Raw genomic sequence first — 55,648 nt, 5'->3', positions numbered from 1 at the left:
CTCGGCACGCCGCAGCTCGCCGGCCTCGGTGTCGCGAGCGCGATGCTCCTCACCGCGGCCAACATCTTCGTCTTCCTCGCCTACGGCACCACCTCCGTCGTCGCCCGCATGCTCGGTGCGGGCAACCGCAACGGCGCCATCGCCGCCGGCATCGACGGCACCTGGCTCGCGGTCGGCCTCGGCACCGTCACCGCGGTCCTCGTCGCGGTGCTCGCCGGTCCGATCTGCCGGCTCTTCGGCGCCTCCCCCGAGGCGCTCGGCCACGCCGTGACGTACCTGCGGATCTCGGCGATCAGCATCCCGGCCATGCTCGTCGTCCTCGCGACGACCGGTGTGCTGCGCGGGCTCCAGGACACGAGGACTCCTCTCGCGGCGAGCGCCCTCGGGTTCACGAGCAACATCGCGCTCAACCTCCTCTTCGTCTACGGGTTCGGCTGGGGCATCGCCGGCTCCGCGCTCGGCACCGTCATCGCCCAGACCGGCATGGCCGCCGCCCTCGTCGCCGTCCTCGTCCGCGAGTCCCGCCGCCACCAGGTCACCCTGCGGGCCCACCCGGGACGGATCCTCGGAGCCGCGCGGACCGGCATACCGCTGCTCGTCCGGACCCTCGCGCTGCGCGCCGTCCTCCTCGTCACCACGTGGGTCGCCGCCGACCTCGGGGACGTGCCGCTCGCGGCGTACCTGGTGTCGGCGACGATCTGGAGCTTCCTCGTCTTCGCCCTCGACGCCATCGCCATCGCGGCGCAGGCGCTCACCGGCAAGGCGCTCGGCGCCGGCGACCTCGACCGGGCCCGGTCGACGACGACGCTGATGATCCGGTGGGGCGTCATCGGGGGCGCCGTCCTCGGGATCGTCGTGCTCCTGCTCCACACCGTCCTGCCGCAGGTCTTCACCGGCGACCCGGAGGTGCAGGCCGCGATCGGCGCCGCGCTCATCGTCGTCGCCCTGTCGCAGCCGCTCAGCGGCTACGTCTTCGTCATCGACGGCGTGCTCATCGGCGCCGGCGACGGGCGCTGGCTGGCGCGGGCGATGCTCGGCAACCTCCTCGCCTACCTGCCGCTCATCCTCGGCGTGCACCTGCTCGGGGACTGGCTGCTCGCGGACGACTCGGGGCGCGGCACGAGCAACGCGGTGACCTGGCTGTGGCTGGCCTTCGCCGGCTTCATGGCGATCCGCGGCGTCCTCATGTGGGCGCGCGTGCGCACCGACCGGTGGATGGTCACCGGCGCGACCCGCTAGGAGACACCGACCGCCGCCTCGCGGCGCGGGTCACCGGCGGCGCTGAGCTTGCCGTCGCCATCCCGGTAGGCCGCGCCCACGCCGCCGAAGTACATCGACAGGTCGCCGTGGTCGAGCCCCGGCAGCCCGGCCCGGGTGACCGCGGCGGCGATCGCGACGTCGGCCTCGTGCTCGACGAGCGCCGCCCCCGACCCGCCGAAGCGCACGTGCATCCGCGGCGCCCGGATCGCCGCGTCGAGGTCGACGCCCCGCAGGCACAGCTGGTCGAGCACCTGCATCAGGGCCGTGGTGATGCGGTCGGCGCCCGGCGAGCCCACCGCGAGAACCCGTCCGTCCGCGGTGCGCCCGACCGTCGGCGCCATGTTGGAGGCGAGCCGGGTCCCGGGCGTCAGCGCGTGCAGCCCGAGCCGGTTGAGCTCGGGTTCGCCGAGCGCGTTGTTGAGGAGCAGGCCCGTCCCGGCAACCGTGACCCCGGCCCCGTAGCCGCTCGACATCGTCACCGCGCAGGCCAGCCCGTCGCTGTCGACGGCCGAGATGTGCGCCGTCGACGCCGACGTCGGCAAGCCTGCCAGCCCGTGCCGGTCGACCGAGGCGAGCAGCGCGTGACCGTCGGCCTCGAGGTCGTGCGAGTGGTCGTGCACCGTGAGCCGGTAGGACAGCACCGCGCGCTGGATCCGCAGGATGTCGTCCCACGACGGCTCGCCGGTCCGCGCCAGCTCACCGAGCATCACCGCGAGCATCGGCCCGCCGACCGACGGCGGCGGGTTCACGGCGATGTCCCAGTCCCCCACCGCGCGCCTCAGCGGCTCGCGGACGACGACCTCGTATGCCGCGAGGTCGGCCTCCGTCACCAGCCCACCGTTCGCGAGCATCTCGCTCGCGAGCGCACGTCCGACCTCGCCGGTGGTGAGGAGCGAGGCCCCGGTTCGCGAGATCTCGCCGAGGACGGCCGCGAGCTCGGTGTTGCGCGCCACATCGCCTGCCGTGAAGGGGGATCCGTCGAGCCGGCGGGTCACCGTGCGCGCCCCGTCGTCGTGCCCGAAGAGGACCTCGCCGACGATCGAGAGGTAGAAGGCGGCTGCGCCACCGATGGGGTAGCCGTCACGACAGGCCGCAGCGGCCGGCTCGACGACCGACGCCCACGGGCGCGACCCGAAGCGCGCGACCGCCGTCTCGCAGGCGGCCAGGGCGCCGGGCACGGCGACCGAGCCGTGACCGGCATACATCGTCACGCCGCCGCCGTAGTCGGTGACGACCTCGCGCACCCCACCGCCGAACGCTTCTCGCGGCAGTCCCCGTCCCGGCATGACGACGTTGCCGTCGAGGAGCACCGGGTCACCCGACGCCGGCCAGACGGTGACGAACGCCCCGCCGGCGAGGCTGACGATGCCGGGCTCGGTGCTCATCGACGTGACGGCGGCGGCGATGGCGGCGTCGACCGCGTTGCCGCCCTCCGCGACGACCGCCCGTCCGGCGGCGAGGGACGCCGGACCCGTCGCCGCGACCGCCACCCGCCTCCTCATGCGAGGCATCCTCGCACCACCGGTAGCGTGACGCGCGTGAGCCGCCAGCCCTCGGGAGTCATCGTCGGCGGGGGCGTCCCCACCCTCGACGCGCCCGACGAGGCGCGCCCCGGGAGCGTCGGGACGGCATACGGCGCGGTCGAGGCGACCGTGCTCACCGGTGAGGACGGCGCGTGAGCCGAGTGGTCGTGCGCGACCTCGCCCTCGTGGTGACGGTCGACGCCTCTGACACCGTGCTGCGCGACGTCACGCTCGTCGTGGAGGACGGCGTCATCACGGCGATCGGCCAGGACGTGGCACGGGGCGTGGCTCCCGGCGTGGACAGTGACGGGAGCGAGGTCGTCGTCGACGGCCGCGGCCGGCTCGCGCTCCCCGGGCTCGTCAACCTCCACACCCACCTGCCGATGACCCTGCTGCGCGGCATCGCCGAGGGCGTTGACCTGCAGGGCTTCCTCGAGCGGGTCTGGGCCGCCGAGGGCGCCGTCATGGACCCGGCGACGGTCGAGCTCGGCGCCACCCTCGGGGCCCTGGAGTCCCTGCTCGGCGGCTGCACGACCCAGCTCGACATGTACTTCCACCACGAGGCCGCGCACCGCGGTGCCGTCGCGGCCGGGTCGCGGCACGTCGGCGGGCCGACCTTCTTCGACGGCCCGGGTCCCGACGGGCTCGCGTGGGAGGAGCGCATCGCCGGCCTGCGCGCGTGGCCGTCGGCGATCCGTGAGGCCGGCGGTCCGCGGGTGCCGGTCGCGGCGATGCCGCACAGCACCTACACCTGCTCGGTCGAGCACCTCGCCGAGTTGGGCCGGGTCCTGGCCGAGGTCGCGGACGGGGTCACGGACGAGGTGGCCGGCGACCTCTCCCCGGTCCTGCACACCCACGTCTCCGAGAACGCCGCCGAGAACGCCGACCTCGCGACCCGACTCGGCGCCACCCCCACCGAGCTCCTCGCCCGCGCCGGCCTCCTGCGTCAGGCGCCGCCGCAACGTCAGCGCCAAGGGGCGCTAGAACAGCCATCGGCGCTGACGCAACGGGGGGTGGGTGGCGGGACGGCGGGAGTGCGGGTCGTGTTCGGGCACGGGGTGCACCTGTCCGCCGAGGACCGGGCGGCCGCTGCCGCCGCGGGTGTCGCCGTCGCCCACTGCCCCGGGTCCAACCTCAAGCTCGCCTCGGGCGCCCTGGACTGGGAGCGGTGGCGTGCGGACGGCATACGGCTGGGCCTGGGCACCGACGGATGCGCGAGCTCGAACGACCTCGACGTCTGGCAGGCGATGCGCCAAGCCGCCCTCCTCGCCGCGCTGACGAGCGGGCGGCCCGACATCGGCGCCACCGCGATCCTGCGGGGCGCGACGATCGACGGCGCCACCGCGCTCGGCCTGGACGGGCTCATCGGCTCGCTCGAGGTCGGCAAGCGGGCCGACCTCGTCCTGCTCGACCTCGAGCAGCCGCACCTCACGCCGGTCCACGACGTCCCCGCACTGCTCGTGCACGCCGCCGGCAGGGGTGATGTCACCCACGTCCTCGTGGATGGGAGGATCGTCGTCAGCGAGCGCCGCAGCACCCTGCTGGACACCCGCGACCTCCTGGACCGGTGTCGCGGCCGGGCTCGCGACGCAGCCGCCGCCCTCGACGCCCAGGAAACCTGACCCGCATGCGCACCGCCGAGCAGATCATCGACGAGCTGGGGATGGAGCCGCTCCCCCACGAGGGCGCCTTCTTCGTCGAGGGCCCGCGCACACAGGAGCTCTCCTCGGTCCTCGTCCTGCTCACCGCGGCACCCGAGGGCTTCTCGGCGATGCACCGGCTCGCGGTCGACGAGGGCTGGCAGTGGCTCGACGGGGCACCGACGGCACTGTTGCGGCTGCGCGAGGGCCGCAAGCGCAACCACGGCAGCCTGAGCCTGCTCGGCCGGCACCGCCGCCAGGTGCTCGTCAAGCGCGAGGTCTGGCAGGGGGCCGCGACGCTGGGGGACTGGAGCCTGCTCTCCTGCTGGTGCAGCCCCGCCTACCGACCCCAGCACTTCACCCTCGGCGAGCGCGCTCCGCTCGTCGAGGGCTTCCCGGAGTATGCCGCGGAGATCGCCGCGCTGACCCGCCAGTAACGAGACGGCAACGGATTCGCAAGCCAGTCTCAGCAGCCGGAGCGGACGGCTACAGTTCGGGGGCATCCTGCACACCCCCAAGGAGTAGACCCCTATGAAGGCCAAGCCTTTCCTCGTCGCGGCCCCCGCCGCCCTCGCCCTCGTTCTCGCCGGCTGTGGCGGTAGCACCGGCGACACCAGCTCGGACGGCAGCTCGGCCGCCCCCAAGGACTGCTCCTCGGCGGACGTGTTCTGCATCGGTCTCGTCACCGACACCGGTTCGGTCGACGACAAGAACTTCAACCAGGCTGCTTGGGAGGGTGTCAAGGCTCTCGAGGGCGCCGGCGTCCAGACCAAGTACATCGAGACCAAGGACGCCAAGGACTACGCGTCCAACCTCAAGCAGTTCACCGACCAGAAGTACGACGCGATCGTCACGGTCGGCTTCCTCATGGCCGAGGCCACGGTGACCGCCGCCAAGGCGAACCCGAACGTCAAGTTCATCGGTGTCGACCAGTTCCAGGACGAGAAGAAGACCGCGCCCAACGTCACCGGCCTGATCTTCCCCGAGGCCAACGCCGGCTATGCCGCGGGCTACCTCTCGGGTCTCATGACCAAGACCAACAAGCTGGGTGTCGTCCTCGGCGCCGAGATCCCGCCGACCCAGGCCTACGCCAAGGGCTACGAGCAGGGCTCCAAGGCCGCCAACCCCAAGACGACCGTCGCGAAGGTCTACCACCCCGCCGGCGACAACGCCTTCACCGACTCCCCGTGGGGCGCCGGCGAGGCCAAGAAGATGCTCGCGCAGGGCGCGGACATCATCTTCGCCGTCGGTGGCGGCACCGGCAACGGCGCCCTCGGCGAGGTCGCCAAGTCCTCCGGTGCGGGCACCTCGCTCTTCTGCGTCGGTGTCGACGTCGACCAGTGGAACACCGTCCCCGAGGCCCAGCCGTGCCTCATCACCTCGGCCGAGAAGAAGCTCGTCAACGGGACCTCCGACCTGCTCAAGCAGGCCAAGGACGGCTCCATCAAGGGCGGCAACTTCGTCGGCAAGACCGGGCTCTCCGAGTACCACGACTTCGACTCCAAGATCCCGGCCGACGTCAAGACCAAGGTCGCCGACGTCGTCAAGCAGCTCGAGGACGGCACGCTCAAGGTCGCCTGATCGACAGCACCCCGCTCGGCGCTGTGTGACGGCGCTGCGGGTCTCACCGATCCACTCGGTCCGGTGACCCCGTCCGATACAGTCCGAGCATGATTTCGACGGAACGGGTGCCCTCTTTTGAGGGCACCCGTTCCTCCGTTTCGACCACCACGGAGAGTCATGACTGACCCCGACCGCCCGCCGGCGAAGGACGCGCCGCCCGCGTCGTCGCAGGACGCCCCCGACGAGGCCCCGCTCGCGGTCCCCGTCGTCGCGGAGCGGGGCGCCCCACCGCCCCCGACCGGGGTCCTCGGCTACCTCGTCCGCCACCAGGCGATCGTCGTGCCCCTCATCTCCGTGGTCCTCGCGTTCGTCATCGGCGCCTTCCTCATCCGGGCCCAGGGGTTCAACCCGACGTACGCGTACCAGCGACTCTTCACGCGCTCGTTCCTCACCGAGGGTGGGCTCCTCGCGACGCTGCAGAAGACGACGCCGCTCATCCTCGTCGGGCTCGCCGTCGCCATCCCGCTCAAGGTCGGGCTCTTCAACATCGGCGGCCAGGGACAGCTCATGGCCGGTGGCATCGGCGCAGCCTGGATCACCTACGCGCTGCGTGACCTGCCCGCGCCGTTGATCGTCATCGTCGCGGTCGTCGTCGCCGTCCTCTTCGGCGCCATGTGGGCGTCGATCGCGGCGCTGCTCAAGACGACCCGCGGCGTCCACGAGGTCATCTCGACGATCATGCTCAACTCGATCGCGGTCGGGCTCATCGACTGGTTCATCAACGGTGGCCCGCTGGCCGACCCGGGCCAGCCGTTCCCCGCCTCATACGCCGTGCCCGAGGGCGCGCGGCTCACCCCCTTGGGCGTGCTCCCCTGGGGCCTGCCCGTGGCGCTGCTCCTCGCGGTCCTCGTCGCGTGGATGCTCAAGCGCACGACGCTCGGCTTCGAGCTCCAGACCGTGGGTCGCAACAAGTTCGCCGCCGGGTACGCCGGGATCTCCACGACGAGGTCCACCCTCATCGCGATGGCGATGTCTGGCGGGCTGGCCGGACTCGCAGGGGTCTTCGAGCTCCTGCAGATCGAGCCGTACCGCTACCAGAACGGCATCGCCGGATCGCTCGGCTTCGACGGCATCACCATCGCGCTGCTCGCCCGCGGCAACCCGCTCGGCACGATCCCCGCGGCGATCCTCGTCGGTGCGATGCGCGCCGGTGCCCCGAGCCTGCAGTTCGAGCTCGGCATCCGCCCCGAGATCGTCGACGTCCTCCTCGCCATCACGCTGCTCATGGTCTCGTTGCCGGTCATCGCGAAGTGGATCTTCCGACGACACGCGGCCAAACAGACCCAGCTCGCCGGAAGCTGGGGTGCCTGACATGGAGTGGTTGCAGCGCAACAAGATCTGGGTGGGCGCCTCCACGCTCATCCTCGTCGCGGCCTACGTCTTCTACTTCGCGAACTCGAACATCGCCGTCTCGATGTTCTCGTACGCGTGGTTCCTCGCGGTGCCCCTCGTCCTCGGAGCGATGGTCGGTGTCATCGGTGAGCGCTCCGGCGTCGTCAACATCGGCATCGAGGGCCAGATGCTCGTGGGCGCCTTCGCCGGGTTCTTCGCCGCGGCGGCCACCCAGTCGATCGTCGTGGGAGTCATCGCGGGTGCCCTGTCCGGCATCGCGATGGGTGCGTTCCTCGCGTTCTCGACCGTCAAGGGCCAGCTCGACCAGATCATCGCCGGTGTCGTCATCAACATCGTCGCCACGGGCATCACCTCGTTCTACTTCGAGTCCGGCAAGACGATCCCGCGCGGCCTGCCGAACTTCGACGTGCCGCTGCTGTCGAAGATCCCGCTCATCGGGCCGGTGTTCTTCTCGGACGGGCCGATCGCCCTCTTCGCGCTGATCATCGCGTTCGCCCTGCACGTCCTGCTCTTCAAGACGCGGTGGGGCCTGCGCACGCGCGCCGTCGGTGAGTACCCCTCGGCGGCCGACACCGCGGGTATCAACGTCATCGCGCTGCGGCTGTTCAACGTCACCGTCGCGGGCACCCTCGCCGGGCTCGCCGGCACCTACCTGTCGATGGAGGCCACGAGCACCTTCGAGCGGGGCATGAGCTCGGGACGAGGCTTCCTCGCCCTGGCCATCCTCATCTTCGGGGCGTGGCGTCCCCTGCGGGCCCTCGCTGCGGCGCTGTTCTTCGGCTTCATGCAGTCACTGGCCTCCCAGCTCCAGGCGAGTGACGTCGTCAACATCCCCCAGCAGTTCATCAACCTGCTGCCCTTCGTCCTCACCCTCGTCGTGCTCGCCGCGGCCGCGGGTCGAGTCCGAGCGCCGGGCGCCGTGGGGCAACCGTTCGTGAAGGGCGACTGACATGACCGACACCCCAGCTCAGGACCGGACCGGCGGCGCGCGCGAGACGCTGCTCGAGATCGACGGCCTGTCGAAGTCGTTCGGGACCGTCCACGCCAACCAGGACATCTCGCTGCGGGTCGACCGCGGCGAGATCGTTGCGCTCCTCGGCGAGAACGGCGCGGGCAAGTCGACGCTGGTCAAGCAGATCTTCGGACTCATGGCGCCCGACGCCGGCACGATCACCATCAAGGGCGACTCGAGCCGGATCAAGGACCCCAAGGACGCGATCCGTCGCGGCATCGGCATGGTGCACCAGCACTTCCAGCTCGTCCCCGTCATGACGGTCGCCGAGAACCTCATGCTCGGCCACGAGACCACCCGCGGCGGCAGGCTCGACCTCGACGGCGCCCGTGACATGGTGCGCGAGCTGGCGGCCCGGCACAACCTCTCCGTCGACCCCGACGCCGAGGTCGAGGACCTGCCGGTCGGCACGCAGCAGCGCGTCGAGATCCTCAAGGCGCTCTCGCGCAAGGTCGACCTGCTCATCCTCGACGAGCCGACCGCGGTGCTCACTCCCCAGGAGACCGACGAGCTGCTCGGGGTCATGAAGGAGCTCGCCGCCGGCGGGACGTCCATCGTCTTCATCACCCACAAGCTGCGCGAGGTGCTCGCCGTGGCCGACCGCTGCTACGTGCTGCGCCAGGGCAAGGTCGTCGGCGGCGTCGACGACCTGTCCACGACGACGACGAGCGACCTCGCCAGCATGATGGTCGGGCGTGCCGTCGTCCTGCGGGTCGACAAGGACGACGCGACCCCCGGCGAGACGGTGCTGTCGATCAAGGACCTGCACGTCCGCGACGACCGGGGCCTGCCCGCCGTCGACGGGTTCGACCTCGAGGTGCGCGCCGGTGAGATCGTCGGCGTCGCCGGCGTCGAGGGCAACGGCCAGCGCGAGCTCGTCGAGAGCCTCGCCGGCATGCGTCCCCCGCTCAGCGGCTCCGTCCACCTCGGCTCGGGAGCGGACTCCGTCGACATCACCCGGTCCAACGCGCGCGACACCAACAACGCCGGCGTCGGCCACGTGCCCGAGGACCGGGAGAAGCACGGACTCGTGGGCGGCTACTCGATCGCCGACAACCTCGTCCTCAACCGCTACGACGAAGCCCCCTTCGCCAAGGGATTCATCCGTGACTTCGGTGCGGTGCGCGAGTACGCCGAGGGCCTGCGGACCGAGTTCGACATCCGCTCCCCCAACGTCGAGGCCCCGGCGGGGTCGCTCTCCGGCGGCAACAAGCAGAAGGTCGTCGTCGCCCGCGAGATGTCGGCGAAGCCGCGCCTGCTCATGGCGGCACAGCCGACCCGTGGCGTCGACGTCGGCTCGATCGAGTTCATCCACCGCCGCATCGTCGAGGCCCGAGACGCCGGGGCCGCCGTCCTCCTCGTCTCGGCCGAGCTCGACGAGGTGCTCTCGCTGGCGGACCGGATCGCCGTCATCCACGGCGGCAAGGTCGTCGCGGAGATCGCCGGCAAGGACGCCGACCGCACGCAGATCGGCCGCCTCATGGCCGGCGACTCCGACTCCCACTGACCTCGACCTTCTCGTGGCAGTCTGGGCTCATGGCTGACGCCCCGAAGGTCGAGACCCGCACGCTCGAGCTCCCCGAGGTGGACCTCGTCCACGACGTCCGTGGGCCGCTCCCCACGGCGGACGGGCGGCCGCCGCTGCTCATGATCGGGCAGCCGATGTGCGCGGACGGCTTCGAGGCCCTGGCGGCCGAGTTCCGGGACCGCACCGTCGTCACCTACGACCCCCGGGGACTGGGCCGCAGCACGCCCCGCCGGGACGGCCGCACCGACCAGACGCCCGAGGACCAGGCGGCGGACCTGCACGCCCTCGTGGAGCACCTGGGTGCCGGACCTGTCGACGTCTTCGCCAGCAGCGGTGGAGCGGTCACCGCCCTCACCTGGGTCTCCACCCACCCCGAGGACCTCGTCACCGTCGTCGCCCACGAACCCCCGGTCCTCGGGGCGCTCCCGGACGCGAAGGCCGCGACGCGCGCATCCGACGAGGTGGCGCGCGCCTACGCCGAGCGCGGCTTCGGGGCGGGGATGGCCGCCTTCATCAGGATGAGCGGCTGGCAGGGCGAGTTCACCGAGGAGTACTTCGCCCAGCCCCCGGCCGACCCGGCCCACTTCGGTCTGCCGACCGAGGACGACGGGTCCCGCGACGACCCGCTGCTCTCGGACCGCGCGGACGCCGTGACGGCCGCCCGACCGGACCTCGACGCGCTCCGGCGCCCGGAGCCCCGCGTCGTGCTCGCCGTGGGCGAGGAGACCGGCGACACGATCACGGCGCGCACCACCCGAGCCCTGGCCGAGCAGGTCGGCCTGCCGGTGGCGTCTTCCCCAGCCACCACGGCGGCTTCGCGAGCGCCGAGGGTCCGTGGCCGGGCAGGTCCGTCGAGTTCGGGGCCCGGCTCGCCGAGGTGCTCGCGGACCGGTAGCCCCCCGGCCGTGGTCCGAATCACGACCTACGGACTCGTAACCTACGGGAACGTAGGTTACGCTGGCGTACGTGACTGCAACGCTGAACCGCCTCGCCCCGAGCCGACGCCCCGCGCGCCTTGCCGGACTGCTCGACGGCGCACGCAAGGTCGCCGAGGCCATCGCGACGCCCCTGGTCCCCGCCGACTACCTCGACCTCATCGACCCGCTCCGGGCCGGCGCCGACCTGCGCGGCCGCATCGTCTCGGTGGCCCACGAGACCGCCGACGCCGCGACGATCACGATCCGCCCGGGCAAGGGCTGGCTCGGCCACCGGCCCGGCCAGTACATCCGGATCGGCCTCGACATCGACGGGGTCCGCCACTGGCGCGCGTACTCCCTGACCCACCGTGCCGACGCCCCCGACGGCCTCATCAGCATCACCACCAAGGCCATCCCCGACGGCAAGGTGAGCAACCACCTCGTCCGCCGCGCGACCCCGGGCACGCTCGTCATGCTCGACCAGGCGACGGGTGACTTCACCCTCCCGCAGGCGGCGCCCGCCAAGGCCCTGTTCCTCACCGCCGGCTCGGGCATCACCCCGGTCATCGGCATGCTGCGCAACCACCTGGGCGAGCTCACCGACGTCGCCCACATCCACTGCGCGCCGACCGAGGCCGACGTCATCTTCCGCGAGGAGCTGCGCGGGTATGCCGCCGCGAGCCGGCTCACGCTGCACGAGAACCACGACGACGTGGCCGGGATCCTCGACCTCGCCTCGCTGGGCGACCTCGTCCCCGACTGGCGAGAGCGCGAGGTCTGGGTCTGCGGCCCGACCGGCCTGCTCGACGCCGCCGAGGCCCACTGGGCCGATGCCGGCCTGGCCGAGCTGCTCCACGTCGAGCGGTTCCGGCCGAGCATCATCGAACCCGGCGAGGGCGGCACCGTCACCTTCGAGGCCAGCGGCGTCCTCGTCGACGCCGACGGCTCCACCCCGATCCTCGACGCCGGCGAGGCCGCCGGCGTCCTCATGCCGAGTGGCTGCCGGATGGGCATCTGCTTCGGCTGCGTGGTCACCATGCGCGACGGTGCCGTGCGCGACCTGCGCAGCGGCGAGATCACCGTGGCGGACGAGTCCACCGCCGGCACCAAGATCCAGACCTGCATCAACGCCGTCGCCGGTCGCTGCGACATCGACCTCTGACCCCACACCCCTGTCTTGTGTGCCTGAGCGCGAGCCATACCTCGCGCTGGGGCACACGAGGCGAAGAGTTAGGAGACACCTCATGACCCTCGCCCCCGAACGCACCCGCACGGCCACCGCCACCACCCCCGGCATCAACTCGCGCCTGTCGGTGACGAGCGCCGAGCCCCGGCCGCAGCGCCCCGAGTTCAAGAAGTCCGGTCGCCCGAACCCCGCCGCCCACCTCTCCCCGGAGCAGATCGAGGAGATCGGGCGCGAGCTCGACGCCCTGCGCCAGGAGGTCCTGGACTCGCGCGGAGCCAAGGACGCGGCCTACATCCGCAAGGTCATCAAGACCCAGCGCTACATCGAGATGGGCAGCCGCGCCGCCCTCCTCTTCTCCGGCGTCAAGGTCAAGGGCGTGCGCCCCATGTGGTGGCTCGGCACGGCCGGACTCTCCGTCGCCAAGATCCTCGAGAACATGGAGATCGGCCACAACGTCATGCACGGCCAGTGGGACTGGATGCGTGACCCGAAGATCCACTCGACCGCGTGGGAGTGGGACAACGCCTCCCCGTCGAGCCAGTGGAAGCACAGCCACAACGAGATCCACCACACCTTCACCAACGTCCTCGGCCGCGACAACGACCTCGGCTACGGCATCCTGCGGGTCGACGAGGACCAGAAGTGGACCCTGTTCTACCTCTTCCAGCCGATCTGGCACGTCGCCAACGCCCTGCTCTTCGAGTACTCCATCGCGGCGTACGACCTCGAGCTCGGGGGCTACCTCGCCAAGAAGAACCGGATGAGCGACGAGGACAAGGCCACGTTCCACGCGGACGCCCAGGAGGTCGTCGCCAAGATCAAGCGCCAGGCGACGAAGGACTACCTCGTGCACCCCGCCATGGCCGCGGCGACGTTCACCGGATCGACCCGGCACACCCTCACCGCGAACATCGTCGCCAACCTCGTCCGCAACGTCTGGACGAACACCGTCATCATCTGCGGCCACTTCCCGCCCGGGATCGAGACCTTCGAGAAGACCTCGATCGAGGGCGAGACCCGTGGCGACTGGTACCTGCGCCAGATGCTCGGCTCCGGCAACATCTCCGGCTCCAAGGCGATGCACCTCATGACCGGCAACCTCAGCCACCAGATCGAGCACCACCTCTTCCCGGACCTGCCGAGCAACCGCTACGCCGAGATCGCCCCGCGCATCCGCGACCTCATGGAGCGCAACGACCTCAGGTACGTCTCCGGCAACCTCGCCAAGCAGGTCGGCGGCGTCTACTGGAAGGTCGTCGAGCTGTCGCTCCCGCCCAAGCGCGAGGGCACGACCCGGCGCGCCACGGTGCTCAAGGCCGCCAAGCGCGCCCTCCGGGGCAAGGGCGGGGCCGGCCGGCGGTACTGACCGCCGCCGCGACACGCGGCGACACGCCGGCACCACATCTCGTTCCCTGAGACTGCGGGACCCACCACATACGGTGGGTCCCGCAGCTGGTTCACCTCCGCACCCCGGTGTGGTGGTGAGGCAACAGGGAACCCGGTGCAAGACCGGGACTGCCCCGCAGCGGTGAGTGGGAACGACCGCCATCTCCCCGGCCTCCGCCGGGGAAACAGCACTGCGCCTCCGGGCGTGGGAAGCGATGGCCAGTAGGCGGCTTCGGCCGGGCCCACGAGTCCGAAGACCTGCCAGCGCACCGTGCCCGCCCGGGCACGGTGGTCCGAGGCCTCGTGGGACGGCCGACGACAGGTCAGGACGTCGTCACGGCACCCGTTGTCCGGGTATGCCGTCCGCTCCCCTCTCGTGACCGTCGTCCTCCCGCGCGACCACGGACCTCCAGGTCTGGTCTCGCGAGGAGAGAGTCATGACAGTGGTGGAGCACCGCCCCCAGATGCACGTCCGCAAGCGCAACGGCGACAGCGAACCGGTGGACGTCGGCAAGATCGTCCGCGCCGTCGAGCGGGTCAGCGCCGACCTGCTCGAGGTCGACCCGCTGCGGGTCGCGACCCGCACGATCAGCGGCCTCTACGACGGGGCCACGACGCAGGAGCTGGACCAGCTGTCCATCCAGACGGCGGCCCAGATGATCGGCGAGGAGCCGCAGTACTCGCGCCTCGCGGCGCGGCTGCTCGCCGGGTTCCTCGACAAGGAGGTCCGCGGCCAGGGCGTGGCGTCGTTCAGCCAGTCGGTCGCCCTCGGGCACGCCGAGGGCCTCATCGGCGACGACACCGCCCGGTTCGTCAAGGACCACGCCCGCAAGCTGGACTCGGCGGTCGACCCGCTCGCGGACCACCGGTTCGAGTACTTCGGGCTCCGCACGGTCGGCGACCGGTACCTGCTGCGCCACCCGACCTCCCGCCTCGTCATCGAGACCCCGCAGTACTTCCTGCTCCGGGTCGCGTGCGGTCTCGCCACCTCGGCCAAGGAGGCGGTCGGCTTCTACCGGCTCATGTCGAGCCTGGCCTACCTGCCCTCGAGCCCGACGCTGTTCAACTCCGGCACGGCGCACCCGCAGATGTCCTCGTGCTACCTCGTCGACAGCCCGCGCGACGAGCTCGACTCGATCTACTCGCGCTACCAGCAGGTGGCCCGGCTCTCGAAGTTCGCCGGCGGCATCGGCATCGGCTTCTCCCGGGTGCGCTCCCGTGGTGCGCTCATCCGCGGCACCAACGGGCAGTCGAACGGCATCGTGCCCTTCCTGCGGACCCTCGACTCGTCCGTCGCCGCGGTCAACCAGGGCGGCCGGCGCAAGGGTGCGGCCTGCGTCTACCTCGAGCCGTGGCACCCCGACGTCGAGGAGTTCCTCGAGCTGCGCGACAACACCGGCGAGGACGCCCGCCGGGCCCACAACCTCAACCTCGCCAACTGGATCCCCGACGAGTTCATGCGCCGGGTCGAGGCGGATCAGACGTGGTCGCTCGTCGACCCCGACCAGGCACCGGAGCTCGTCGACCTCTGGGGCCCGGCGTTCGAGGAGGCCTACCGGCTGGCCGAGTCCGACGGTCGCTGGGTGCGCCAGGTCAAGGCGCGCGACCTCTACGCGAAGATGATGCGGACCCTGGCCCAGACCGGCAACGGGTGGATCACGTTCAAGGACGCCTCGAACCGCACGTGCAACCAGACCTCCGACACGGGCGGGGTCGGCGCACCCGTGGTGCACCTCTCCAACCTCTGCACCGAGATCATCGAGGTCTCCTCCGACGGCGAGACGGCCGTCTGCAACCTCGGCTCGGTCAACGTCGCCGCCCACCTCACCCGGGACCGGGACGCCGTCGACTGGGACCGCCTGCGCGCCACGGTCCGCACGGCCCTGCCGTTCCTCGACCGGGTCATCGACATCAACTACTACCCCTCGCCCGAGTCCGCGGCGTCGAACCCACGCTGGCGGCCGGTCGGCCTGGGCCTCATGGGGCTGCAGGACGTGTTCTTCGCCCTGCGCCTGCCGTTCGACTCCCCGGAGGCGAAGGAGCTGTCGACCCGTCTCTCCGAGGAGATCTACCTCACCGCGCTCGAGGTCTCGACGGAGCTGGCCGAGCGGCACGGTGCGCACCCGGCATACGACTCGACGCGGGCGAGCACCGGGATGCTCCAGCCCGACCTCTGGGACGTGACCGGCACGCAGACGCAGCGCTGGGACGCGGTCCGCGTGCGCATCGCCGCGCACGGCCTGCGCAACAGCCTGCTCATCGCGATCGCCCCGACGGCGACGATCGCCTCGATCGCCGGCTGCTACGAGTGCATCGAGCCGCAGGTGTCCAACCTCTTCAAGCGCGAGACGCTCAGCGGCGAGTTCATGCAGGTCAACACCGCCCTCGTGCGCGAGCTCAAGACCCGGGGCCTGTGGACGCCCGAGATCCGCGAGCAGGTCAAGCGCGCCGAGGGGTCGGTCCAGGGGGTCACGGCGCTGCCCGAGGACGTGCGGTTGCTCTTCCGGACCGCGTGGGAGCTGCCGCAGAAGGCGCTCATCGACCTCGCCGCGGCCCGGCAGCCGTTCATCGACCAGAGCCAGTCGCTCAACCTCTTCCTCGCCTCGCCGTCGATCGGGAAGCTCTCGTCGATGTACCTCTACGCGTGGAAGGCCGGGCTCAAGACGACGTACTACCTGCGCTCGCGCCCGGCGACCCGGATCCAGCAGGCGACGGTCTCGATGTCCCCGACCGCCGCCGCCCCGCTCGCCACCACCACCACCACCACCGACGAGGCGGCAGTCGCCTGCTCCCTCGAGAACCCCGAGACCTGCGAGGCCTGCGAATGAGCACCACCCACACCCCCAGCCACACCCCGACGCGGATGCTGCTCGACCCGGGGATGAACCTCACCCTGCGGCCGATGCGCTACCCCCACTTCTACGACCGCTACCGCGACGCCATCAAGAACACGTGGACCGTCGAGGAGGTCGACCTGCACTCCGACCTCGCGGACCTGCAGCGGCTCACCGACGCCGAGCGGCACCTCGTGTCGCGGCTCGTGGCCTTCTTCGCGACCGGCGACACGATCGTCGCGAACAACCTCGTGCTCAACCTCTACCAGCACGTCAACTCGCCCGAGGGGCGGCTCTACCTCTCGCGCCAGCTGTTCGAGGAGGCCGTGCACGTGCAGTTCTACCTGACGCTGCTCGACACCTACGTGCCCGACGAGGCTGAGCGGCACGAGGCGTTCGCCGCCGTCGACACGATCCCGTCGATCAAGCACAAGGCGGACTTCTGCTTCCGGTGGATCGACACCGTCTTCGAGCTCGACGCCCTCGAGACCCGGGAGCACCGTCGCGCGTTCCTGCTCAACCTCATCTGCTTCGCGGCCGTCATCGAGGGGCTGTTCTTCTACGGCGCCTTCGCCTACGTATACTTCCTGCGCTCGCGCGGGCTGCTCAACGGGCTCGCGTCGGGGACGAACTGGGTCTTCCGGGACGAGTCGATGCACATGGCGTTCGCGTTCGACGTCGTCGACACCGTCCGGGAGGAGGAGCCGGAGCTGTTCGACGCCGAGATGGCCGGCCAGGTCCGGCAGATGCTCGTGGAGGGCGTCGAGGCCGAGGCGCAGTTCGCACAGGACCTCCTCGGGGGCGGGGTGGCGGGGCTCTCGCCGACCGACATGCGCAGCTACCTCGAGCACGTCGCCGACCGCCGGATGCACCGGCTCGGGCTCGAGCCGATCTACGGCTCGCCGAACCCGCTGGCCTTCATGGACCTGCAGGACGTGCAGGAGCTCTCGAACTTCTTCGAGCGCCGCGTCTCGGCCTACCAGGTGGGGGTGAGCGGCTCGGTCGGCTTCGACGAGGACTTCTGAGACGTCGACGCGACCGCACGCGTATGCCGTGTGCCCACGCAGGGGTGGGCACACGGCATACGCCCTGGTGGGGTGTCCACCACGCACCCGGCGTCGGCGCGCACCCGGCGGAGCCGTCATAATTCATGGACCAGGGATGTTGTCCCGGGGAGCTTGTCCACGACGAGAGACCTCAGTCAACCCCCATCACACAGACCACTGCGCGGATGGAGGCACTCACGATGATCACGATCGTGGCGCTGCACTTCCTCGCGGCCGCACTGGCTCCGGTCCTCGTCCGTCGGCTGCAGCGACGCGCCTTCCTCCTGCTCGCGCTGGTCCCGCTCGGGTCGTTCGTCTGGCTCCTCGGGCCGGCGGAGGCGGCGTTCGACGGCGACGTGCGGACCGAGCAGGTCACGTGGATCCCGTCCATCGACGTGCAGATCGACCTGGCCCTGACCCCGCTCAACGCCCTCATGGCGCTCGTCGTCACCGGCGTCGGCGCGCTGGTCCTGGCCTACTGCACGTGGTACTTCCGGGAGGGCGACCGCGAGATCTGGCGCTTCTCGGCGGTGCTCACCGCCTTCGCCGGGTCGATGCTCGGGCTCGTCGTCGCCGACAACCTCTACGTGCTCTACGTCTTCTGGGAGCTGACGACGGTCCTGTCGTTCCTGCTCATCGGCCACAACCCCGAGCGCAAGGCCAACCGCCGGGCGGCGATGAACGCCCTCATCGTCACGACCTTCGGCGGGCTGGTCATGCTCGGTGGGCTGTTCGTCCTCGGCCACGAGGCGGGCACCGCACGGATCACCGAGATCGTCGCCGGACCGCCTACCGGCACGGCCACGACGGTCGCCGTCCTGCTCATCCTCGTCGGGGCGATCAGCAAGTCCGCGCTCGTGCCGTTCCACTTCTGGCTGCCCGGGGCGATGGCCGCGCCCACCCCGGTGAGCGCCTACCTCCACGCCGCGGCGATGGTCAAGGCCGGCGTCTTCCTCGTCGCCCTGCTCGCCCCCGCCTTCTCCGACATCCCCGGCTGGCGCCCCCTGCTCCTCGTGACCGGCCTGGTGACGATGATCATCGGCGGGCTCCGGGCGCTGCGCCAGCACGACATCAAGCTCCTCCTCGCCTACGGCACCGTGAGCCAGCTCGGCTTCCTCATCGCGGTCGTCGGCGCGGGCACGCAGGCGGCGGCGTTCGCCGGGCTCGCGCTCGTCCTCGGCCACGCGCTCTTCAAGTCGGCGCTCTTCCTCGTCGTCGGGGTCATCGACCGCAGCACCGGCACGCGCGACCTGCGCGAGCTCACCGGGCTCTTCCGCTCGCTGCCCGTGCTGTTCGGGGCCGCCCTGCTCGCCGCCGCGTCGATGGCCGGCATCCCGCCGCTCCTCGGCTTCACCGCCAAGGAGGCCGCACTCGCCGCCTTCCTCGACCTCGGGGAGGACGCCGACCTCGGGCTGTGGGGTCCGCTCGCCCTCGTCGGCCTCGTCGTCGGGTCGACGCTGACGGTCGCGTACACGGCGCGGTTCATGTGGGGGGCGTTCGGCGTCCGCAACGTCACGGCGCCCACGGTCACGGCGCCCCGCGCCGGCCTCGTCGCCGCCCCGGTGGTCCTCGCCGCTCTCTCCCTCGTGGCCGGCTTCGCAGGCGCTCCGCTCACCTCGCGTCTCCTGGCGTATGCCGGTGAGTTCCCCCCGGGTGCCCACGCGCCGCTGCTCACCCTGTGGCACGGCCTCACCCCGGCCCTCGGGCTGTCCGCGCTGGCCGTCACCGCGGGCCTGCTCCTCTGGGTGGCCCGGCGCCGGGTGTCGTCGGCGCAGGGTCGGCTCGTCGACCGGCTGCACGTGCCCGAGGCCGAGATCGTCTACCACGGGGTCATCCGGGCGGTGGACCGGCTCTCGATCGAGGTCACCGGCCGGACCCAGCGGGGCTCGCTGCCGGTCTACCTCGGCATCATCCTGCTCGTGCTCGTCGTCGTCCCCGGCATCACGCTCGTCACGACGTGGCAGGGCGTCGACGTCCACGGGCCCGACAACCTCCTCCAGGTCGCCATCGTCGCCGTCGTCGTCGTGGCGGCCATCCTCACCGTGCGCTCGCGCCGGCGGCTGCGCGCCGTGCTGCTCCTCGGCGTCACCGGCTACGGCACCGCCCTGCTCTTCGTCGCGCACGGCGCCCCCGACCTCGCCCTGACCCAGGTGCTCGTCGAGACCTTCTCGGTCGTGACGTTCGTGCTCGTCATGCGCCGGCTGCCCCCCTTCTTCTCCGACCGCCCGTTCACGTCGGCGCGGCGCATCCGGGTCGCCGTCGGGTGCCTCACCGGGCTGGCCGTCGGCGGCTACGCCCTGCTCGCCGCGGACGCCCGGACGGCGTCCCCGGTAGGCTACGACTTCGCCGGGCCGGCATACGACTACGGCGGCGGCAACAACATCGTCAACATCACCCTCGTCGACATCCGGGTCTGGGACACCTTCGGCGAGATCGCCGTCCTCGTCGTCGCCGCGACCGGTGTCGCGAGCCTCATCTTCCTGCTCACCGACCGGGCGACGTCGCACCGCGAGAGCCGACGCACCCGGGCCGCCGAGGACTCCGGGTGGCTGCGCGGGGCCGGGCTCATCGCCGACCGTCGACGCTCGGTGGTCTTCGAGATCGTCGCCCGCGTCGTCTTCCCCGTGCTCATGATCTTCTCGATCTACCTCATGTTCGCGGGTCACAACCTGCCCGGGGGCGGCTTCGCCGGTGGGCTCATCGCGGGGCTGGCGCTCATGGTCCGCTACCTCGCCGGCGGCCGCGCCGAGCTCGACACCGCGGCCCCGATCGACGCCGGCGTGGTCCTCGGGTCGGGCCTGGTCATCGCCGCCCTGTCAGGTGTCGTCCCGGCGCTCATCGGCTTCAACGCCTTCCAGAGCGGCATCTTCGACATCCCCGTCGGACCGTTCGGCGAGGTCCACCTCGTGACGTCGCTGTTCTTCGACATCGGCGTCTACCTCGTCGTCGTCGGTCTCGCGCTCGACGTGCTCCGCAGCCTCGGCGGCGGCATCGACAAGCAGGGCGAGGACAGCGGCGCGGTCGAGGCCGCACCCCGGGAGGTGTCCGTCCCGTGAGCACCAACATCGTCCTCGTCGTCGCGATCGTCGTCCTCGTCGCGTGCGGGACGACCCTCGTCCTCGAGCGGAGCCTCACCCGCATCCTCGTGGGCTTCGTCATGCTCGGCAACGGCGTCAACCTCGTCTTCCTCGTCGCGTCCGGCCCCGCCGGCAGCGCCCCGATCATCGGCGCGAGCGACGAGCCGATGACCGACCCCCTGCCGCAGGCCATGGTGCTCACGGCGATCGTCATCACCCTCGGCGTCACGGCGTTCGGCCTCGCCCTGGCCTACCGGGCGTGGCAGCTGACCGGGCACGACGACGTGCAGGACGACGTCGAGGACGACCTGGTGATCCGCCGCGCCGACCTCGACCACCCCTCCGCCTCCTTCGACGACGTCACCGCGGGCCTGCCCGACGAGGAGGGCGAGGACGAGCCGTCCGCGCCCGGCGACGGCACCGGGACGGACGCGTCCGACCAGGTCGCAGTCGACGAGGTCTCCGCCGAGAGGGGGGAGGCATGACCCAGATCGTCGTCCTGCCCGTCCTGCTGCCCCTGCTCGGCGCCGGGCTCTGCCTCGTCTTCGGCCGTTCGGCCGCGGCCCAGCGCCTCATCTCCGTCCTCGTGCTCGGCACCGTCGTGGTCACGGCTGCAACGCTGCTCGTGCGCGCCGACCGCCACGGCCCGCAGTCGGTCTCGATCGGTGGCTGGGGTCCCGACATCGGCATCTCCCTCGTCGCCGACCGGCTCTCCGCGCTCATGCTGCTCGTGTCGACCTTCGTCACCCTCTGCGTGCTGCTGTACTCGTTCGGCCAGGGGATAGTCGAGTACGGCCGCGAGACCCCGCTGTCGGTCTTCCATCCGACGTTCCTCGTCCTCAGTGCCGGGGTGTCCAACGCGTTCCTCTCGGCGGACCTGTTCAACCTCTTCGTCGGGTTCGAGGTCCTGCTCGCCGCGAGTTACGTGCTCATCACCCTCGGCGGCACCGAGGCGCGCATCCGGGCGGGCACGATCTACGTCATCGTCAGCCTCATCTCGTCGACGATCTTCCTCATCGCCCTCGCCTGCATCTATGCCGCGACGGGCACCGTGAACTTCGCCGAGCTCGCCGTCCGCGTCGGTGACCTGCCCCCCGGCGTGGCCCAGATGCTGCAGCTGCTGCTGCTCACGACGTTCTGCATCAAGGCCGCGGTGTTCCCGCTGTCGGCCTGGCTGCCCGACTCGTACCCGACGGCGCCGGCACCCGTGACCGCCGTCTTCGCCGGCCTCCTCACCAAGGTCGGCATCTACGCGATCGTGCGGACCCAGACGCTGCTCTTCCCCGGGGACAACCTGCGCGGCCTGCTCCTGTGGGCCTCGATCCTCACGATGGTCATCGGGATCCTCGGCGCCGTCGCGCAGTCGGACGTCAAACGAATCCTCTCCTTCACGCTGGTCAGCCACATCGGGTTCATGCTCTTCGGCATCGCCTACGCCACGCAGCTCGGGCTCTCGGGCGCCATCTTCTACATCGCCCACCACATCACCGTGCAGACCGTCCTGTTCCTCATCGCCGGACTCATCGAGTACCGCACCGGCACGACGAACCTCAGCCGTCTCGGCGGGCTGGCCCGCTCCGCGCCGGTGCTGTCGGTGCTGTTCTTCGTGCCCGCGATGAACCTCGCCGGCATACCGCCGTTCTCGGGCTTCCTCGGCAAGGTCGCCCTCGGCCAGGCCGGCATCGCGGCCGGCGACTGGCTCGCGATCACCGCGGTGGCCGCCTCGATCCTCACGAGCCTGCTCACCCTCTACGCGATCGCCAAGGTGTGGAACCGGGCCTTCTGGCAGCCGGTCGACCCCGACGCCGAGCACGACGAGGACGACGAGTGGTCGCACGGACCGCTGCACGGACACCAGCAGGTCTCCACCGGGACCCAGGTCATGACCATGTGGGAGAAGGTCGCGACCACGCAGCGGATCCCGCTCGCGATGGGCCTGCCGACCGTCCTGCTCGTCGCGTTCAGCGTCGGGCTCACCGTCTTCGCCGGGCCGCTCTTCGAGATCACCGACCGGGCCGGCGCCGAGCTCCTCCAGCGCACGCCGTACATCGAGGCCGTCCTCGGGGACCGACCATGAGCGGCTCCTGGCCGATGGTCGTCGTCCTGACCGTCATCTGGGTGCTGCTCTGGGGCGCCGTGACCCCGACCATCGTCGTCGGTGGCGTCCTCGCCGCGGTGCTCGTCGTCACCGTCTTCCCCTTCCCCAAGGCGCCGTGGACGTGGGTCGTGCGTCCGTGGCCGACGCTCGTCCTCACGGTGCGCTTCCTCTGGGACCTCGTCCGGGCAAGCGTCGAGGTGTCGTGGTTCGCGCTGCGCCCCAGCGGCCCGCCACCCAGTGCCCTGCTGCGGATCGACCTGCGCAGCCGCTCGGAGCTGCTCATGACCATCACGTCCGAGCTCGTCTGCCTCGTCCCGGGGTCCCTGCTCGTCGAGCTCGACTCCGAGGAGGGCGCCATCTACCTGCACGTCATGTCGGCCGCGACCGACGACGACATCGAGGCCTTCCGCCGGTCCGTCCTCGAGCAGGAGCGGCGGGTCGTCAAGGCGTTCGCCCCCCGCGTCGAGCGCGACGCCGTGTGCAGCGGGGTGCGGGCATGACCGTCGTCGGGATCGTCTGTGCCGCCCTGCTCGCCGTCAGCGGGGCCCTCTGCCTCATCCGGGTCGTCCGGGGGCCGTCGATGCTCGACCGGACCGTCGCCACCGACGTCTTCGTCGCGGCCATCGTCGGCGCCGTGGGGGTGCACGCCGCCGTCGGGCGGTACACGACCACCGTCTCGGTGCTGTTCGCCCTCTCGCTCGTGGGCTTCCTCGGCTCGGTGAGCATCGCCCGGTTCGCCGCCCGCGACGGTGACGGCAGCCCGCACCTCGAGGACGGTGACCACGCATGATCGACGTCCTCGCCGGGACCTGCCTCGTCCTCGGCTCACTCCTCGCCCTCATCGCCGGCATCGGCCTGGTGCGCTTCCCCGACGTGCTGACCCGGATGCACGCGGCGACCAAGCCGCAGACCCTCGGGGTCCTGCTCATCCTGCTCGGCCTGGCCCTGCGCGTGGAGGACCGCAGCGTCCTCGCCGTCATCGCCCTCGCCGCCGTCTTCCAGCTCGTCACCGCTCCGGTGTCGGCGCACATGCTCGGCCGGGCGGCCCTGCGCGCGGGCCACATCGACCGGGAGCGACTGTCCCGCGACGACCTCCTCGAGCACGACGCCGAGACGAGGTCCGACCCGGCGGCGGACGGCCCGAGGACGACCCACAGGGACCACGACTAGCCTGCCGTCATGGCTGACATCGTCGAGGTCCTCGGCGTCTATGACGCGGACGGCGGCGTCCGCGGGGAGATGTCCTACGTCGTCGGTCACCTGCTCGGCCGCGCCGAGTGCGCCTTGTGCGACGTCACCCACTCACTGGTGCGGCGCAAGTCCCGGTGGGACGCCATGGCCTCGCGGCTGCCCGTGCCGGTGCGCCTCGTGCACCGCAACGAGGTGACCGCTGCAGAACGCACCGCGTGGTCGGACGTCGGGCTTCCCGTCGTGCTCGCAGTCACGCCGACCGGTGGCCACCACGTGCTGTTGGACCGAGCCGACCTCGCGGCCCTCGATGGCTCCGTCGAGGCGTTCGACGCGGCCCTGCGCAAGGCCATCGTCGCGGCCACCGACGCCGCATGAGCTCCCCCTGGCCCGTCCCCGACGTGCCCGGGCCCGCGCAGGAGTCGGTGTGGGCCTATCCACGTCCGCCACGGGTGGAGCCGACCGGGGAGACCGTCGAGATCCGGCTGGGCGGGGAGGTCGTCGCCCGCTCGACCCGGGCCCTGCGCGTCCTCGAGACGAGCCACCCGCCGACCTACTACGTGCCGGTCGCGGACTTCGCCGACGGGGCGCTGCGGCCGGTCTCCGGGTCGAGCTGGTGCGAGTTCAAGGGCGTGGCGGCGTACTTCGACGTCGTCGCCGGCTCGGCCAGCGCGGCGCGCGCGGGCTGGACGTACCCACGCCCGACACCCGGCTTCGAGGCCCTGGTCGACCACGTCGCGGTCATGCCCGGCGAGGTGGACGAGTGCACCGTCGACGGTGAGGTCGTGCTCGCCCAGGAGGGCGGCTTCTACGGCGGCTGGGTCACGAGCCGCGTCGTCGGCCCGTTCAAGGGCGGACCCGGCACGCGGGGCTGGTGACCTGTCACCTCAGCCTTCCCTCCCCAGGGCGAAGGTTGAGGGTCCGGAGGGGTTCGTTCCCTCCGGACCCTCAACCTTTCCTCCGTATGCCGTCCGCACCGGCCGGGAGCGGGCCGCCCGGGTCAGGTGTTCTGCGGGAAGCCGAGCTCGATCCCGCCGTGGCTCGGGTCGAGCCAGCGCGAGGTGACGACCTTGCCGCGGGTGAAGAAGTGCACGCCCTCCATGCCGTGGGCGTGGCTGTCGCCGAACAGCGAGTTCTTCCAGCCACCGAACGAGTAGTACGACACCGGCACCGGGATCGGCACGTTTATCCCGACCATGCCCACCTCGACCTCGTGCTGGAAGCGACGCGCCGCCCCACCGTCGTTGGTGAAGATGGCCGTGCCGTTGCCGTAGGGGTTGGAGTTGATGAGCTCGAGGCCCTCGTCGTAGGACTGGACCCGCAGCACCGACAGCACCGGACCGAAGATCTCGTCCCGGTAGATCGACATCTCGGGCGAGACCTTGTCGAAGAGCGTCGGCGCGAGGAAGTAGCCGTCACCGTCGGCGTCGAAGTCGGCCTCGCGCCCGTCGACGACGAGCTCGGCCCCGGCCTCGACGCCCGCGTCGAGGTAGGACGTCACCTTGTCGCGGTGCTGCGAGGTGACGAGCGGCCCCATGTCGGTGCCCCGAGTCCCGTCGCCGGTGACGAGCTTGCCCACCCGGTCCTTGATCTTCTCGATGAGCTCGTCGGCGATGGGCTCGACCGCGAGGAGGGCGGAGATCGCCATGCAGCGCTCGCCCGCCGAGCCGAAGCCGGCGTTGACGGCGGCGTCCGCCGCGAGGTCGAGGTCGGCGTCCGGGAGCACGAGCATGTGGTTCTTCGCGCCACCGAGCGCCTGGACCCGCTTGCCGTGGGCCGTGCCCGTCTCGTAGACGTAGCGGGCGATCGGCGTGGACCCGACGAAGGACACGGCCTTGACGTCGGGGTGGGTGAGCAGCGCGTCGACGGCCTCCTTGTCGCCGTGGACGACGTTCATCACGCCGTCGGGCAGGCCGGCCTCGCGCCACAGCTCGGCGACGGCGACCGCGGCGGAGGGGTCCTTCTCGCTCGGCTTGAGGATGACCGCGTTGCCGCAGGCGATCGCCACGGGGACGAACCACAGCGGCACCATGGCCGGGAAGTTGAACGGCGAGATCACGGCGACGACGCCGAGCGACTGGCGGATCGAGTAGACGTCGACCTTGGTGGACGCGTTCTCGGTGAAGCCGCCCTTGAGCAGGTGGGGGATGCCACAGGCGAACTCGGCGACCTCGAGACCACGGGTCACCTCACCGAGCGCGTCGGAGAGGACCTTGCCGTGCTCGGCGGTGATGAGCGCGGCGATGTCCTCCTTGCGCTCGTTGAGGAGCTCGCGGAAGCGGAAGAGCACCTGGGTGCGCTTGGCGAGCGAGGAGCTCCCCCAGCCTGCGGCCCAGGCCTCCTTGGCGACGTCGACGGCCTCGCCGACGAGGTCGGCCGACGCGAGGTCGAGGTCCGCGCTCTGCTGGCCCGTGGCGGGGTTGAAGACCGGGCTGGTGCGGGCGGCGGTGCCGTCCCAGGACTGGCCACCGAACAGGTGGGTGATGCGGGTGGGCGTGCTCACGGCAGGCTCCTTCGTGCTGGAAGTGACTCTAGGACAACGTATCTGGGCTGACGAGGTGGACATCGACGCGCTCACCGGAGGCGAGCGAGGCCATGCCGGCGGTGGACACGGCCGTGGCGGCGTACCCGTCCCAGGCGGAGGCACCGACGGCCTCGCCGCCCAGGGCCGAGTCGACCCAGGCCTGCACCTCGATGTCGTATGCCGTGGCGAACCGCGTGCGGTAGTCCGCCGGGACGGTCCCACCCCACTGACCGACGCCGTCGACGGCGAGCGACGTGGCGTAGAGGCCGGTCGACGGGCGGCCGATGACGAGCGAGCCACGCTCGGCGACCGCCTCGCAGCGCACCTCGTAGCCGACCTGGCTGTTGACGAACACCTCGTTGATGACGAGCCCTCCGCCGGCCATCGTGAAGATCGCGACCTGCGGGTCGACGACCCCCTGCGCCGCGTGGGACGTGGGGGCGGGCGACATCACCTGGATCGCGACGACCTCCTCACCGAAGAGGAAACGCGCGACGTCGACCTCGTGGACGAGGCTGTCGCGCACGATCATCTCCGAGCGGAAGTCGGTGCTCGGGACCGAGGCGTTGCGGTGCACGTTGTGCAGCAGCAGCGTCCGGCCGAGCGAGCCTGCTGCGAGCACCGACCGCACCTGGGCGTACTCGGGGTCGAATCGCCGCATGAAGCCGACCTGCACGAGGCGGCGGCCGACCTCCCGCTCCGCGCGGACGAGGCGGAGCGAGGACTCCGAGTCCATCGTCAGCGGCTTCTCGCAGAGCACCGGCTTCCCGGCCGCGAGGCAGGCGAGGACCTGCTCCTCGTGGACGAAGCCCGGTGAGGCGATGACGACCGCGTCGACGTCGTCGGCGGCGACGAGCTCCAGTGCGTCCGTCCCGGAGCGCACGCCGTCGTAGCGGGTGGCGAGCTCCTTGGCCCGGACCTCGTCCGGGTCGGCGACGGCGACCAGCCGGGCGCGCGCGGTGCGACGGGCCAGCCGTTCGGCGTGGTCGGCGCCCATGATGCCGACGCCGATGACGCCGATGCGGAGGTCGTCGCTCATGATCCCTCCCCCGGGGTGAGGTGGCTGCGCTGGTCGCGCTTGTGCTCGACGTAGTCGGCGTGGGCGGCCCGCGTCGACGACAGGGTGCTCTCCTGCGCGACCGGCACGTCCCACCAGCTCGCGCTGTCCGGGGCGAAGACCTGAGGGTCGGTCTCGACGTGGAGGACGACCGGACCACCGTCGGACGGCCAGGCCTTGGCCGCGGCGATGGCCTCGGCCAGCTCCTCCCGGGAGTGGACCTCGATGACGTGGGCGCCGAGGCTGCGCGCGTTGGCGGCGAGGTCGACGGGGAGCCGGTCACCTTCGAGGCGGTGCGAGTCCGCGTCGCGCAGCCGGTACGCCGTGCCGAACCGCTGCGACCCGAGGCCCTCGGAGAGCGAGCCGATCGAGTGGAATCCGTGGTTCTGCACGAGGACGATGATGACCTTGACGCGCTCCTGGACCGCGGTGACGAGCTCCGTCGGCATCATGAGCCAGCCGCCGTCCCCGACCATGGCGAAGACGTCGCGGGACGGGTCGGCGAGCCGGATCCCGATCGAGGCGGGCACCTCGTATCCCATGCAGGAGTAGCCGTACTCGACGTGGTAGCCCTTGCGGTCGCGCACCCGCCACAGCTTGTGCAGGTCGCCGGGCATCGAGCCGGCCGCGCAGAGCACGACGTCGCGCGGGTCGCTCAGCTCGTTGACCGCGCCGATGACGCTCGCCTGGGTGAGCAGCCCGTCAGCGAGCCGGTCGGTGACCGAGGACGGCGGTTCGTATGCCGTCTCCACCAGCGCGTCCCACTCGCCCCACAGCGTGGCCTGGTGCTCGCGGTAGTCCTGCGGGACCGACCACCCGGCCAGAGCCTCGGCGAGCGCGGTCAGCGCCTCCCGGGCGTCCGCGACCACCCCGACCCCGGACTGCTTCCCGGCGTCGAAGCCGGCGACGTTGATGTTGACGAAGCGCACCCCGTCACGGGCGAACGCCGTCCGTGACGCGGTGGTGAAGTCCCCCCAGCGTGTCCCGATGCCGATGACGACGTCGGCCTCGGCGGCCACGGCGTTGGCGGCGGTGGTGCCGGTGGAGCCGATCGCCCCGAGCAGCCGGTCGTGGCCGTGCAGCAGCGACCCCTTGCCCGCCTGGGTCTCCGCCACGGGCACGCCGGTCGCCTCGGCGAACGCCGCCAGGGCGTCCTCGGCACCGGAGTAGTGCACGCCGCCACCGGCCACGACCAGGGGTCGGCGGGCGGAGCGGATCACCTCGGCGGCGGCGGCGATGCGCGAGGCCTCGGGCACGGGCCGGGCCACGTGCCAGACCCGCTCGTCGAAGAGCGCGGCCGGCCAGTCGAAGGCCTCTGCCTGGACGTCCTGCGGCAGCGACAGCGTGACAGCACCCGTCTCGGCCGGGTCGGTGAGGACGCGCATCGCCGAGAGCAGCGCCGACGGCAGCTGCTCGGGCCGCACGACCTCGTCGAAGAAGCGGGACAGCGGACGGAAGGCGTCGTTGACGGTGACGTCACCGGCATACGGCGCCTCGAGCTCCTGGAGCACCGGAGCCGAGACGCGCGTCGCGAAGGTGCCGGACGGCAGCAGCAGCACGGGGATCCGGTTGATCGTCGCGAGGGCCGCGCCCGTGAGCATGTTGGTGGAACCGGGTCCGACCGAGGCGGTGCACACCCAGGTCTGGAGCCGGTCCTTCTGCTTGGCGTAGCCGACGGCGGTGTGCACCATCGCCTGCTCGTTGCGCGCGAGGACGTAGGGAAGGTCGGCGACCCGCCCGGACTCGCTGGCGGCCAGCTCCTCCTGGAGGAGGGCCTGGCCGATGCCGGCGACGTTGCCGTGCCCGAAGATGCCGAGGCAGCCGGCGAAGAGGCGCTGGCGCTCGCCGTCGCGCTCGACCCACTGGTGGCCGAGGAAGCGGATCGTGGCCTGGGCCACCGTGAGCCGCACGGTCTCACTCATCGTCGGCACCTCCGTCGTGGGTGAAGGGAAGTCTGGGGTCCACGGCGTCGTCGGCCCAACCCTCGCGCACCCAGGCGTGGGCCGGGTCGTCGCTGATGAGCCAGGCCCGCTCGGCGCCGGGCCCGGCCATGACGTTGAGGTAGTAGAGGTCGGCGTCGGGGGAGGCCATCGCCGGGCCGTGCCAGCCGTGCGGGACGAGGACGACGTCGCCGGTGCGGACCTCGGCGAGCACGTCGATCGGGCGCTCGTCGGTGCCGTAGACGCGCTGGTAGCCCACGGGGTCCGTCCCTCGCGGGTCGGTCGAGCGGACCTCGAAGTAGTAGATCTCCTCGAGCTCGGACTCCACGCCGGGCCGGTCCTCGTCGTGCTTGTGCGGCGGCCACGAGCTCCAGTTGCCGGCCGGGGTGATGACCTCGCACACGAGGATCGCGTCGGCGTCGAGGACGGGGGCCAGGCCGAACGCCCGCACCTCCCGGCTCGCGACTCCGGCACCGCGCAGCTCCGGCTGCGCGTCCTCGGTGGCGATCCGCCGGGGCTCCCGGTCGGTCGTCGCGCGGGCGCCACACAGAGCCACCCTCGAGCCAGTTCCGTTGTCGCGCAGCGTGATCGTCCGACCACGCGGCAGGTATGCCGTGTCGCTCGGTCCGTCGAAGACGCTCGCCCGGCCCTCGAGCCGGATCGGCTCGGAGCCGGAGATCTCGATCGTCACCGACCCGGTCAGGGGCACGACCACGAGCTCCTCGTCGGCAGTGGCATGCTCGAGCGAGCCACCGGACGGGAGCTCGGCGACCCGCAGGGACGTGTGCTGCCAGCCGTCGACCGCGTCGGTGACCGACACGGTGAAGCCGCCGTCCGCTGCCGCGCCGAGGGGGTGGTGCCAGCGGGCGTTGTCGTCGCCGCGACTCACCGCGCACCCCCGTGGACGAGCCCGGAGGCGATGTCGACCGCGGCGGCGACGTCACCGCCGGGCGGGTAGAGCAGGGCCCGGCCGACGACGAGGCCGGTCACGGCCGGGAGGGTGAGCGCGTCTGACCACGCGGCATACGTGTCGTGCGGGTCCCCCTGCGGGTCCCCGCCGAGGAGGAGCGTCGGCAGCGTCGTCGCGTCCATCACCCGGGGAAGGTCGTCCACCACGGGGAGCTTGAGCCAGGTGTGGGCGCTGCTCGCGCCGAGTCCGCTCGCGATCGCGATCGAGAGGATCGTCGAGTCGGGGTCGAGGAGGTTGCGCACCCGGCCGTCGTCGACGACGGACATGAACGGCTCGACCATCGCCATGATCTCGTGCGCGGCGAGCTCGGTGACGGCGCGGGCGCTCGCCTCGAGGGTCGCGGCGGTGCCGGGGTCGCCGAGGCAGATGCGGGTGAGCATCTTGCCGCCGTCGAGGCCGCGGGCGGCGAGCTCGTCGGCGGTCCACCCGGTGAAGCGGTCGTCGAGCTCGAACACGGCGCCCTGGAGGCCGCCTCGGTTCATCGAGCCGATGGCCACCTTGTCGTCGAGCGCCCCCAGCAGGAGCAGGTCGTCAAGGATGTCGGCGGTGCCGAGGACACCGTCGACGCCGGGCCGGGCCAGGGCCGTGACGAGCCGGTCGAGGAGCTCGCTGCGGCTCGCCATGGCGCCGGTGTCGCCGCGCACCCCGAGGGCGCCGCGGGCGGGGTGGTCGGCGGCGACGAGGAGCATGCGTCCGTCGTCGCCCACGAGCGGGCGACGGCGGCGCTCGGCCCACGCCTTGGCGATGCGGCCCGGCTCGGTGGTGCGGATGCGGGAGATCTCGGCGAGGTCCATCAGCTCCTCCCCTTGAGGGCGGTCTCGACCTCGTCGGTCGTGGGCATGGCCGTCGAGCACTCGAGCCGGCCGGCGACGATGGCGCCGGCGACGTTCGCGAACTCGACGACGCGGCGCAGCTCCCAGCCGGAGAGCAGTCCGTGGACGAGGGCCCCACCGAAGGCGTCGCCCGCGCCGAGCCCGTTGACCACGTCGACCGGGAAGGGTGCCACCTCGACACGCTCGTCCCGGGTCGCGGCGAGCACGCCCTTGGGTCCCTGCTTGACGACGGCCAGGTCGAGGCCGCGCTCCAGCAGGGCGTCGGCGGCGCGGTGCGGGTCGGTCTCGCCGACGGCGACCTCGCACTCCTCGCGGTTGCCGACGGCGACGGTCACGTGCTCCAGCGCCTTGCCGACCTGCTCGCGCGCCTCGGCGGGGTCGGCCCAGAACATCGGCCGGTAGTCGAGGTCGAGGATGGTGTGCTCCCGACGTGCCCGCACCTCCCACGCGGCGAAGTGCGCCGAGCGGGAGGGCTCCTGGGACAGGCCGGTCACCGTCGACCAGTGGATGCGTGCCTCCCGGATGTCGTCGAGCGGCATCTCGGAGGCCTCGATGAGCAGGTCGGGGGCCGCGGGGTAGCGGTAGAAGTAGAGCGGGAAGTTGTCCGGAGGGAAGACCTCGCAGAACGTCACCGGGGTGGGCGGTCCCGGGTCCTGCGTGGTCGCGGTGATGTGGACCGGGTCGACGCCGAGGCGCTCGGCCTCGAGCCGGACGTAGCGCCCGAAGGCGTCCTGCCCGACCCGGGTGACGAGGCTGACGCGACGCCCGTGCCGGGCCGCGGCGACCGCGACGTTGGTGGCGCTGCCGCCGAGGAACTTCTCGAAGGTCCTGACCTCCTCGAGGCCCACCCCGTGCTGCAGCGGGTAGATGTCGACCCCGGTCCTGCCGACGGCGACGAGGTCGTGTGCCGGCCCACGCTCACCCATGGTCGCGCCCCTCCAGCCGCTCCGCGACCTGCGTGATGTGGGCGATGGAGGTCCGCACGTCGGCCGCGGGGTCGACACCGGTCTGTGAAGGCGCCCCGGCGAGGATCGTGTCCTGCTCGAGGACGTACCACCCGGCATACCCGTTGTCCTCGAGGGACTCGACGATCGCCGCGACGTCGACGTCGCCCGCGCCGAGCGGGACGTACATCCCCGCGGTGACTCCCTCGGTGTATGTCAGCTCGCCCGAGCGGACCCGCTCGGCGACGTCGAGGCGGACGTCCTTGAGGTGGACGTGGCCGATCCGGTCGGGGTGCTCGCGGGCGATGGCGACGGGGTCGCCTCCGCCGATGAGCAGGTGACCGGTGTCGAGGCAGAGTCCGATGCGCGACCCGGCGAGCACGCGCTCGGTCTCCGCGCCGGACTCGACGATGGTGCCGACGTGGGGGTGAAGGGTCGCGGTGAGCCCGTGCGCCTCGGCCGTCGCGGTGACGAGGTCGAGGTTCTGCAGGAGGGTGTCCCACTGGCTGTCGCTGAGCACGGGCCGGGCGTCGTAGCCCTCGACGCCCGTGGCCGCGGCGACGACGACGGTGGTCGCCGCGGCGATGGTGAGCGCCTCGATCGCGGACTCGACCTCGGGGACCGGGTCGTGGTCGGGGTCGTGCAGGACGACGGGGACGAACTGGCCGACGGCGCGGAGCCCGGCGGCCTCGAGCGACTCCGCCTTGGCGACCGCCTCGTCGGGCAGGAACCCGTCGGGGCCGAACTCGGTGGCGACGATGCCGACCTGGCGCATCTGGCCGAGCACGGTGTCGACGTCGAGCTGGTGGCCCCAGCCCGGGACCTCGCAGACACCCCAGGAGATGGGGGCACCGGCGATCCGCTCGGCGATCGGCGGACGCACGGTCGTGGTGGGGGCGGACGGGGTCGACGGGGTCGTCATGCGATGGCCTTCGCGGTCGAGGGGGCGTCGGGGATCTCGGACATGGTCACGGGCCGCCGCTGCGCGCGGGAGAGCTCGCACGCCTCGGCGGTGCGGAACGCCTGGAGCGCGTCCCGGACGGTGCAGGGGCTCTCGGTGCGCCCGGCAGCGACGTCGAAGAACGCGGCGAGCTCGGCACGGTAGGCGGGCAGGAAGCGCTGCATGAAGTTGGCGTGGGCGGGCCCGGCCGGGAACCCGACTCCCTCCTCGGCCGAGCGCAGGGCGAGGGAGTGGTCGAGTCCCACGGCGATGGCACCGTCCGAGCCCATGACCTCCATCCGCACGTCGTGGCCGCCACCGCTGTAGCGGGTGGCGGTGGCCGAGACGAGGGTGCCGTCGTCGAGGGTGAGGATCGCGGCGGCGGTGTCGACGTCACCGGCGGCGGAGAAGAAGTCGGCGCCCTTGTTCTCGCCCGTGGCGTAGACGGTCGCGACCTCGCGGCCGGTGACGAAGCGGACGATGTCGAAGTCGTGGACCGAGCAGTCGCGGAAGATGCCACCGCTCGTCGGGATGTAGGCGGCGTGCGGGGGCGCCTGGTCGTGGGTCTGGGCGCGGATGGCGTGGACGGTGCCGAGCTCACCGGACGCGACGGCGTCCCGAGCCCGGCGGTAACCGACGTCGAAGCGTCGCTGGAAGCCGATGTGGACGGGGGTGTCGCCCGACTCCGCGAGCTCGGTGAGGGCGATGGTCTCGTCGAGGGTCGCGGCGACCGGCTTCTCGCAGAACGTCGGTATGCCGGCCGCGAGCGCCCGGCGGAGCAACGGGGCGTGGCCCGGGGTGGCCGTCGCGATGACGAACGCGTCGATGCCGGACGCGAGGAGGGTCTCGAGGTCGGGGGCGAAGGACAACCCCTGGTCGGCGGCGACCTTCTCGGCGAGGGCGGCGTCGAGGTCCGCCACGACGAGCTCGTCGACGGCGTCCAGGCCGGCGAGGGTGCTCGCGTGGAACGCTCCGATGCGGCCCACACCGGCCAGTCCGATCCTCATGACGAGAACTGTTCCGCGTGGGCCCACCCTCTGTCAACCTTTGTTAGGACATTTGGCCATTCGGGGGTCGGTATCGCTACTCTGCCCGTCATGGCAGCGCACGAGGTGGACGTGAGCATCGACCGGAGCTCCCCGGTCCCGCTCTACCACCAGCTCTCCGAGCAGCTGTGCGCCGCGATCAGCGACGGACGCCTGCAGCCGGGCGACCCGTTCGAGAACGAGGTCGCTCTCGCGGGGCGGCTCTCGCTCTCCCGTCCGACCGTCCGCAGGGCGATCCAGGAGATGGTCGACAAGGGCCTGCTCGTGCGCCGACGCGGGCTCGGGACGACGGTCTCGAACCGCAAGGTGCACCGTCGGGTGGCGCTGAGCAGCCTCTACGACGACCTGGCCCGAGAGGGCCGGGCGCCGCGGACGGTGCTGCTCGAGCACCAGGTCGTCACCGACGACGCCGCTGCGGCGGCCCTGGACCTCGACCCGGAGACGCCGCTGCTCGCGATCGTCCGGCTGCGCCTGGCCGGAGACGCACCGCTGGCGGTCATGCGGAACTGGCTGCCGCCGGCATACGGCGACATCACGCGCGAGGAGCTGGAGTCGACCGGCCTGTACGCCGCGCTGCGCACCCGGGGCGTCCACGCCGTCGTCGCGCACCAGTCGATCTCCGCCCGGATGCCGACGCCCGCCGAGCGCAAGCACCTGCGGATCCGCGGGACCCAGCCGGTGCTGGCGATGACCCGGATGGCGTTCGACGGCGCCGGGACCGCCGTCGAGTACGGCGACCACAGCTACCGGGCCGAGGACTACACCATCGACCTCATGGTCGACGAGCGCTGACCCGGGGCGTCCACACGTCGGGTGGCGGCCCTGGGTCGTCCACAGCGGCACGCCTGCGCGCTGGTGTGCTGGCCCTGCGTCGGCTGGGCTGGCCGGATGGATCGGTACGGGCCCGTCGGGACGGGCATGAACGGTGAGGCCGTCGGAGCCATGATGCGGCTCGCCCGACGGCGACTGGGGCTGAGCCAGCGGGCGCTGGCCGACGCTCTCTCGTGGGACCGGGCGAAGGTGGGGCGGTGGGAGAGCGGCCGGGTGCCCGACGGCTTCGAGGAGGTCGTGTCGGTGGCGAGGGCGCTCGGGTTCGAGCTCGTGCTTCGGGACCTCGAGCCCGACCGCTGGGCCGCGTGGGACGACCCGGCCGAGCACGTCCTGGATCGGGCGGACCGGCGCTTCCCGGCCCACCTCGAACTGTGCGCCGAGAACGCCACCTCGACCTGGAACTGGACCCGGCACCGGGGTGAGCCGTCCCCGAACGCGTCCCTGACGTCGTTCCGCCGCCAGACCGTGGTCGAAGGGCTGGCGGAGGTGCGACGAGCCCGCGAGTGGTACGCCCGGCAGGGTCGGGGAACCGACGAGGGCCCGGACACCCCCGAGGCCTCCTGAGACGGACAGTCGCGGCGGCGGCGGCGACGACGACCCGCCACACACCTTCCCCGCCCGCGCTGTGCACTGCTGCCCCCCAGCGCAGCAATGCACACCCTCCCCGCACCTCACAGTGCACTGCTGCACCCCAGCGCAGCACCGCACACCGTCCGCGGTTCTGGCTGTGCGCTGCTGCCGCCCCGCGCAGCAGTGCACTGTCCTCCGGCGTGGGACTGGCACTGCTGCGGCCCGGCGCAGCAGTGCACAGGAGCAACGGGGAAGGATGGTGGGTCCCCCACCCGCGCAACCGCACGTGCCGCAGACCGCCCGCGTCACCCCAGCCGAAGACCCCGACCCCGAGGAGGACACTCGAGCCCATGGACGCCACCGAACTCCGCTCCCGCCAGGCGCCGCTCAAGGAGCAGTACCGCAGCGACCCCGAGTCCGCCCTCACCTCGGTCGGCGCTCGCGCCGACTGGCGCGGGTCGGGGATGACGACGAGCGTCGACACGTGGTCCGGTCGCACCCGGGCCGGCCTGCACGCGGCAACCGGGGGCGACGGTGACGACGCCTGCTCGGCGGACATGCTGCTCGAGGCCGTCATCGCCTGCGCCGGGGTGACGATGCGCGCCGTCGCGACGTCCATGGGCCTGGCCGTCAGCGCCGCCGCCCTGTCCGCCGAGGCGGAGTTCGACGCCCGGGGCACGCTCGGCGTCGACTGCACCGCTCCCGTCGGCATCCTCGGCCTGACGATCACCGCGAGCCTCACGACCGACGCCACCGACGCCGAGCTCGCGAAGCTCGCCGTGGCCACCGAGCGCTACTGCGTCGTGGGCCAGAGCCTCGCTCATCCGCCGTCCATCCGCATCCGGCGCCACTCGACGCACTGACGCCACTCGGCGCCCTGACGCCGGTCCGGAGCACCCAGCGGCCCCTCGTACCCTTGAGGGCGTGAGCGAGACCCCCAGCGACACCACCACCGCGACGATGACGCCCCCCGACTCGGACCTGTCCGAGCAGCAGCGCATCCGACGCGAGAAGCGCGAGCGCCTGCTGGACGCCGGCACACCGGCATACCCGGTGTGGGTCGAGCGGACCCACGGCCTCGCCGAGGTGCGTGAGCAGTGGGGTCATCTCGAGACCGGGCAGGAGACCGACGACGTCGTCTCCGTCGCCGGCCGGGTCGTCTTCGTCCGCAACACCGGCAAGCTCGCCTTCGCCACCCTCCAGGAGGGCGAGGGCATCCGGCTCCAGGTCATGCTCAGCCTCGCCGAGGTGGGCGAGGAGTCCCTCGCCGCCTGGAAGGCGGACGTCGACCTCGGCGACCACGTCGCGGTCAACGGCCGCGTCATCAGCAGCCGCCGCGGCGAGCTGTCCGTCATGGCGACGAGCTGGAGCATGGCGAGCAAGGCCCTGCGCCCCCTGCCGGTCCTGCACAAGGAGCTCTCCGAGGAGAGCCGGGTGCGCCAGCGCTACGCCGACCTCATCGTGCGCCAGGAGGCGGGCGACATGGTGCGCACGAAGGCGCGCATCCTCAGCGCCATGCGTCGCGAGCTCGAGCGCCAGGGCTACCTCGAGGTCGAGACCCCGATCCTCCAGCTCATCCACGGCGGCGCGGCGGCCCGGCCCTTCCGGACCCACCTCAACGCGTTCGACCAGGAGATGACGCTGCGCATCGCCCTCGAGCTCAACCTCAAGAAGGCCGTCGTCGGAGGCATCGACCGCGTCTACGAGATGGGGCGCATCTTCCGCAACGAGGGCGTCGACGCCACCCACTCCCCCGAGTTCACGATGCTCGAGGCGTACCAGGCGTGGGGCGACCAGACGACCATCGCCCGGCTCATCCAGGACCTCTACCTCGCGGCGGCGGACGCCCACGGTTCCCGCCGGGTCGAGACCGACCAGGGCACCATCGACCTCGACGGCGAGTGGCGCTGGCTCCCGGTCCACGAGGCCGTCAGCGAGGCGGTCGGCGAGAGCGTCACCCTCGACACCGACGCCCACACGCTGCGCGCCCTCGCGGCGAAGCACGACGTCTCGGTCGACCCCGGGTGGGACCGCGACAAGGTCTTCCTCGAGCTCCTCGGTGAGCTGGTCGAGCCCACGCTGCTGCAGCCGACCTTCCTCTGCGACTACCCCGCGAGCGCCCAGCCGCTGGCGCGTCCGCACCGCAGCGAGCCCGGCCTCATCGAGGCGTGGGACCTCGTCATCGGCGGCGTGGAGCGAGGCACCGGGTTCTCCGAGCTCATCGACCCCGTCATCCAGCGCCAGGTCCTCACCGAGCAGTCGTCCCGGGCCGCGGGCGGCGACCCCGAGGCGATGCAGCTCGACGAGGACTTCCTTCGCGCGCTCGAGTACGGCGCCCCACCCATGGGCGGTCTGGGCCTCGGCGTCGACCGGCTCGTCATGCTCTTCACGGGCGCCAACATTCGCGAGACCATTCTCTTTCCCCACCTCAAGCCGGAGGCATGATCATGTGGGACACCATTTGGCCATATCTGGCCGCCATCCTGCCCACGATTGTCGTGGCCGTCCTCTTCTATTTCCTCATGAAGAGCATCCTCGAGGGCGACCGGCGCGAGCGAATCGCGCAAAGCCAGTGGGAATCGGAGAATGAATCCACCGAGGACCAATCGCACTGATAGTCTCCTTTTCGTCTTATTCGGCGTGTGAAGGGAATTGTCAGATGGCACAGCGTGTCCAGGTGCTGCTCGTCGATGACATCGACAACAGCGATGCAGACGAGACGGTGACGTTCGCCCTCGACGGCGTCACCTACGAGATCGACCTCAACGCGACCAACGCGGCCAAGCTCCGCGACGAGTTCGCCACGTGGGTCGGGCACGCCCGCCGCTCCGGCGGCCGCAAGGCCTCGGGTCGGGCAAGCAGCGGCAGCGGCGGTGGCACACGCCGCAAGGACGTCTCCGCAGTCCGCGAATGGGCTCGTCAGAACGGCCACGACGTGAGCGAGCGCGGACGAATTCCGGCGGCCGTGCAAGAGGCCTACGACAAGGCCAACCGCTGAGCCCACGAGGTCTCCACGAGGCGACGGCACCGGATACGGGTGCCGTCGCCTCACTCATGTCACATCACCACGGATATCTTTCCTTTGTCGGTGGAGAACGCCTTTCCACGCCCCTGACCAGCGCCTTTGCCAATGCCGAGCAGTGGCAGGGAGCGCTCACGACGCACAACAGCCGCCTGTATGCCGTCCCGTCACCTCCGCAGGTCGCCGCCGCATTCGTCCTCCAGCACCTGTTGAGCATTCCCGCCCAGCTGTCCGCATTCGCCGCCCTGAGCGGTCCGTGGCAGATCGACCTCGGCACCCTCGAGGACGCGCGCATCTCCTGCGACCTCGCACCCGGCCACTACCCGCATCGCCTCGGCTTCCTCTCCGTGAGGACGGCGACGCCCGAGGTGGAGGAGCGCATCGCGAGTGCGCGGACGGCATACCGAGGTCTGGCGACGGCGATCGCGCAGGGCTACCCGTCGGCGGTGAAGATCTCCAGCCAGCAGCGCCTCGGGATGGTCGAGGACCTGTGGGAGATGGCGCTGCGCGAGGCCCGCGCCTCCATCGACGGGAGGTCCGCACCCGCGGTCGAGCGCCGGTCGTGCTGCTTCATCTACGCGCTGCCCGGCTGCCACGAGTGCGCCGGGTGCCCGCGCAGCCCCGCGCCGGGCTGAGTGGCCGGACTCATGCCGCCGCCGGCGACGGAGAGGACCGTGGAGTCATGAACGTCATCCGAAGGTCCCTGGGAGTCACCGTCGCCGCCGTTGCCGGACACCTGGCTCTCGTGATGGCCGCCGGCGGCTCCGACGAGGGTGACGCGAACATCGGCGCGGGTCTCATCGTCTTCGCGGTCCTCGTGGCCCTGTCGTTCCTCTGGGCCCTCGTCGACGGCTACCGGCGAGAGACGGCGGTCGGCGTGCTCGTGACCAGATGGGCCGTCGTCGCGGTCGTCGTCCCCGTGACGATGACCGTGGCGTTGTGGGCGGTGAACCGGACCGCACCCGACTGGACCGGGCGTCAGGAGATGTTCGTGCTGTGGCTCTTCCTGGCGGTGATGTCCTTCGTGCCCGCCGTGGTCGGCGTGGCCCTGGGCAGGGCCGCTCGCGGCGCCTCGCGACCGGCTCAGATGCGCCCGAGCTGACCACCACGCACGCGGTAGGTCACCGTGGCGCCGCTCGCGCCGACGGTCGGGAGGGACGCCGGGTCGGCCAACGGCACGGCCGGGGGCGGCGCCGCGAGGCGCACGCCGGTGGCCACCCCCGCAGCCTGGGCCGCGGCCGGGGTGAGGGCCCCGGCGCCGAGGACGGCCACCGCAGCAGCCGAGGCGAGCGCGCCGAGGACGCGGGTGGGGCGGATCCGGGCGGGGGGCTGGTTCGGCTCCATGCCCGAAACCCTGCTGCGCCTTCCCATGACCCGCCTGTGGGCGCGGTGTGCCCCGGCGGTGAGCTCGGGCAGCCCGCGGCCGTCGGGCCGCCGGTGCCGCCGGTGCCGCCGACGGCGGGCGGGAGCAGCGCTCAGAGGAGGTCGGCGATGAGGTCGCCGTGGGTGTCGAGCCGCTCGAGCATGTCGTCGAACATCACCTGCTCGAACGTCCTGCCCGCAGCGCCCGCCTCGACCTCGTCCCACGTCCGGGGGGCAGCGACGCAGGGCAGCTCCCGACCCCGCAGCGAGTAGGGGCTGATCGTCGTCTTCGCGGCGACGTTCTGGCTCCAGTCGAGGAAGATCTTTCCCGGCCGTAGCGACTTGGTCATCTTCCACAGGACGAGGTCCGGGTGCTTCTTCGTCATCTCCTGGGCGAGCTGCTGCGCGAGGTCACGGACCTGGTCGCTCGTGAGGTCACCGCCCAGCGACGCGTAGAGCTGCATCCCCTTGCTGCCCGACGTCACGGGGTGGAGCGTGAGGCCGAGCGCGTCGAGCCGCTCCCGCAGGAGCAGCGCCACCTGCGCGCACTCCTTGAGGCCCGCCGGGCTGCCCGGGTCGAGGTCGACGACCAGCCGGTCGGGGTTCTCGATGTCTCCGTCCTCGGTGACCGTCCACTGCGGCACGTGGACCTCGAGCGAGTTGAGGTTGACGAGGTAGGTCAGGTCGGCGAGGTCGCCCACGAGCGGGTAGGTGACGTCGTCGACCCTGACCCGCGGCAGCCACGACGGGGCCCCGCTCGGCAGGTTCTTCTCGAAAAAGCTCTGGTCGGCCACGCCGTGCGGCCACCTCACCCGCGTCACCGGGCGGGCGGCGAGGTGCGGCAACAGGATCGGGCCGACCGTGGCGAAGTAGTTGAGCACCTCGGCCTTGGTCGTCTCGGTCGACGGGTACATGACCTTGCCCAGGCTCGAAAGCTTGAGCGTGCGCCCCTCGACCTCGACGCGGGTGATCTCCGGGACGTACTTCTCAGCCATCGCTCACCTCGTGCAGGTCGTCGGGTGTCAGGTCGGTGCGGAGTCCGAGGTAGGCCGGCTGGCGCAGCTTCCCGGTCGAGCCGCGTCCCAGCGACTGCACCTCGACGACGACCCGGGGCTCGACCCAGGTGGCGCCGGCGGCGTCCTCGCGGGGGACGTCGGTGGAGAACGGGGAGCGGTCGCGCCGCGACGACGCGAGCAGCGTGCACAGCCGGGCTCCGGCGGTGCCTGCCAGCCCGGCTCCGACGCGGCCGGCATACGCCCATCCACCCTCACCGTCCGGGGTGCCGACGAGCACGGCGCCCATCCGGTTCGTCGTCCCGACCTCGGGGCGCCACCCGCCGACGACGACCGACAGCGTCGCCCGGTGCGGGGACTTGCGCCAGTCCGCGGAGCGGCGCCCCGCGGCGTACGGGGACGACCGCCGCTTGCTCACGACGCCTTCGAGCCCCTGGTCGCGCGTGGCCTCGAAGAGCTCCTCGCCGTCGTCGTAGACCGGCGGTACCTGCCAGGCGGAGCTGCGCAGCTCGAGGCGTTCGAGGAGCTCGCGGCGCGCCGACCACGGCTGGCCGGTGAGGTCGGACCCGAACAGCCGCAGCAGGTCGAAGGCCATGAACGTCACGGGTCGGGTCGTCGCGAGCTGCGCCGCCCGGCGCGGCGACAACACGTGCATCCGCTCGGCGAGGGCGCCGAAGGAGGGCAGCCCCCCGTCGAGGGCGACCACCTCCCCGTCGAGCAGCAGGTCGTCGTAGGTCTCGGCGAGCCCTTGCAGTTCGGGGAAGCTCACCGAGACGTCGCGCCCGGTGCGGCTCGACAGCACGAGACGCCCGTCGCGCACGTCGGCGAGCACGCGCATGCCGTCCCACTTCACCTCGTGCACCCACTCCGGCCCCGTGGGGATGCCGTCCGCGACGGAGGCGAGCATGGGCTGCATGCGGCCATCCTCGCCGAACCCGACGTCGAGGGTGTGGAATGGCCCCATGGCGATGGCGGGGGTCAGGCGCACGCGCAGCAACCTGCCCCGCGCCCTGCTGTTCGCGGGAGCCCTCGTCGCCGTGTTCCTCGCCGCCGGCGCCATCAGTGACCGTGTCGGACCTGTCGGGACGCGTGTCTCGTTCGCCCTCATCGCCGCGACGGTCGTCCTCGCGCCGGTGGCACTGGTCTGGGTCGTCGGTGAGCTGCACCTGCGTTGGTCGCCCCGCGGGCGCATCGCCAGGGGCGTGGTCGGCTGGACCCTCGTCGTCGCCTGCCTCGGGCTCCTCGTGACCCTGGCACCCGTGGGGGTCTACCTCCTCGTCATGTCCCTCGGGTACGCCGTCGGTTGGTGACGACGCACCCTGCGAGGTGAGCACCCGGCATACAGTGGTTCCATGCGTGCGATCTGGAAGGGCGCGGTGTCGTTCGGGCTGGTCAACGTGCCCGTACGGCTCTACTCGGCGACCGAGAACCATGACGTGCAGTTCCGTCAGGTGCACCGCGAGGACGGCGGCCGCATCAAGTACAAGCGGACGTGCAGCATCGACGGTGAGGAGGTGGCCTACGACGACATCGCCAAGGGCTACGAGACCGAGGACGGCGACATGGTCATCCTCACCGACGAGGACTTCACGGCCCTGCCGAGCAAGTCGTCCAAGGAGATCAACGTCGAGAAGTTCGTGCCGACGGAGCAGATCGACCCGATGCTCCTCGACAAGAGCTACTACCTCGAGCCCGACAAGACGGCGACCAAGCCCTATGTCCTGCTGCGCGAGGCCCTGGAGTCCGAGGGCCGGATGGCGATCGTCACGGTCTCGATCCGCACCCGGATGACGATGGCCGTGCTGCGGGTGCGTGACGGCGTCATCGTCATGCAGACAATGCTGTGGCCCGACGAGATCCGCACGCCCGACTTCGCCCACGTCGAGGAGGCCGGCGACGCCACCGACAAGGAGATGGCGATGGCCAAGCTCCTCATCGAGCAGCTCGCCGGCGACTTCGAGGCCGACGACTACGAGGACGACTACGCGATCGCCCTCCAGGAGCTCGTCCGCGCCAAGGTCGAGGGCGGCGAGGTCCGCGCCCCGGCCGCGAAGGCTGAGGAGTCCGGCGAGGTCGTCGACCTGCTGGCGGCACTGGCCAAGTCCGTGGAGAAGGCCAAGGCTTCCCGCGGGGAGGCGCCCTCGGCTGCCAAGAGCGACGCCGAGCCGAAGCCGGCGAAGAAGGCAGCTGCGAAGAAGACCACGGCCAAGAAGACGGCGTCGAAGAAGACTACGGCCAAGAAGGCGACCAAGAAGGCCTCCTGACCTCGGTCGACCCGTCGTCGGCTGCGTGCCGCAGGATGGGCGCATGCCCGAAGGCCACACCCTCTACGCGCTCGCCCGCGACCTCGACACCGCCTTCCGCGGCACCTCGCCCTCCGTGACGAGCCCGCAGGGCAAGTTCGCCGGCGGCGCCGCGCTCCTGTCGGGCCACGAGGTCCTCGAGGCTACGTCGTGGGGCAAGCACCTCTTCGTCGAGTTCGCCGGCGACCGGGTCCTGTGGGTGCACCTCGGCCTGATCGGCACCTTCACGATCGACACGACCTCGTATGTCGGTGAGCTGCCGGTGGTCGGCCAGGTCCGGTGCCGCTTCGCCACCGACGAGCACGTCGCCGACTTGCGTGGCCCGATGGTGTGCGACGTCGTGACGCACGAGAAGGTCGACGAGGTGCTCGCGCGTCTCGGACCGGACCCGCTGCGCCCCGACGACCCCCGCTCCGACCCCGACCTCGCGTGGGCGCGGATCCACCGCTCGTCCAAGCCGGTCGCCGAGCTGCTCATGGACCAAGCCGTGCTCGCCGGGGTGGGCAACGTCTATCGCTCCGAGGTCCTCTTCCGGCTCCGCGTGCACCCGTTCCGCCCGGGCAACAAGCTGCAGCGCCGGACGTGGCGCGCCATCTGGGCCGACCTCGTCGCCCTCCTCCCGCTCGGCGTCGCCACGAGCAAGATCGTCACCGTCCACGAGCAGGTGGACGAGGTGGCCCGGGCGCTCGAGTCCGGCGAGGAGGTGCGGCTCACCTCGCGCGACTCCTACGTCTACAAGCGGCAGGGCGAGGCCTGCCACGTCTGCGGCTCCCGGATCCGCACGCAGGTGGTCGCCGGCCGCAACCTCTTCTGGTGCGGCAACTGCCAACGTCGCGGCTGACCCCCCGCCCCCGCCGCCGCGCCCTTGCCCGCCGCCCGCCCTTGCCCGCCGCCCTCGCTTGCGTCTGCATGGATGGTGAGGTTTCTGACCATCCACGCAGACGCAAGCCCGGAAATTCGGTGGCGGCCGGCCCCAGCGCGTCGGCACACTGGACCGGTCGGTGCCGGTCGGGCGCGGGCAGGGGCCGTCGAGGCCGGGCGTTCAGGGGCGCCTCTGCCCACGCCTCCGCCCCGCCGACCGGCGCCACCACCAGCGGCCCCGTGGTCCGCGCGCCCTGCCCGGGGCCGGTCCGTGTTGTGGCCGGTCCCGCGCAGGCCCCCGGTCGCTCTGCCCACAGCGAACATGAGCGCCCTGGGCTCAGGCGTGGAACACCGGATGGGTATGCCGCGTTGGACGGCATGACACACCTCGCCGCTGCGTGCCGCGCGACTCATGTGAACTGGGGCGTCCGGCATACAGGCAGCGGGGATAGCATCGAGGTGACTCACATCAGTCAGGAGCCAGCACCATGTTCGAACGGTTCACCGACCGCGCCCGCCGGGTGGTCGTCCTCGCCCAGGAAGAGGCGCGGCTGCTCAACCACAACTACATCGGCACCGAGCACATCCTGCTCGGTCTCATCCACGAGGGTGAGGGAGTCGCGAGCAAGGCCCTCGAGAGCCTGGGGATCTCGCTGGACGCCGTCCGCGAACAGGTGCAGGAGATCATCGGCCAGGGCCAGCAGGCCCCGACCGGTCACATCCCGTTCACCCCGCGCGCCAAGAAGGTCCTCGAGCTGTCGCTGCGCGAGGCCCTCCAGCTCGGGCACAACTACATCGGCACCGAGCACATCCTGCTCGGCCTGATCCGCGAGGGCGAGGGAGTCGCCGCCCAGGTCCTCGTCAAGCTCGGCGCCGACCTCGGTCGGGTCCGCCAGCAGGTCATCCAGCTCATCTCGGGCTACCAGGGTGGCAAGGAGGGCGCCACGGCCGGCGTCGGCCAGGGTGGCCCCGCCGAGGGCGCCCCCGCCGGCTCGCTCGTGCTCGACCAGTTCGGTCGCAACCTCACCGTGGCTGCCCGCGAGGGCAAGCTCGACCCGGTCATCGGGCGTGAGAAGGAGATCGAGCGGGTCATGCAGGTGCTGTCCCGCCGCACCAAGAACAACCCGGTGCTCATCGGTGAGCCCGGCGTCGGCAAGACCGCCGTCGTCGAGGGCCTCGCCCAGGACATCGTGCGCGGCGAGGTGCCCGAGACGCTCAAGGACAAGCAGCTCTACACGCTCGACCTCGGCGCGCTCGTCGCCGGCAGCCGCTACCGCGGTGACTTCGAGGAGCGCCTCAAGAAGGTGCTCAAGGAGATCCGCACCCGCGGCGACATCGTGCTGTTCATCGACGAGATCCACACGCTCGTCGGTGCCGGGGCGGCCGAGGGCGCGATCGATGCCGCGTCGATCCTCAAGCCGATGCTGGCCCGTGGTGAGCTCCAGGTCATCGGTGCGACCACGCTCGACGAGTACCGCAAGCACATCGAGAAGGACGCCGCCCTCGAGCGTCGCTTCCAGCCGATCCAGGTGGCCGAGCCGACGCTGGCCCACGCCATCGAGATCCTCAAGGGCCTGCGCGACCGCTACGAGGCGCACCACCGCGTCTCGATCACCGACGGCGCGCTCGTCGCGGCGGCCAACATGGCCGACCGCTACGTCAACGACCGCTTCCTCCCCGACAAGGCCATCGACCTCATCGACGAGGCCGGCGCCCGGTTGCGCATCCGCCGCATGACCGCACCGCCGGACCTGCGCGAGTTCGACGAGAAGATCTCGATGGTCGTGCGCGAGAAGGAGTCGGCCATCGACGGCCAGGACTTCGAGAAGGCCGCACGCCTGCGCGACGACGAGAAGAACCTGCGTCTCGAGAAGCAGCAGCGTGAGACCGAGTGGAAGTCCGGCGACCTCGACGTCGTCGCCGAGGTGGACGAGGAGCTCATCGCGGAGGTCCTCGCGGCCTCGACCGGCATCCCCGTCTTCAAGCTCACCGAGGAGGAGTCCTCGCGGCTGCTCCACATGGAGGACGAGCTGCACAAGCGGGTCGTCGGCATGAACGACGCCATCAAGGCTCTCTCGCAGGCGATCCGTCGCACCCGCGCGGGCCTCAAGGACCCGCGTCGCCCCGGTGGGTCGTTCATCTTCGCCGGGCCCACGGGTGTCGGCAAGACCGAGCTCGCCAAGACGCTCGCCGAGTTCCTCTTCGGTGACGAGGACGCGCTCATCCAGCTCGACATGTCCGAGTACAGCGAGAAGCACACCGTCTCGCGTCTCTTCGGCTCGCCTCCCGGCTACGTCGGCTACGAGGAGGGCGGTCAGCTCACCGAGAAGGTGCGGCGCAAGCCGTTCTCGGTCGTGCTCTTCGACGAGGTCGAGAAGGCGCACCCGGAGATCTTCAACAGCCTGCTGCAGGTGCTCGAGGACGGCCGCCTCACCGACTCGCAGGGTCGGGTGGTCGACTTCAAGAACACCGTCATCATCATGACGACCAACCTCGGCACGCGGGACATCTCCAAGGGCGCCCTCGGCTTCTCTGCCGGCCCGGACACCCAGAGCGGCTACGAGCGGATGAAGAACAAGGTCACGGACGAGCTCAAGCAGCACTTCCGTCCCGAGTTCCTCAACCGCGTGGACGACACGATCGTCTTCCCGCAGCTCACCCAGGACGAGATCATCCAGATCGTCGACCTCGAGATCGCCAAGCTCGACAAGCGGCTCAAGGACAAGGACATGGGCATGGAGCTCACGCCCGCGGCCAAGACGCTGCTCGCCAAGCGCGGCTACGACCCCGTGCTCGGTGCGCGCCCGCTGCGTCGCACCATCCAGCGCGAGATCGAGGACGTCCTGTCCGAGAAGATCCTCTTCGGCGAGCTCAAGGCCGGCGAGATCGTCGCGGTCGATGCCACCGGCGAGGGCAAGGACGACACCTTCACCTTCGCGGGTGCCCGCAAGGCCGAGACCATCGCCGTCCCGGTCATCACCGCAGGCACGAGCACCGGCACCGAGTAGTCGCAGGTCCCGACCGGCGAGCAGTCGCGGGTCCCGACCGCACGACGCGGCGGGGTGTGCAGCGAGCGCGAGCTCGCAGCACACCCCGCCTCCGTCTTGTCCGTCCCGATCTCGCCAATTCCCCGGTTCGGGACAGACACGCCGTGTCCCCAACGGGGGAATTGGCGAGTTGAGTCCGGGGGGTCAGGTCAGGCGCTGGAGCATCGTCTGCATCTGCTGGATCTGCTTGAGCTGGGTCACGTTGATCTCGGCGGCCATCTCGCTCACCGGCTCCTCGCCGGCGACGTCCCCGTGGGTGCCGACCATGTCCAGCGCGCCCTCGTGGTGCGCGGTCATGAGGGTGAGGAACATCCGGTCCGCGGCCACCCCCGACGCCTTCGCGAGCCCGGTCAGCTGCGCTGCCGTCGCCATGCCGGGCATCCCGTCGTGCGCGTGGTCCGCGAGCCGGGGGTTGGTCGCCTGCGGCGGCACCTCCTGCTTGCGGTCGGTGAGCCACTTGGCCATGTACGTGATCTCGGGGTCCTGCTCGTCGGCGATGCGCGAGGCGATCGCCTTGACCTGGGTGTCGGTGAGACGCGGCATCGCCGTCTCGACCATGACGATCGCCTGGGCGTGGTGGACGATCATGTCCTGGAAGAAGGAGACGTCGCCGGGTGCCACGGTCGCCTTGGGGCCGGCGGTCGCCGCGGCCCTGCCACTGAGCGTCGCGTTCGGCTCCCCCGGCAGACCGGGCTGGATCACGGGGTCGGTCGAGGTCGGACCCGGCGTCGCGGGCACCGCCCGGGGCTCGTCCCCGCTGCACCCGGTGGCGCCCAGGGCGACGGCGAGCGAGAGGGTCACGGCGGCGAGGTGGCGAATGGGCATGCGCCGCACTGTAGTTGGCCTCTCTGGACACCCGCGTTGTCCCGACCGGACAGAACTGCTCTGTAGGAACTTTCTTACCTGCCCTTTACCCAACGTGTGGACTTCTTCAGTCAGCATGAGCGCACCGCACATTCATCTGGGGCAGCCGCATGCCGGACTGGCCCGACGGAGGAGGAACCATGAGGCTTTTCCGCACAGTGGGAGTGGCGGCTGTCGCCGCGCTCACCGCGAGCGGCTGGGGCGTGTCGTCGGCAGGCGCGGCCGACGTCGAACCCGAGGCGGTCGGCAAGTCCGGCACCCAGCTCGCGCCCGACCAGGTCGGCCGCAGCGCCAACGTCCAGCACCTCTTCAACATCCCGCACATCACGCCCGTCGACAGCACCGGCAGCGACATCGCCTTCTCGGGGAACAAGGCGTTCGTGGGCAACTACGACGGCTTCGTCATCTACGACGTGTCCAGACCCTCCTCGCCGACCGTGCTCGCGCGCGTGCTCTGCCCCGGCTCGCAGAACGACATCACGATCTCGGGCGACCTGCTCTACCTGTCGACCGACTCCGCCCGAAGCGACACCTCGTGCAACTCGACCACGGCCCCGACGTCGGACAAGGCGTCGTGGGAGGGCATCAAGATCTTCGACGTCTCCAACCCACGGGTGCCGAAGTACATCAAGGCCGTCGAGACCAAGTGCGGGTCGCACACCAACACCTTGGTGCCCGGCAAGAAGTCCGACTTCCTCTACATCTCGAGCTACTCGCCGCGTGCCGAGTTCCCGGACTGCCAGCCGCCGCACGACTCGATCAGCATCGTCGAGGTCCCGAAGAAGAACCCGACCGACGCCAAGGTCGTCGCCGAGCCCAACCTGTTCCCCGACGGTGGCAACCCCGGCGGCGTGAACGCCGCGGGCAAGCCGTACTCCGCGACGACCGGCTGCCACGACATCACGGCCTACCCGTCCAAGAAGATCGCCGCCGGTGCCTGCATGGGTGACGGCGTCATCATGGACATCTCCAACCCGGTGGCACCCAAGGTCATCGAGACCGTCCAGGACACGACGAACTTCGCGTTCTGGCACTCGGCCACCTTCAACAACGACGGCACCAAGGTCATCTTCACCGATGAGCTCGGAGGCGGCGGCCAGGCCACCTGCAACGCCACCGTCGGCCCGACCCGCGGCGCCAACGGGATCTACGACCTGTCGGCCGACAACCAGCTGACCTTCAAGTCGTACTACAAGATCGACCGCCACCAGAACGACTCCGAGAACTGCGTCGCCCACAACGGCTCGCTCATCCCGATCAAGGACCGCGACGTCATGGTGCAGTCCTGGTACATGGGTGGCACGTCCTTCTGGGACTTCACCGACTCGGCGAACCCGCGTGAGATCGGCTACTTCGAGCGCGGCCCGAACGGCGGCGTCGGTGGCGGCGGCGGCGGAACCTGGTCGTCGTACTACTACAACGGCCACGTCTACTCGTCCGACCTGGGCAAGGGCTTCGACGTCCTCAAGATCACCGACCGCGACCTGCAGAACGCGGCCAAGGTCAAGATGGACGAGCTCAACCCGCAGAGCCAGCCGGTCTACAAGACCCGCTGACCCTCGGCGCCTGGAACCACAGGGTGCTGAAGGACCGGCCGTCCGTGCCTCGGGGCACGGGCGGCCGGTGTGCGTGTGCCTCGGGCCTCTCGCGCCGCTCACCGCATGACTAGTAACTTTTACCCTCCCTTTACCCGCTTTCACACGCGTTTGGGCCATCCTTGCCTGACCCGAACGAGCGTCGCTGCCCGGAGACCACGCGCAGCACGACCACCCCATGTGGAGGAGTCCCCCGATGAAGGTTTGGCCCACAGCCTTCTTCGCCGCGTTGCTCACCTGTGCGACAACGCTGCTCGCCCCGCCGAGTGCCGTCGCTGCCACGGCGTGGGTGGACTACCCCTTCTTTCGTGACACCGTCCCCGTGTACAACCGCTTGGGGGTCTCGGGTACCACCACGGCCGCTCACCGCTGGGAGGTCGGGACGGGGATCGACCTCGTTCCGGTGTCCTCCGAGCCGTACCGAGGGATCACGATCAGGTGGAGCTCGGCCAGGTCAGGAACCAAGGTGGGGGGCTGGGTCGAGGTCAGCACGTGGTATCCCACCGGGCCGAACGGCAGCCTGGAGATCGGCGACTGCACCGTCAACGTGAACACGAATGTCGGCGGGGTCGGTCGACCGTACGGCAAGTGGCTCGCTGCCATCGTCTCCCACGAGGTCGCGCACTGTCTCGGTCACTGGGACCACGCCGCCTACCCGCACATCATGCGGCCGTTCATCTCGAAGAACCAAGCTCTCGCCGGTACGGCCTGGACTCCCTCGGCCACCGATCTGGGTCGACTCCGAGTCGCATACACGACCAACTGACCGGACCCACCCGGCCGGTCCCGGGACGGGCTGGTCGGTCCCGGCGAGGGTCTACCCCTGCTCGGACGGCCGGTCCTTCGCCTCTGCCGTGATACTGGTCCGCGTGAACACCGCACCTGAGCGCCCCACCGCACCGGACCGCCCCACCGGCACGGACGGCATACGGATCCGCCCGGCACGGACCGCGGACGTGCGCGCGATGCGTGGGCTCGTGGCACCCCTGGCCGAGCAGCGGGTGCTGCTCCAGAAGGAGGCGGTGGCCTACTACGAGTCGGTCGGCGACTTCGTCGTGGCCGAGCGCGACGGCGAGGTCGTCGGGTGCGGTGCCGTCCACGTCCTGTGGGAGGACCTCGCCGAGATCCGCACGCTCGCGGTCTCGTCGGCGGCGCTCGGGCACGGCATCGGGTCACGCATCCTCGAGCGGCTCGTCGCGCGGGCGGGCGAGCTCGGCGTGGAGCGCCTGTTCTGCCTCACCTTCGAGACCGACTTCTTCCGCCGCCACGGGTTCACGCCGATCGAGGGCCAGGCCGTCGAGCCGTCGGTCTACGCCGAGCTGCTGCGCTCCTACGACGAGGGCGTCGCCGAGTTCCTCGACCTCGAGCGGGTCAAGCCCAACACCCTGGGCAACACCCGCATGCTCCGCGTGCTCTGACCCGGGGGCCCTCGTCCCGCGCCCTCAGGCCCGGGCGCGGCGGACCTGCATCGAGAGCACGAGCACGATGACGAGCAGCCCGCTGATGACGCCGAACCCGACCTCGGGCACGAGCGGGAGCGCGATCCCCAGCCCGCCGCCGACCACCCAGGCGATCTGGAGGACGGTCTCGGACCAGGCGAAGACGCTGGTGCGGACGTTCTCGGCCACGTCACGCTGGATGATCGCGTCAGTGCTGAGCTTGATGACCTGCGAGCAGAGGCCCGCGCAGAGGCCGAGGACGAGCAGGGCGACCAGGGAGTAGGCCAGCGCCGTCGCGAGCGCGGCGCCGACGATGACGAGCAGCGCGACGGCGACGATGCGGTCCGGTGGCAGCCGGCGAGCGGCGTTGCCCACGACCGTCCCGAGGGCGTTGCCGGCACCCGCGGCGCCCACGACGAGGGCCAGGACGAGGGTGCCGCTGTGCCCCGGGATCGGGTTCTCGCGCATGAGGAAGGCCATGAAGAGGGTGAGGAAGCCGGTGAGCAGCCGGCCGCCCATGGCGCTGACGAGCGCGGCCCGCACCGACACCGGGAGGGCGAGGACCCTGGCCCGGAGCCCGGCCGCAAGACCGGCGACCCGGCCACCGGGCTCGTCGGCGGGCACGAGGTCGCGGGACACCGGCCGCGGCGGGGGGCGCGCGTCCTCGATGTCGACCTCGCCGACCGAGGAGTCCACCCGGGCCGGCAGCATGACGGCGAGCACCGTCCCGAGGACGTAGATGACGAACGCCAGCCGCAGCGACCACTCGGGTCCGATCCGCGCCAGCGCGCCGGCGAGCCCGCCGCCGACAGCCATGCCGGCGACCCCCGCCAGGGCGATCCGGGAGTTGGCCCTCACGAGGGTGAACCCGGTCGGCAGGAGCCGGGGGATCGCCGCCGACCGGGTCACCCCGTAGGCCTTGGACGCGACGAGGCACCCCAGGGCCGCCGGGAACAGCCACGGCGAGTCCGTCGCGACCGCGCCGGCCAGCACCCAGCAGAGGAAGGCCCGCAGCGCGAGGGTGGTCCCGATGGCCCAGCGCCGGCCGTGGCGGAAGCGGTCGAGCAGCGGCCCGATGAACGGCGCGAGCAGCGCGAACGGCGCCATCGTCAGCAGGAGGAACTGCGCCACCTGGGCCCGGGCCTCGTCGGTGGGGATCGCGAAGATCGTCCCGGCGAGGCTGACCGTGAGCGCCGCGTCGGCGCAGATGTTGACGAAGTGCAGCTCGACGAGCCGGGACAGGCCGCTCTCGCCGGCACCCGAGGACCGGGCGAATGCGCGGGCGCGCTGGGTCCCGGCCCGCCCTCCGCGCCCGGCGAGGCGGGCGCCCCCGACCGTCGTGCGGCCGATGACCCGGAAGGCCTTCGCCGTGCCCGCGCGGACGTGGTACGGGTCCGGGGGGCTCTTGCGCGCGGCGTACCCCGCCTCCCCGGGCTCGGGTGCGGGTCCAGGTGCAGGTGCGGGCCCGGTGGGGTCATGGTCCCCGGGGCTCGTGCGGTCGCCGGGCTGGCTCACGCCGACGCCTCCGTCAGGCCAGGCAGCGCGAACCGGTCATCGGCGACCGGCTCGACCAGCCCGTCCTCGATGAGACCGGCCAGGCACCGGTCGACCTGCGTCTCGTCGTGCGTCGGCGCGAGGTCGGGGCGCGGGACGGACGCGGGCAGCTCGCGCAGGGTCTGGAGGATGACCCCGCGCACCTGCCGGTCGGTGCCGTGCCACTTCTGCCCCCGACGAGGCGGACCGTCGTATGCCGGCCGCCCCCCGAGCACCCACGCGCACCTGCCGCTCACGGGACAGACGTCGCACCGGGGGCTGCGAGCGGTGCACACGAGGGCACCGAGCTCCATCACCGCGACGTTCCAGGTGGCGGCTGCGTCGTCGTCGTCGGGCAGGAGGTTCTCGGCCAGGGCCACCTCGGCACGGGTCATGGCCGGCGAGGCCTGCGCCGTGCCGGTGACGACTCGGGCCTGCACCCGGCGCACGTTGGTGTCGACGACGACCGAACGGTCCCCGTAGGCGAAGGCCGCGACGGCCGCCGCGGTGTAGTCGCCGATCCCGGGCAGCGCCCGCAGCTCGGTCTGGTCGCGCGGCACCTGTCCATCATGCCGCTCCGTGATGGCGGTCGCGGCCTCATGGAGTCGCAGCGCGCGGCGGGGGTAGCCGAGCCGCCCCCACGCCCGCACGACCTCCCCGGGCGACTCGCGCGCGAGGTCGGCCGGTGTGGGCCAGCGCGCCATCCAGTCGCGCCAGATCGGCTCGACGCGCGCGAGCGGCGTCTGCTGCGACATCACCTCAGAGAGGAGGACGCCCCACGGCGAGCACGACGGGTCGCGCCACGGGAGCAGGCGCGCGCTGACGGCATACCAGTCGAGGACGGCCTCGTGCAGCGAGGCCACGTCAGGACCCGAGGGGAGCGAAGCGCTCACGATGCCCGGTCCCGGTCAGACGTAGCGCTCGAGGATGCTGCTCTCCGCGAGTCGTGACAGGCCCTCGCGGACGAGCCGGGCCCGTCCCTCGCCGACGCCCTCGACGCCCATGAGGTCGTCGACGCCGGCGGCGAGGAGCTTCTGGAGGCTGCCGAAGTGCTCGACGAGGCGGTCCACGATGGCTCCGGGCAGTCGGGGCACCTTGCTGAGCATCCGGTAGCCGAGCGGGCTCACCGAGGAGTCGAGCGCGTCGCCGACGACGGTGAACCCGAGCGCCTTGGCGCCCGCGACCGGGTCGAGGAGCTCGGTGGCGTCGATGTCGGTGAGGTTGGCGATGGCCTGCTCGAGCTCGTGCTCGCCCCGGGACTCGTGGAGGTAGTCGCGGATGACGAGCCCGAGGTCGTCGGACAGGCCTCCGGTGAGCTCCTCGAGCTGGAGGCTGAGCAGGCGCCCGTCGGTGCCGAGCTGGAGGACGTAGTCGCTGATCTCGTCCTTGATCCGGCGCACCATCTCGAGGCGCTGGAGCACGTTGGCGACGTCGCGGACGGTGACGAGGTCCTCGATCTCGAGCGCCGAGAGGGTGCCGGTGACCTCGTCGAGGCGGTGCTTGTAGCGCTCGAGGGTCTGCAGCGCCTGGTTGGCGCGCGAGAGGATCTGGCTGGAGTCCTCGAGGACGAACCGGCTGCCGCCGACGTAGAGGGCGACGATGCGCATCGACTGGCTCACCGAGACGACGGGGAAGCCGGTCTGCTTGGCGACGCGCTCGGCGGTGCGGTGGCGGGTGCCGGACTCGCTCGTCTCGATGCTCGAGTCGGGGACGAGCTGGGTCGCGGCGCGCAGGATCTTGGTGACGTCGCGGTCGCAGACGATGGCGCCGTCCATCTTGGCCAGCTCGCGCAGGCGGGTCGCGGAGAACTCGACCTCGAGGGGGAAGCCGCCGGTGGCGATCTCGTCGATGACGCGGTCGGTGCCGAGGACGATGAGGGCGCCGGTGCGACCGCGCAGGATGCGTTCGAGCCCGTCCCGCAGCTCGGTCCCGGGGGCGACGGCAGCCAGCGTGGTGCGCATCAGCTCGTCCTCGTGCAGCGGCGTTGCCACGTGGGTCCCCTTCGGTGTTCGTCGCAGGTCAGGTTCCCCCGCCTCGCTCGCGAGTCTAACGGCGCAGGTGCACGCTCCGGTCCGCCCTGCGGGTCACGTCCCGGTCACCGGACGGCGGCGGAAAGGGCCGGGGCGGCCGGAGCGGCCGCCACGGTCACGGCCTCGAGGACGGTGGCGACCTCGACGACGCGCATCCCGTCGGGGACCGGCCCACCCCCGACGACCCCGCGGGGCACGATCGCCGTGGTGAACCCCAGCCGGGACGCCTCGGCGAGCCGGCGGTGCGCGCCCGTCACGGGACGGAGCTCACCGGCGAGCCCGACCTCCCCGAACGCGACGGTTCCGGTGGGCAGCGCCTGGTCGGTGAGGGCGCTGGCCAGCGCGAGCGTGAGCGCGAGGTCGGCGGCCGGTTCGGTGATGCGCACGCCACCCACCGTCGAGACGAACACGTCCTTGCGGCCGATGGGCGCCTTGGCGCGGGCCCCGAGCACGGCGAGGATCATCCCGACCCGGGCCGAGTCCAGACCGCTCGTCGCGCGGCGGGGGTTGGGCATCTCGGTCTGGTCGACGAGGGCCTGCACCTCGGTGACGAGGGGGCGGCGGCCCTCGAGGGTGACCGTGACGCAGGTGCCGGGGACGGCGGCGGTGCGGTTGGAGAGGAACAGCCCGCTGGGGTCCGCGAGACCGGTGATGCCGACGTCGGAGAGGTCGAAGCAGCCGACCTCGTCGGTCGGGCCGTAGCGGTTCTTCACCGCGCGCACGAGCCGGAGCCGGCTGTGCCGGTCGCCCTCGAACTGCACGACGACGTCGACGAGGTGCTCGAGCACCCGCGGCCCGGCGATGGAACCGTCCTTGGTGACGTGCCCGACGAGCATCGCCGCGATCCCCCGCGACTTGGCGGTGGCGATGATGCTGGCGGCCACCTCACGGACCTGCGACACGTTGCCCGCCGCGCCCTCGACGTCGGCGCTGCTGATCGTCTGGACCGAGTCGACGATGACGAGCTCGGGCTGGACCTGGTCGATCTGCCCGAGCACGGTGGCGAGGTCGGTCTCGGACGCGAGGAAGAGGGTGCGGGCCATCGCCTCGATCCGCTCGGCCCGGCTGCGCACCTGCGCCGCCGACTCCTCGCCGCTGATGTAGAGGACGCGCCGCTCGTGACCCGGCTCGCCACCCCGGGCGGCCCGGCCGGCGACGTCGAGCAGGAGCGTGGACTTGCCGATGCCCGGCTCGCCCGCGACGAGCACCACCGCGCCGGGCACGAGCCCACCGCCGAGCACCCGGTCGAACTC

The 55,648-nt window shown here is 71.5% G+C and carries 53 protein-coding genes, 1 pseudogene and 1 riboswitch (2 of these 55 only partly in view); of the genes and pseudogenes, 36 read left to right on the top strand and 18 right to left on the bottom strand.

The features are described 5' to 3' along the window. Positions 1 to 1,239: the 3' portion of an MATE family efflux transporter gene (locus tag AC3EU2_RS08055; protein ID WP_488179184.1), read on the top strand. The gene continues 120 nt to the left of window position 1, outside the view; only the last 1,239 of its 1,359 coding nucleotides appear in the window; its start codon lies beyond the left edge, outside the window; it ends in the stop codon at positions 1,237 to 1,239. On the opposite strand, the gene AC3EU2_RS08050 is transcribed toward AC3EU2_RS08055, so the two are convergent. After that, a complete protein-coding gene (locus AC3EU2_RS08050; RefSeq protein ID WP_488179183.1) occupies positions 1,236 to 2,762 on the bottom strand; it encodes a gamma-glutamyltransferase in 1,527 nt (508 codons plus the stop codon). The genes AC3EU2_RS08055 and AC3EU2_RS08050 overlap by 4 nt on opposite strands. 36 nt (positions 2,763 to 2,798) lie before the next feature. Between AC3EU2_RS08050 and AC3EU2_RS08045 the strand changes: the two genes are divergently transcribed. The 8 genes and pseudogenes from AC3EU2_RS08045 to AC3EU2_RS08010 form a co-directional block, all read left to right on the top strand. Further along, complete coding sequence (locus AC3EU2_RS08045; RefSeq protein WP_488179182.1) at positions 2,799 to 2,939, top strand: hypothetical protein; 141 nt, start codon at positions 2,799 to 2,801, stop codon at positions 2,937 to 2,939. After that, entirely contained in the window at positions 2,936 to 4,405 is a 1,470-nt protein-coding gene (locus AC3EU2_RS08040; protein WP_488179181.1) for an amidohydrolase family protein, read from the top strand. The genes AC3EU2_RS08045 and AC3EU2_RS08040 overlap by 4 nt, the downstream gene beginning before the upstream one ends. Positions 4,406 to 4,410: 5 nt before the next feature. Beyond that, positions 4,411 to 4,860: a cupin domain-containing protein gene (locus tag AC3EU2_RS08035; RefSeq protein ID WP_488179180.1), complete on the top strand. Its 450-nt coding sequence runs from the start codon at positions 4,411 to 4,413 to the stop codon at positions 4,858 to 4,860. 94 nt (positions 4,861 to 4,954) lie between these two features. Further along, positions 4,955 to 6,004 (top strand): BMP family ABC transporter substrate-binding protein, encoded by a 1,050-nt coding sequence (locus AC3EU2_RS08030; RefSeq protein ID WP_488179179.1) that lies wholly within the window; start codon positions 4,955 to 4,957, stop codon positions 6,002 to 6,004. Between the two features lie 159 nt (positions 6,005 to 6,163). Next, positions 6,164 to 7,357: an ABC transporter permease gene (locus AC3EU2_RS08025; RefSeq protein ID WP_488179178.1), complete on the top strand. Its 1,194-nt coding sequence runs from the start codon at positions 6,164 to 6,166 to the stop codon at positions 7,355 to 7,357. A 1-nt stretch (position 7,358) separates the two neighbouring features. Then, positions 7,359 to 8,348, top strand: coding sequence for an ABC transporter permease (locus tag AC3EU2_RS08020; RefSeq protein WP_488179177.1), 990 nt, complete (start codon positions 7,359 to 7,361; stop codon positions 8,346 to 8,348). A gap of 1 nt (position 8,349) precedes the next feature. Continuing rightward, positions 8,350 to 9,918 (top strand): ABC transporter ATP-binding protein, encoded by a 1,569-nt coding sequence (locus AC3EU2_RS08015; protein WP_488179176.1) that lies wholly within the window; start codon positions 8,350 to 8,352, stop codon positions 9,916 to 9,918. Positions 9,919 to 9,947: 29 nt separating this feature from the next. Beyond that, positions 9,948 to 10,304 (top strand): annotated as a pseudogene (locus AC3EU2_RS08010) (alpha/beta fold hydrolase); the annotation flags it as partial. A 107-nt stretch (positions 10,305 to 10,411) separates the two neighbouring features. On the opposite strand, the gene AC3EU2_RS08005 reads toward AC3EU2_RS08010, so the two are convergent. Next, positions 10,412 to 10,681, bottom strand: a complete 270-nt coding sequence (locus tag AC3EU2_RS08005; protein WP_488179175.1) for a hypothetical protein — start codon at positions 10,679 to 10,681, stop codon at positions 10,412 to 10,414. A 224-nt stretch (positions 10,682 to 10,905) separates the two neighbouring features. On the opposite strand from AC3EU2_RS08005, the gene AC3EU2_RS08000 reads away from it, so the two are divergent. From AC3EU2_RS08000 to AC3EU2_RS07945, 12 genes are all read left to right on the top strand, one after another. After that, positions 10,906 to 12,018 carry a ferredoxin reductase gene (locus AC3EU2_RS08000; protein WP_488179173.1) on the top strand — a complete coding sequence of 371 codons (1,113 nt, stop codon included), beginning with the start codon at positions 10,906 to 10,908 and terminating at the stop codon, positions 12,016 to 12,018. An 82-nt stretch (positions 12,019 to 12,100) separates the two neighbouring features. After that, the gene (locus AC3EU2_RS07995) at positions 12,101 to 13,408 is read left to right on the top strand and encodes a fatty acid desaturase family protein (RefSeq protein WP_488179171.1); all 1,308 of its coding nucleotides are present in this window, start codon (positions 12,101 to 12,103) and stop codon (positions 13,406 to 13,408) included. Positions 13,409 to 13,493: 85 nt separating this feature from the next. Next, a riboswitch (cobalamin riboswitch) is annotated at positions 13,494 to 13,694 on the top strand. 171 nt (positions 13,695 to 13,865) lie between these two features. Continuing rightward, entirely contained in the window at positions 13,866 to 16,256 is a 2,391-nt protein-coding gene (locus AC3EU2_RS07990; RefSeq protein WP_488179170.1) for a ribonucleoside-diphosphate reductase subunit alpha, read from the top strand. Next, the gene (locus tag AC3EU2_RS07985; protein ID WP_488179169.1) at positions 16,253 to 17,287 is read left to right on the top strand and encodes a ribonucleotide-diphosphate reductase subunit beta; all 1,035 of its coding nucleotides are present in this window, start codon (positions 16,253 to 16,255) and stop codon (positions 17,285 to 17,287) included. Before AC3EU2_RS07990 ends, AC3EU2_RS07985 begins: the two co-directional genes overlap by 4 nt. Before the next feature lie 221 nt (positions 17,288 to 17,508). Then, positions 17,509 to 20,364, top strand: coding sequence for a Na+/H+ antiporter subunit A (locus AC3EU2_RS07980; RefSeq protein ID WP_488179168.1), 2,856 nt, complete (start codon positions 17,509 to 17,511; stop codon positions 20,362 to 20,364). Further along, on the top strand, positions 20,361 to 20,870 hold the full coding sequence (locus AC3EU2_RS07975) for a Na(+)/H(+) antiporter subunit C (RefSeq protein ID WP_488179167.1): 510 nt from the start codon (positions 20,361 to 20,363) through the stop codon (positions 20,868 to 20,870). The genes AC3EU2_RS07980 and AC3EU2_RS07975 overlap by 4 nt, the downstream gene beginning before the upstream one ends. Next, positions 20,867 to 22,462: a Na+/H+ antiporter subunit D gene (locus AC3EU2_RS07970; RefSeq protein WP_488179166.1), complete on the top strand. Its 1,596-nt coding sequence runs from the start codon at positions 20,867 to 20,869 to the stop codon at positions 22,460 to 22,462. The genes AC3EU2_RS07975 and AC3EU2_RS07970 overlap by 4 nt, the downstream gene beginning before the upstream one ends. Continuing rightward, on the top strand, positions 22,459 to 22,983 hold the full coding sequence (locus AC3EU2_RS07965) for a Na+/H+ antiporter subunit E (RefSeq protein WP_488179165.1): 525 nt from the start codon (positions 22,459 to 22,461) through the stop codon (positions 22,981 to 22,983). The genes AC3EU2_RS07970 and AC3EU2_RS07965 overlap by 4 nt, the downstream gene beginning before the upstream one ends. Then, on the top strand, positions 22,980 to 23,273 hold the full coding sequence (locus AC3EU2_RS07960) for an MrpF/PhaF family protein (RefSeq protein ID WP_488179164.1): 294 nt from the start codon (positions 22,980 to 22,982) through the stop codon (positions 23,271 to 23,273). The genes AC3EU2_RS07965 and AC3EU2_RS07960 overlap by 4 nt, the downstream gene beginning before the upstream one ends. After that, positions 23,270 to 23,653 carry a monovalent cation/H(+) antiporter subunit G gene (gene mnhG / locus AC3EU2_RS07955; RefSeq protein ID WP_488179163.1) on the top strand — a complete coding sequence of 128 codons (384 nt, stop codon included), beginning with the start codon at positions 23,270 to 23,272 and terminating at the stop codon, positions 23,651 to 23,653. Before AC3EU2_RS07960 ends, mnhG begins: the two co-directional genes overlap by 4 nt. 9 nt (positions 23,654 to 23,662) lie before the next feature. Further along, complete coding sequence (locus AC3EU2_RS07950; RefSeq protein WP_488179162.1) at positions 23,663 to 24,049, top strand: hypothetical protein; 387 nt, start codon at positions 23,663 to 23,665, stop codon at positions 24,047 to 24,049. Then, a complete protein-coding gene (locus AC3EU2_RS07945; protein WP_488179161.1) occupies positions 24,046 to 24,549 on the top strand; it encodes a DUF427 domain-containing protein in 504 nt (167 codons plus the stop codon). The genes AC3EU2_RS07950 and AC3EU2_RS07945 overlap by 4 nt, the downstream gene beginning before the upstream one ends. Before the next feature lie 122 nt (positions 24,550 to 24,671). Here AC3EU2_RS07945 and AC3EU2_RS07940 read toward each other — a convergent pair whose 3' ends face one another. The 8 genes from AC3EU2_RS07940 to AC3EU2_RS07905 are packed head-to-tail and all read right to left on the bottom strand — an operon-like array spanning position 24,672 to position 33,886. After that, entirely contained in the window at positions 24,672 to 26,174 is a 1,503-nt protein-coding gene (locus AC3EU2_RS07940; protein WP_488179160.1) for a CoA-acylating methylmalonate-semialdehyde dehydrogenase, read from the bottom strand. A gap of 28 nt (positions 26,175 to 26,202) precedes the next feature. Continuing rightward, positions 26,203 to 27,234 carry a Gfo/Idh/MocA family protein gene (locus AC3EU2_RS07935; protein ID WP_488179159.1) on the bottom strand — a complete coding sequence of 344 codons (1,032 nt, stop codon included), beginning with the start codon at positions 27,232 to 27,234 and terminating at the stop codon, positions 26,203 to 26,205. After that, a complete protein-coding gene (iolD, locus tag AC3EU2_RS07930; protein ID WP_488179158.1) occupies positions 27,231 to 29,174 on the bottom strand; it encodes a 3D-(3,5/4)-trihydroxycyclohexane-1,2-dione acylhydrolase (decyclizing) in 1,944 nt (647 codons plus the stop codon). Before iolD ends, AC3EU2_RS07935 begins: the two co-directional genes overlap by 4 nt. Further along, positions 29,167 to 30,081 carry a 5-deoxy-glucuronate isomerase gene (iolB, locus tag AC3EU2_RS07925; RefSeq protein ID WP_488179157.1) on the bottom strand — a complete coding sequence of 305 codons (915 nt, stop codon included), beginning with the start codon at positions 30,079 to 30,081 and terminating at the stop codon, positions 29,167 to 29,169. The genes iolD and iolB overlap by 8 nt, the downstream gene beginning before the upstream one ends. Next, positions 30,078 to 30,956 carry a Cgl0159 family (beta/alpha)8-fold protein gene (locus AC3EU2_RS07920; protein ID WP_488179156.1) on the bottom strand — a complete coding sequence of 293 codons (879 nt, stop codon included), beginning with the start codon at positions 30,954 to 30,956 and terminating at the stop codon, positions 30,078 to 30,080. The genes iolB and AC3EU2_RS07920 overlap by 4 nt, the downstream gene beginning before the upstream one ends. Beyond that, positions 30,956 to 31,921, bottom strand: coding sequence for a 5-dehydro-2-deoxygluconokinase (iolC, locus tag AC3EU2_RS07915; RefSeq protein WP_488179155.1), 966 nt, complete (start codon positions 31,919 to 31,921; stop codon positions 30,956 to 30,958). Before iolC ends, AC3EU2_RS07920 begins: the two co-directional genes overlap by 1 nt. Further along, on the bottom strand, positions 31,914 to 32,861 hold the full coding sequence (locus tag AC3EU2_RS07910) for a TIM barrel protein (protein WP_488179154.1): 948 nt from the start codon (positions 32,859 to 32,861) through the stop codon (positions 31,914 to 31,916). Before AC3EU2_RS07910 ends, iolC begins: the two co-directional genes overlap by 8 nt. Next, positions 32,858 to 33,886 (bottom strand): Gfo/Idh/MocA family protein, encoded by a 1,029-nt coding sequence (locus tag AC3EU2_RS07905; protein WP_488179153.1) that lies wholly within the window; start codon positions 33,884 to 33,886, stop codon positions 32,858 to 32,860. Before AC3EU2_RS07905 ends, AC3EU2_RS07910 begins: the two co-directional genes overlap by 4 nt. Before the next feature lie 90 nt (positions 33,887 to 33,976). On the opposite strand from AC3EU2_RS07905, the gene AC3EU2_RS07900 reads away from it, so the two are divergent. The 8 genes from AC3EU2_RS07900 (at position 33,977) to AC3EU2_RS07865 (ending at position 39,450) form a co-directional block, all read left to right on the top strand. Further along, entirely contained in the window at positions 33,977 to 34,717 is a 741-nt protein-coding gene (locus AC3EU2_RS07900; protein WP_488179152.1) for a GntR family transcriptional regulator, read from the top strand. Positions 34,718 to 34,813: 96 nt separating this feature from the next. Continuing rightward, positions 34,814 to 35,320: a helix-turn-helix domain-containing protein gene (locus tag AC3EU2_RS07895; RefSeq protein ID WP_488179151.1), complete on the top strand. Its 507-nt coding sequence runs from the start codon at positions 34,814 to 34,816 to the stop codon at positions 35,318 to 35,320. Between the two features lie 356 nt (positions 35,321 to 35,676). Further along, on the top strand, positions 35,677 to 36,189 hold the full coding sequence (locus tag AC3EU2_RS07890; RefSeq protein WP_488179150.1) for an OsmC family protein: 513 nt from the start codon (positions 35,677 to 35,679) through the stop codon (positions 36,187 to 36,189). A 97-nt stretch (positions 36,190 to 36,286) separates the two neighbouring features. Further along, entirely contained in the window at positions 36,287 to 37,771 is a 1,485-nt protein-coding gene (gene lysS, locus AC3EU2_RS07885) for a lysine--tRNA ligase (protein ID WP_488179457.1), read from the top strand. Continuing rightward, positions 37,768 to 37,941: a lysyl-tRNA synthetase gene (locus AC3EU2_RS07880; protein ID WP_488179149.1), complete on the top strand. Its 174-nt coding sequence runs from the start codon at positions 37,768 to 37,770 to the stop codon at positions 37,939 to 37,941. Before lysS ends, AC3EU2_RS07880 begins: the two co-directional genes overlap by 4 nt. Positions 37,942 to 37,985: 44 nt before the next feature. Then, positions 37,986 to 38,324 carry a histone-like nucleoid-structuring protein Lsr2 gene (locus tag AC3EU2_RS07875; RefSeq protein ID WP_488179148.1) on the top strand — a complete coding sequence of 113 codons (339 nt, stop codon included), beginning with the start codon at positions 37,986 to 37,988 and terminating at the stop codon, positions 38,322 to 38,324. A 56-nt stretch (positions 38,325 to 38,380) separates the two neighbouring features. Further along, positions 38,381 to 38,983, top strand: coding sequence for a (2Fe-2S)-binding protein (locus AC3EU2_RS07870; RefSeq protein ID WP_488179147.1), 603 nt, complete (start codon positions 38,381 to 38,383; stop codon positions 38,981 to 38,983). Between the two features lie 47 nt (positions 38,984 to 39,030). Beyond that, positions 39,031 to 39,450 carry a hypothetical protein gene (locus AC3EU2_RS07865; protein ID WP_488179146.1) on the top strand — a complete coding sequence of 140 codons (420 nt, stop codon included), beginning with the start codon at positions 39,031 to 39,033 and terminating at the stop codon, positions 39,448 to 39,450. Here AC3EU2_RS07865 and AC3EU2_RS07860 read toward each other — a convergent pair. From AC3EU2_RS07860 to ligD (AC3EU2_RS07850), 3 genes are all read right to left on the bottom strand, one after another. Further along, positions 39,432 to 39,692 carry a hypothetical protein gene (locus tag AC3EU2_RS07860; RefSeq protein WP_488179145.1) on the bottom strand — a complete coding sequence of 87 codons (261 nt, stop codon included), beginning with the start codon at positions 39,690 to 39,692 and terminating at the stop codon, positions 39,432 to 39,434. The genes AC3EU2_RS07865 and AC3EU2_RS07860 overlap by 19 nt on opposite strands. A 131-nt stretch (positions 39,693 to 39,823) precedes the next feature. Next, the gene (gene ligD / locus AC3EU2_RS07855; RefSeq protein WP_488179144.1) at positions 39,824 to 40,705 is read right to left on the bottom strand and encodes a non-homologous end-joining DNA ligase; all 882 of its coding nucleotides are present in this window, start codon (positions 40,703 to 40,705) and stop codon (positions 39,824 to 39,826) included. Further along, positions 40,698 to 41,639, bottom strand: coding sequence for a non-homologous end-joining DNA ligase (ligD, locus tag AC3EU2_RS07850; protein ID WP_488179456.1), 942 nt, complete (start codon positions 41,637 to 41,639; stop codon positions 40,698 to 40,700). The genes ligD (AC3EU2_RS07855) and ligD (AC3EU2_RS07850) overlap by 8 nt, the downstream gene beginning before the upstream one ends. Positions 41,640 to 41,685: 46 nt before the next feature. Here ligD (AC3EU2_RS07850) and AC3EU2_RS07845 point away from each other — a divergent pair, with 46 nt between their 5' ends. The 4 genes from AC3EU2_RS07845 (at position 41,686) to AC3EU2_RS07830 (ending at position 46,895) form a co-directional block, all read left to right on the top strand. Then, entirely contained in the window at positions 41,686 to 42,033 is a 348-nt protein-coding gene (locus tag AC3EU2_RS07845) for a hypothetical protein (protein WP_488179143.1), read from the top strand. 42 nt (positions 42,034 to 42,075) lie between these two features. Next, entirely contained in the window at positions 42,076 to 42,987 is a 912-nt protein-coding gene (gene ku, locus AC3EU2_RS07840; protein ID WP_488179142.1) for a non-homologous end joining protein Ku, read from the top strand. A gap of 43 nt (positions 42,988 to 43,030) precedes the next feature. Then, entirely contained in the window at positions 43,031 to 43,867 is an 837-nt protein-coding gene (locus tag AC3EU2_RS07835; protein ID WP_488179141.1) for an Fpg/Nei family DNA glycosylase, read from the top strand. A gap of 508 nt (positions 43,868 to 44,375) precedes the next feature. Further along, positions 44,376 to 46,895: an ATP-dependent Clp protease ATP-binding subunit gene (locus AC3EU2_RS07830; protein ID WP_488179140.1), complete on the top strand. Its 2,520-nt coding sequence runs from the start codon at positions 44,376 to 44,378 to the stop codon at positions 46,893 to 46,895. Between the two features lie 183 nt (positions 46,896 to 47,078). On the opposite strand, the gene AC3EU2_RS07825 is transcribed toward AC3EU2_RS07830, so the two are convergent. Beyond that, complete coding sequence (locus AC3EU2_RS07825) at positions 47,079 to 47,759, bottom strand: DUF305 domain-containing protein (protein ID WP_488179139.1); 681 nt, start codon at positions 47,757 to 47,759, stop codon at positions 47,079 to 47,081. A 179-nt stretch (positions 47,760 to 47,938) separates the two neighbouring features. On the opposite strand from AC3EU2_RS07825, the gene AC3EU2_RS07820 reads away from it, so the two are divergent. From AC3EU2_RS07820 to AC3EU2_RS07810, 3 genes are all read left to right on the top strand, one after another. Continuing rightward, positions 47,939 to 49,354, top strand: coding sequence for an LVIVD repeat-containing protein (locus AC3EU2_RS07820; RefSeq protein WP_488179138.1), 1,416 nt, complete (start codon positions 47,939 to 47,941; stop codon positions 49,352 to 49,354). 235 nt (positions 49,355 to 49,589) lie between these two features. Further along, on the top strand, positions 49,590 to 50,159 hold the full coding sequence (locus AC3EU2_RS07815; RefSeq protein WP_488179137.1) for a zinc metalloprotease: 570 nt from the start codon (positions 49,590 to 49,592) through the stop codon (positions 50,157 to 50,159). 103 nt (positions 50,160 to 50,262) lie between these two features. After that, complete coding sequence (locus AC3EU2_RS07810; protein ID WP_488179136.1) at positions 50,263 to 50,811, top strand: amino-acid N-acetyltransferase; 549 nt, start codon at positions 50,263 to 50,265, stop codon at positions 50,809 to 50,811. 24 nt (positions 50,812 to 50,835) lie between these two features. Here the strand turns inward: AC3EU2_RS07810 and AC3EU2_RS07805 are convergent, their stop codons facing one another. The 4 genes from AC3EU2_RS07805 to radA form a co-directional block, all read right to left on the bottom strand. Beyond that, the gene (locus AC3EU2_RS07805) at positions 50,836 to 52,347 is read right to left on the bottom strand and encodes an MFS transporter (protein ID WP_488179135.1); all 1,512 of its coding nucleotides are present in this window, start codon (positions 52,345 to 52,347) and stop codon (positions 50,836 to 50,838) included. After that, positions 52,344 to 53,258, bottom strand: a complete 915-nt coding sequence (locus AC3EU2_RS07800; protein ID WP_488179134.1) for an HhH-GPD family protein — start codon at positions 53,256 to 53,258, stop codon at positions 52,344 to 52,346. The genes AC3EU2_RS07805 and AC3EU2_RS07800 overlap by 4 nt, the downstream gene beginning before the upstream one ends. Before the next feature lie 15 nt (positions 53,259 to 53,273). Beyond that, a complete protein-coding gene (gene disA, locus AC3EU2_RS07795; protein ID WP_488179455.1) occupies positions 53,274 to 54,326 on the bottom strand; it encodes a DNA integrity scanning diadenylate cyclase DisA in 1,053 nt (350 codons plus the stop codon). Between the two features lie 134 nt (positions 54,327 to 54,460). Beyond that, positions 54,461 to 55,648: the 3' portion of a DNA repair protein RadA gene (gene radA / locus AC3EU2_RS07790; RefSeq protein ID WP_488179133.1), read on the bottom strand. It continues 222 nt past the right edge of the window; the window shows 1,188 of its 1,410 coding nt (coding positions 223–1,410); its start codon lies off the right edge, out of view; it ends in the stop codon at positions 54,461 to 54,463.

This window comes from Knoellia sp. B-D-2, from assembly GCF_057714695.1.
This window is presented reverse-complemented; position numbering and strand designations above follow the sequence as displayed.

Excerpts from the sequence above, each read along its gene's own strand:
- AC3EU2_RS08050 (WP_488179183.1), bottom strand. The coding sequence starts at position 2,762 with ATGAGGAGGCGGGTGGCGGTCGCGGCGACGGGTCCGGCGTCCCTCGCC.
- AC3EU2_RS08035 (WP_488179180.1), top strand. The coding sequence starts at position 4,411 with ATGCGCACCGCCGAGCAGATCATCGACGAGCTGGGGATGGAGCCGCTC.
- AC3EU2_RS08030 (WP_488179179.1), top strand. The coding sequence starts at position 4,955 with ATGAAGGCCAAGCCTTTCCTCGTCGCGGCCCCCGCCGCCCTCGCCCTC.
- AC3EU2_RS08025 (WP_488179178.1), top strand. The coding sequence starts at position 6,164 with ATGACTGACCCCGACCGCCCGCCGGCGAAGGACGCGCCGCCCGCGTCG.
- AC3EU2_RS08020 (WP_488179177.1), top strand. The coding sequence starts at position 7,359 with ATGGAGTGGTTGCAGCGCAACAAGATCTGGGTGGGCGCCTCCACGCTC.
- AC3EU2_RS08015 (WP_488179176.1), top strand. The coding sequence starts at position 8,350 with ATGACCGACACCCCAGCTCAGGACCGGACCGGCGGCGCGCGCGAGACG.
- AC3EU2_RS07995 (WP_488179171.1), top strand. The coding sequence starts at position 12,101 with ATGACCCTCGCCCCCGAACGCACCCGCACGGCCACCGCCACCACCCCC.
- AC3EU2_RS07990 (WP_488179170.1), top strand. The coding sequence starts at position 13,866 with ATGACAGTGGTGGAGCACCGCCCCCAGATGCACGTCCGCAAGCGCAAC.
- AC3EU2_RS07985 (WP_488179169.1), top strand. The coding sequence starts at position 16,253 with ATGAGCACCACCCACACCCCCAGCCACACCCCGACGCGGATGCTGCTC.
- AC3EU2_RS07980 (WP_488179168.1), top strand. The coding sequence starts at position 17,509 with ATGATCACGATCGTGGCGCTGCACTTCCTCGCGGCCGCACTGGCTCCG.
- AC3EU2_RS07970 (WP_488179166.1), top strand. The coding sequence starts at position 20,867 with ATGACCCAGATCGTCGTCCTGCCCGTCCTGCTGCCCCTGCTCGGCGCC.
- AC3EU2_RS07965 (WP_488179165.1), top strand. The coding sequence starts at position 22,459 with ATGAGCGGCTCCTGGCCGATGGTCGTCGTCCTGACCGTCATCTGGGTG.
- AC3EU2_RS07960 (WP_488179164.1), top strand. The coding sequence starts at position 22,980 with ATGACCGTCGTCGGGATCGTCTGTGCCGCCCTGCTCGCCGTCAGCGGG.
- mnhG (WP_488179163.1), top strand. The coding sequence starts at position 23,270 with ATGATCGACGTCCTCGCCGGGACCTGCCTCGTCCTCGGCTCACTCCTC.
- AC3EU2_RS07950 (WP_488179162.1), top strand. The coding sequence starts at position 23,663 with ATGGCTGACATCGTCGAGGTCCTCGGCGTCTATGACGCGGACGGCGGC.
- AC3EU2_RS07945 (WP_488179161.1), top strand. The coding sequence starts at position 24,046 with ATGAGCTCCCCCTGGCCCGTCCCCGACGTGCCCGGGCCCGCGCAGGAG.
- AC3EU2_RS07935 (WP_488179159.1), bottom strand. The coding sequence starts at position 27,234 with ATGAGCGACGACCTCCGCATCGGCGTCATCGGCGTCGGCATCATGGGC.
- iolD (WP_488179158.1), bottom strand. The coding sequence starts at position 29,174 with ATGAGTGAGACCGTGCGGCTCACGGTGGCCCAGGCCACGATCCGCTTC.
- AC3EU2_RS07920 (WP_488179156.1), bottom strand. The coding sequence starts at position 30,956 with ATGGACCTCGCCGAGATCTCCCGCATCCGCACCACCGAGCCGGGCCGC.
- iolC (WP_488179155.1), bottom strand. The coding sequence starts at position 31,921 with ATGGGTGAGCGTGGGCCGGCACACGACCTCGTCGCCGTCGGCAGGACC.
- AC3EU2_RS07910 (WP_488179154.1), bottom strand. The coding sequence starts at position 32,861 with ATGACGACCCCGTCGACCCCGTCCGCCCCCACCACGACCGTGCGTCCG.
- AC3EU2_RS07905 (WP_488179153.1), bottom strand. The coding sequence starts at position 33,886 with ATGAGGATCGGACTGGCCGGTGTGGGCCGCATCGGAGCGTTCCACGCG.
- AC3EU2_RS07900 (WP_488179152.1), top strand. The coding sequence starts at position 33,977 with ATGGCAGCGCACGAGGTGGACGTGAGCATCGACCGGAGCTCCCCGGTC.
- AC3EU2_RS07895 (WP_488179151.1), top strand. The coding sequence starts at position 34,814 with ATGGATCGGTACGGGCCCGTCGGGACGGGCATGAACGGTGAGGCCGTC.
- AC3EU2_RS07890 (WP_488179150.1), top strand. The coding sequence starts at position 35,677 with ATGGACGCCACCGAACTCCGCTCCCGCCAGGCGCCGCTCAAGGAGCAG.
- lysS (WP_488179457.1), top strand. The coding sequence starts at position 36,287 with ATGACGCCCCCCGACTCGGACCTGTCCGAGCAGCAGCGCATCCGACGC.
- AC3EU2_RS07880 (WP_488179149.1), top strand. The coding sequence starts at position 37,768 with ATGATCATGTGGGACACCATTTGGCCATATCTGGCCGCCATCCTGCCC.
- AC3EU2_RS07875 (WP_488179148.1), top strand. The coding sequence starts at position 37,986 with ATGGCACAGCGTGTCCAGGTGCTGCTCGTCGATGACATCGACAACAGC.
- AC3EU2_RS07870 (WP_488179147.1), top strand. The coding sequence starts at position 38,381 with ATGTCACATCACCACGGATATCTTTCCTTTGTCGGTGGAGAACGCCTT.
- AC3EU2_RS07865 (WP_488179146.1), top strand. The coding sequence starts at position 39,031 with ATGAACGTCATCCGAAGGTCCCTGGGAGTCACCGTCGCCGCCGTTGCC.
- AC3EU2_RS07860 (WP_488179145.1), bottom strand. The coding sequence starts at position 39,692 with ATGGAGCCGAACCAGCCCCCCGCCCGGATCCGCCCCACCCGCGTCCTC.
- ligD (WP_488179144.1), bottom strand. The coding sequence starts at position 40,705 with ATGGCTGAGAAGTACGTCCCGGAGATCACCCGCGTCGAGGTCGAGGGG.
- ligD (WP_488179456.1), bottom strand. The coding sequence starts at position 41,639 with ATGCAGCCCATGCTCGCCTCCGTCGCGGACGGCATCCCCACGGGGCCG.
- AC3EU2_RS07845 (WP_488179143.1), top strand. The coding sequence starts at position 41,686 with ATGGCGATGGCGGGGGTCAGGCGCACGCGCAGCAACCTGCCCCGCGCC.
- ku (WP_488179142.1), top strand. The coding sequence starts at position 42,076 with ATGCGTGCGATCTGGAAGGGCGCGGTGTCGTTCGGGCTGGTCAACGTG.
- AC3EU2_RS07835 (WP_488179141.1), top strand. The coding sequence starts at position 43,031 with ATGCCCGAAGGCCACACCCTCTACGCGCTCGCCCGCGACCTCGACACC.
- AC3EU2_RS07830 (WP_488179140.1), top strand. The coding sequence starts at position 44,376 with ATGTTCGAACGGTTCACCGACCGCGCCCGCCGGGTGGTCGTCCTCGCC.
- AC3EU2_RS07825 (WP_488179139.1), bottom strand. The coding sequence starts at position 47,759 with ATGCCCATTCGCCACCTCGCCGCCGTGACCCTCTCGCTCGCCGTCGCC.
- AC3EU2_RS07820 (WP_488179138.1), top strand. The coding sequence starts at position 47,939 with ATGAGGCTTTTCCGCACAGTGGGAGTGGCGGCTGTCGCCGCGCTCACC.
- AC3EU2_RS07815 (WP_488179137.1), top strand. The coding sequence starts at position 49,590 with ATGAAGGTTTGGCCCACAGCCTTCTTCGCCGCGTTGCTCACCTGTGCG.
- disA (WP_488179455.1), bottom strand. The coding sequence starts at position 54,326 with ATGCGCACCACGCTGGCTGCCGTCGCCCCCGGGACCGAGCTGCGGGAC.